This is a genomic window from Streptomyces sp. NPDC059852, assembly GCF_042731455.1.
In the GTDB taxonomy this organism is placed as follows: domain Bacteria; phylum Actinomycetota; class Actinomycetes; order Streptomycetales; family Streptomycetaceae; genus Streptomyces.
Window position 1 is genome coordinate 13,881 of record NZ_JBHWJK010000008.1, and the last position, 55,382, is coordinate 69,262.

The 55,382-nt window shown below is 69.6% G+C and carries 56 protein-coding genes and 5 pseudogenes (1 of these 61 only partly in view); 24 read left to right on the forward strand and 37 right to left on the reverse strand.

Annotated elements, in window-relative coordinates:
* Positions 1-99: 99 nt before the first annotated feature.
* The 5 genes and pseudogenes from ACFV46_RS12630 to ACFV46_RS12650 all read right to left on the reverse strand — a co-directional run.
* Positions 100-630 carry a GNAT family N-acetyltransferase gene (locus tag ACFV46_RS12630; protein ID WP_385498060.1) on the reverse strand — a complete coding sequence of 177 codons (531 nt, stop codon included), beginning with the start codon at positions 628-630 and terminating at the stop codon, positions 100-102.
* Positions 631-903: 273 nt separating this feature from the next.
* Positions 904-2,121 (reverse strand): DUF6236 family protein, encoded by a 1,218-nt coding sequence (locus ACFV46_RS12635; RefSeq protein ID WP_385498061.1) that lies wholly within the window; start codon positions 2,119-2,121, stop codon positions 904-906.
* 118 nt (positions 2,122-2,239) lie between these two features.
* Complete coding sequence (locus ACFV46_RS12640) at positions 2,240-2,383, reverse strand: hypothetical protein (RefSeq protein ID WP_385498301.1); 144 nt, start codon at positions 2,381-2,383, stop codon at positions 2,240-2,242.
* 80 nt (positions 2,384-2,463) lie between these two features.
* A pseudogene (locus ACFV46_RS12645) lies at positions 2,464-2,789 on the reverse strand (transposase); the annotation flags it as partial.
* Positions 2,789-3,388, reverse strand: a pseudogene (locus tag ACFV46_RS12650) (transposase family protein); the annotation flags it as partial. The pseudogenes ACFV46_RS12650 and ACFV46_RS12645, both read right to left, overlap by 1 nt.
* A gap of 62 nt (positions 3,389-3,450) precedes the next feature.
* On the opposite strand from ACFV46_RS12650, the gene ACFV46_RS12655 reads away from it, so the two are divergent.
* Positions 3,451-3,720, forward strand: coding sequence for a hypothetical protein (locus tag ACFV46_RS12655; protein ID WP_385498063.1), 270 nt, complete (start codon positions 3,451-3,453; stop codon positions 3,718-3,720).
* A gap of 321 nt (positions 3,721-4,041) precedes the next feature.
* Positions 4,042-5,025 (forward strand): hypothetical protein, encoded by a 984-nt coding sequence (locus tag ACFV46_RS12660; protein WP_385498064.1) that lies wholly within the window; start codon positions 4,042-4,044, stop codon positions 5,023-5,025.
* Between the two features lie 121 nt (positions 5,026-5,146).
* Here the strand turns inward: ACFV46_RS12660 and ACFV46_RS12665 are convergent, their stop codons facing one another.
* The 11 genes and pseudogenes from ACFV46_RS12665 to ACFV46_RS12715 form a co-directional block, all read right to left on the reverse strand.
* Complete coding sequence (locus ACFV46_RS12665; protein WP_385498065.1) at positions 5,147-5,620, reverse strand: hypothetical protein; 474 nt, start codon at positions 5,618-5,620, stop codon at positions 5,147-5,149.
* Positions 5,621-5,652: 32 nt separating this feature from the next.
* Positions 5,653-5,832 (reverse strand): hypothetical protein, encoded by a 180-nt coding sequence (locus ACFV46_RS12670; RefSeq protein ID WP_385498067.1) that lies wholly within the window; start codon positions 5,830-5,832, stop codon positions 5,653-5,655.
* 45 nt (positions 5,833-5,877) lie between these two features.
* On the reverse strand, positions 5,878-6,126 hold the full coding sequence (locus ACFV46_RS12675) for an FG-GAP repeat protein (RefSeq protein WP_385498068.1): 249 nt from the start codon (positions 6,124-6,126) through the stop codon (positions 5,878-5,880).
* Positions 6,127-6,221: 95 nt separating this feature from the next.
* A pseudogene (locus tag ACFV46_RS12680) lies at positions 6,222-6,326 on the reverse strand (FG-GAP repeat protein); the annotation flags it as partial.
* Positions 6,327-7,006: 680 nt separating this feature from the next.
* Positions 7,007-7,575 (reverse strand): annotated as a pseudogene (locus ACFV46_RS12685) (kinase).
* Between the two features lie 37 nt (positions 7,576-7,612).
* Entirely contained in the window at positions 7,613-7,840 is a 228-nt protein-coding gene (locus ACFV46_RS12690; protein ID WP_385498069.1) for a hypothetical protein, read from the reverse strand.
* On the reverse strand, positions 7,837-8,028 hold the full coding sequence (locus ACFV46_RS12695; RefSeq protein ID WP_385498070.1) for a hypothetical protein: 192 nt from the start codon (positions 8,026-8,028) through the stop codon (positions 7,837-7,839). The genes ACFV46_RS12690 and ACFV46_RS12695 overlap by 4 nt, the downstream gene beginning before the upstream one ends.
* Complete coding sequence (locus ACFV46_RS12700) at positions 8,018-9,136, reverse strand: hypothetical protein (RefSeq protein ID WP_385498072.1); 1,119 nt, start codon at positions 9,134-9,136, stop codon at positions 8,018-8,020. Before ACFV46_RS12700 ends, ACFV46_RS12695 begins: the two co-directional genes overlap by 11 nt.
* Positions 9,137-9,184: 48 nt before the next feature.
* A complete protein-coding gene (locus ACFV46_RS12705; RefSeq protein ID WP_385498073.1) occupies positions 9,185-9,322 on the reverse strand; it encodes a hypothetical protein in 138 nt (45 codons plus the stop codon).
* A 551-nt stretch (positions 9,323-9,873) separates the two neighbouring features.
* Positions 9,874-10,380 carry a hypothetical protein gene (locus ACFV46_RS12710; RefSeq protein ID WP_385498074.1) on the reverse strand — a complete coding sequence of 169 codons (507 nt, stop codon included), beginning with the start codon at positions 10,378-10,380 and terminating at the stop codon, positions 9,874-9,876.
* Positions 10,381-10,461: 81 nt separating this feature from the next.
* On the reverse strand, positions 10,462-11,457 hold the full coding sequence (locus ACFV46_RS12715; RefSeq protein ID WP_385498075.1) for an ArsR/SmtB family transcription factor: 996 nt from the start codon (positions 11,455-11,457) through the stop codon (positions 10,462-10,464).
* A gap of 453 nt (positions 11,458-11,910) precedes the next feature.
* Between ACFV46_RS12715 and ACFV46_RS12720 the strand changes: the two genes are divergently transcribed.
* The gene (locus ACFV46_RS12720; RefSeq protein WP_385498076.1) at positions 11,911-12,105 is read left to right on the forward strand and encodes a ubiquitin-like domain-containing protein; all 195 of its coding nucleotides are present in this window, start codon (positions 11,911-11,913) and stop codon (positions 12,103-12,105) included.
* A 1,271-nt stretch (positions 12,106-13,376) separates the two neighbouring features.
* Here the strand turns inward: ACFV46_RS12720 and ACFV46_RS12725 are convergent.
* The 3 genes and pseudogenes from ACFV46_RS12725 to chvE all read right to left on the reverse strand — a co-directional run.
* Positions 13,377-13,768: pseudogene (locus ACFV46_RS12725) on the reverse strand (hypothetical protein); the annotation flags it as partial.
* 97 nt (positions 13,769-13,865) lie between these two features.
* Positions 13,866-14,219 carry a hypothetical protein gene (locus ACFV46_RS12730; protein ID WP_385498302.1) on the reverse strand — a complete coding sequence of 118 codons (354 nt, stop codon included), beginning with the start codon at positions 14,217-14,219 and terminating at the stop codon, positions 13,866-13,868.
* 160 nt (positions 14,220-14,379) lie between these two features.
* Positions 14,380-15,462 carry a multiple monosaccharide ABC transporter substrate-binding protein gene (gene chvE / locus ACFV46_RS12735; protein WP_385498077.1) on the reverse strand — a complete coding sequence of 361 codons (1,083 nt, stop codon included), beginning with the start codon at positions 15,460-15,462 and terminating at the stop codon, positions 14,380-14,382.
* 764 nt (positions 15,463-16,226) lie between these two features.
* Here chvE and ACFV46_RS12740 point away from each other — a divergent pair.
* Positions 16,227-18,638: an ABC transporter substrate-binding protein gene (locus tag ACFV46_RS12740; RefSeq protein ID WP_385498078.1), complete on the forward strand. Its 2,412-nt coding sequence runs from the start codon at positions 16,227-16,229 to the stop codon at positions 18,636-18,638.
* Between the two features lie 198 nt (positions 18,639-18,836).
* Here ACFV46_RS12740 and ACFV46_RS12745 read toward each other — a convergent pair whose 3' ends face one another.
* A complete protein-coding gene (locus ACFV46_RS12745; RefSeq protein ID WP_108705104.1) occupies positions 18,837-19,271 on the reverse strand; it encodes a response regulator in 435 nt (144 codons plus the stop codon).
* 3 nt (positions 19,272-19,274) lie between these two features.
* Positions 19,275-19,637: a hypothetical protein gene (locus ACFV46_RS12750; protein ID WP_385498081.1), complete on the reverse strand. Its 363-nt coding sequence runs from the start codon at positions 19,635-19,637 to the stop codon at positions 19,275-19,277.
* A 125-nt stretch (positions 19,638-19,762) separates the two neighbouring features.
* On the opposite strand from ACFV46_RS12750, the gene ACFV46_RS12755 reads away from it, so the two are divergent.
* Positions 19,763-21,340, forward strand: a complete 1,578-nt coding sequence (locus tag ACFV46_RS12755; protein WP_385498082.1) for an ATP-binding protein — start codon at positions 19,763-19,765, stop codon at positions 21,338-21,340.
* Positions 21,337-22,512 carry a PP2C family protein-serine/threonine phosphatase gene (locus ACFV46_RS12760; protein WP_283288358.1) on the forward strand — a complete coding sequence of 392 codons (1,176 nt, stop codon included), beginning with the start codon at positions 21,337-21,339 and terminating at the stop codon, positions 22,510-22,512. Before ACFV46_RS12755 ends, ACFV46_RS12760 begins: the two co-directional genes overlap by 4 nt.
* A 369-nt stretch (positions 22,513-22,881) precedes the next feature.
* Here ACFV46_RS12760 and ACFV46_RS12765 read toward each other — a convergent pair whose 3' ends face one another.
* Entirely contained in the window at positions 22,882-23,517 is a 636-nt protein-coding gene (locus tag ACFV46_RS12765) for a TetR/AcrR family transcriptional regulator (protein ID WP_361929710.1), read from the reverse strand.
* Between the two features lie 147 nt (positions 23,518-23,664).
* Between ACFV46_RS12765 and ACFV46_RS12770 the strand changes: the two genes are divergently transcribed.
* From ACFV46_RS12770 to ACFV46_RS12805, 8 genes are all read left to right on the forward strand, one after another.
* A complete protein-coding gene (locus tag ACFV46_RS12770; protein WP_385498083.1) occupies positions 23,665-24,423 on the forward strand; it encodes an SDR family NAD(P)-dependent oxidoreductase in 759 nt (252 codons plus the stop codon).
* Between the two features lie 501 nt (positions 24,424-24,924).
* Positions 24,925-25,884 (forward strand): STM4015 family protein, encoded by a 960-nt coding sequence (locus ACFV46_RS12775; protein ID WP_385498084.1) that lies wholly within the window; start codon positions 24,925-24,927, stop codon positions 25,882-25,884.
* 50 nt (positions 25,885-25,934) lie between these two features.
* Positions 25,935-27,125: an STM4014 family protein gene (locus tag ACFV46_RS12780; RefSeq protein ID WP_385498288.1), complete on the forward strand. Its 1,191-nt coding sequence runs from the start codon at positions 25,935-25,937 to the stop codon at positions 27,123-27,125.
* A gap of 90 nt (positions 27,126-27,215) precedes the next feature.
* The gene (locus ACFV46_RS12785) at positions 27,216-28,031 is read left to right on the forward strand and encodes an STM4013/SEN3800 family hydrolase (protein WP_385498289.1); all 816 of its coding nucleotides are present in this window, start codon (positions 27,216-27,218) and stop codon (positions 28,029-28,031) included.
* Positions 28,028-29,365, forward strand: coding sequence for an STM4012 family radical SAM protein (locus ACFV46_RS12790; protein ID WP_385498085.1), 1,338 nt, complete (start codon positions 28,028-28,030; stop codon positions 29,363-29,365). Before ACFV46_RS12785 ends, ACFV46_RS12790 begins: the two co-directional genes overlap by 4 nt.
* A gap of 9 nt (positions 29,366-29,374) precedes the next feature.
* Positions 29,375-30,235 carry an STM4011 family radical SAM protein gene (locus ACFV46_RS12795; RefSeq protein ID WP_283288370.1) on the forward strand — a complete coding sequence of 287 codons (861 nt, stop codon included), beginning with the start codon at positions 29,375-29,377 and terminating at the stop codon, positions 30,233-30,235.
* Between the two features lie 126 nt (positions 30,236-30,361).
* Positions 30,362-30,916, forward strand: coding sequence for a molybdenum cofactor biosysynthesis protein (locus tag ACFV46_RS12800; RefSeq protein ID WP_385498086.1), 555 nt, complete (start codon positions 30,362-30,364; stop codon positions 30,914-30,916).
* A 46-nt stretch (positions 30,917-30,962) separates the two neighbouring features.
* Positions 30,963-31,481: a cupin domain-containing protein gene (locus tag ACFV46_RS12805; protein WP_283288374.1), complete on the forward strand. Its 519-nt coding sequence runs from the start codon at positions 30,963-30,965 to the stop codon at positions 31,479-31,481.
* Between the two features lie 197 nt (positions 31,482-31,678).
* Here ACFV46_RS12805 and ACFV46_RS12810 read toward each other — a convergent pair whose 3' ends face one another.
* On the reverse strand, positions 31,679-32,221 hold the full coding sequence (locus tag ACFV46_RS12810) for a MarR family winged helix-turn-helix transcriptional regulator (RefSeq protein ID WP_385498087.1): 543 nt from the start codon (positions 32,219-32,221) through the stop codon (positions 31,679-31,681).
* Positions 32,222-32,399: 178 nt separating this feature from the next.
* Between ACFV46_RS12810 and ACFV46_RS12815 the strand changes: the two genes are divergently transcribed.
* Positions 32,400-33,632 (forward strand): FAD-dependent monooxygenase, encoded by a 1,233-nt coding sequence (locus ACFV46_RS12815; protein WP_385498089.1) that lies wholly within the window; start codon positions 32,400-32,402, stop codon positions 33,630-33,632.
* 326 nt (positions 33,633-33,958) lie between these two features.
* Here the strand turns inward: ACFV46_RS12815 and ACFV46_RS12820 are convergent, their stop codons facing one another.
* From ACFV46_RS12820 to ACFV46_RS12835, 4 genes are all read right to left on the reverse strand, one after another.
* A complete protein-coding gene (locus ACFV46_RS12820) occupies positions 33,959-34,918 on the reverse strand; it encodes an anti-sigma factor RsbA family regulatory protein (RefSeq protein ID WP_385498090.1) in 960 nt (319 codons plus the stop codon).
* Positions 34,915-35,697 carry an MEDS domain-containing protein gene (locus ACFV46_RS12825; protein WP_385498091.1) on the reverse strand — a complete coding sequence of 261 codons (783 nt, stop codon included), beginning with the start codon at positions 35,695-35,697 and terminating at the stop codon, positions 34,915-34,917. Before ACFV46_RS12825 ends, ACFV46_RS12820 begins: the two co-directional genes overlap by 4 nt.
* 182 nt (positions 35,698-35,879) lie before the next feature.
* Positions 35,880-36,311, reverse strand: coding sequence for a hypothetical protein (locus ACFV46_RS12830; protein ID WP_385498092.1), 432 nt, complete (start codon positions 36,309-36,311; stop codon positions 35,880-35,882).
* Between the two features lie 73 nt (positions 36,312-36,384).
* Positions 36,385-37,446, reverse strand: coding sequence for a serine hydrolase domain-containing protein (locus ACFV46_RS12835; protein ID WP_385498094.1), 1,062 nt, complete (start codon positions 37,444-37,446; stop codon positions 36,385-36,387).
* Positions 37,447-37,636: 190 nt separating this feature from the next.
* On the opposite strand from ACFV46_RS12835, the gene ACFV46_RS12840 reads away from it, so the two are divergent.
* Positions 37,637-38,275 carry an HD domain-containing protein gene (locus ACFV46_RS12840; protein ID WP_361929740.1) on the forward strand — a complete coding sequence of 213 codons (639 nt, stop codon included), beginning with the start codon at positions 37,637-37,639 and terminating at the stop codon, positions 38,273-38,275.
* Between the two features lie 109 nt (positions 38,276-38,384).
* Here the strand turns inward: ACFV46_RS12840 and ACFV46_RS12845 are convergent, their stop codons facing one another.
* Positions 38,385-39,329, reverse strand: coding sequence for an ion transporter (locus ACFV46_RS12845; protein WP_385498096.1), 945 nt, complete (start codon positions 39,327-39,329; stop codon positions 38,385-38,387).
* Between the two features lie 459 nt (positions 39,330-39,788).
* Between ACFV46_RS12845 and ACFV46_RS12850 the strand changes: the two genes are divergently transcribed.
* On the forward strand, positions 39,789-40,100 hold the full coding sequence (locus ACFV46_RS12850; RefSeq protein ID WP_385498291.1) for a UBP-type zinc finger domain-containing protein: 312 nt from the start codon (positions 39,789-39,791) through the stop codon (positions 40,098-40,100).
* Positions 40,101-40,387: 287 nt separating this feature from the next.
* On the opposite strand, the gene ACFV46_RS12855 is transcribed toward ACFV46_RS12850, so the two are convergent.
* The gene (locus ACFV46_RS12855) at positions 40,388-40,708 is read right to left on the reverse strand and encodes a DUF6355 family natural product biosynthesis protein (protein WP_361929745.1); all 321 of its coding nucleotides are present in this window, start codon (positions 40,706-40,708) and stop codon (positions 40,388-40,390) included.
* Between the two features lie 465 nt (positions 40,709-41,173).
* On the opposite strand from ACFV46_RS12855, the gene ACFV46_RS12860 reads away from it, so the two are divergent.
* The gene (locus ACFV46_RS12860) at positions 41,174-41,311 is read left to right on the forward strand and encodes a hypothetical protein (protein WP_385498097.1); all 138 of its coding nucleotides are present in this window, start codon (positions 41,174-41,176) and stop codon (positions 41,309-41,311) included.
* A gap of 24 nt (positions 41,312-41,335) precedes the next feature.
* Here the strand turns inward: ACFV46_RS12860 and larE are convergent, their stop codons facing one another.
* The 8 genes from larE to ACFV46_RS12900 all read right to left on the reverse strand — a co-directional run bounded on the left by larE (position 41,336) and on the right by ACFV46_RS12900 (position 48,921).
* Positions 41,336-42,160, reverse strand: a complete 825-nt coding sequence (larE, locus tag ACFV46_RS12865; RefSeq protein ID WP_385498098.1) for an ATP-dependent sacrificial sulfur transferase LarE — start codon at positions 42,158-42,160, stop codon at positions 41,336-41,338.
* Positions 42,150-43,367: a nickel pincer cofactor biosynthesis protein LarC gene (gene larC, locus ACFV46_RS12870; protein ID WP_385498099.1), complete on the reverse strand. Its 1,218-nt coding sequence runs from the start codon at positions 43,365-43,367 to the stop codon at positions 42,150-42,152. Before larC ends, larE begins: the two co-directional genes overlap by 11 nt.
* A complete protein-coding gene (larB, locus tag ACFV46_RS12875; RefSeq protein ID WP_385498101.1) occupies positions 43,364-44,053 on the reverse strand; it encodes a nickel pincer cofactor biosynthesis protein LarB in 690 nt (229 codons plus the stop codon). Before larB ends, larC begins: the two co-directional genes overlap by 4 nt.
* Positions 44,050-45,330 carry a nickel-dependent lactate racemase gene (larA, locus tag ACFV46_RS12880; RefSeq protein ID WP_385498102.1) on the reverse strand — a complete coding sequence of 427 codons (1,281 nt, stop codon included), beginning with the start codon at positions 45,328-45,330 and terminating at the stop codon, positions 44,050-44,052. The genes larB and larA overlap by 4 nt, the downstream gene beginning before the upstream one ends.
* Positions 45,327-46,262 (reverse strand): amidohydrolase family protein, encoded by a 936-nt coding sequence (locus tag ACFV46_RS12885; protein ID WP_385498104.1) that lies wholly within the window; start codon positions 46,260-46,262, stop codon positions 45,327-45,329. The genes larA and ACFV46_RS12885 overlap by 4 nt, the downstream gene beginning before the upstream one ends.
* Positions 46,259-47,254, reverse strand: coding sequence for an aldo/keto reductase (locus ACFV46_RS12890; RefSeq protein ID WP_385498105.1), 996 nt, complete (start codon positions 47,252-47,254; stop codon positions 46,259-46,261). The genes ACFV46_RS12885 and ACFV46_RS12890 overlap by 4 nt, the downstream gene beginning before the upstream one ends.
* Positions 47,254-48,105, reverse strand: a complete 852-nt coding sequence (locus ACFV46_RS12895) for a fumarylacetoacetate hydrolase family protein (protein WP_385498106.1) — start codon at positions 48,103-48,105, stop codon at positions 47,254-47,256. The genes ACFV46_RS12890 and ACFV46_RS12895 overlap by 1 nt, the downstream gene beginning before the upstream one ends.
* A gap of 111 nt (positions 48,106-48,216) precedes the next feature.
* Entirely contained in the window at positions 48,217-48,921 is a 705-nt protein-coding gene (locus ACFV46_RS12900; RefSeq protein WP_385498108.1) for a FadR/GntR family transcriptional regulator, read from the reverse strand.
* A 303-nt stretch (positions 48,922-49,224) separates the two neighbouring features.
* On the opposite strand from ACFV46_RS12900, the gene ACFV46_RS12905 reads away from it, so the two are divergent.
* The 6 genes from ACFV46_RS12905 to ACFV46_RS12930 form a co-directional block, all read left to right on the forward strand.
* Positions 49,225-50,532, forward strand: coding sequence for an enolase C-terminal domain-like protein (locus ACFV46_RS12905; RefSeq protein ID WP_283288409.1), 1,308 nt, complete (start codon positions 49,225-49,227; stop codon positions 50,530-50,532).
* Positions 50,529-51,287, forward strand: a complete 759-nt coding sequence (locus ACFV46_RS12910; RefSeq protein ID WP_283288410.1) for an SDR family NAD(P)-dependent oxidoreductase — start codon at positions 50,529-50,531, stop codon at positions 51,285-51,287. Before ACFV46_RS12905 ends, ACFV46_RS12910 begins: the two co-directional genes overlap by 4 nt.
* A 103-nt stretch (positions 51,288-51,390) precedes the next feature.
* Entirely contained in the window at positions 51,391-52,467 is a 1,077-nt protein-coding gene (locus ACFV46_RS12915) for a sugar ABC transporter substrate-binding protein (protein WP_283288411.1), read from the forward strand.
* A 20-nt stretch (positions 52,468-52,487) separates the two neighbouring features.
* Positions 52,488-53,996 (forward strand): sugar ABC transporter ATP-binding protein, encoded by a 1,509-nt coding sequence (locus tag ACFV46_RS12920; protein ID WP_361929774.1) that lies wholly within the window; start codon positions 52,488-52,490, stop codon positions 53,994-53,996.
* Positions 53,989-55,050 (forward strand): ABC transporter permease, encoded by a 1,062-nt coding sequence (locus tag ACFV46_RS12925; protein WP_283288412.1) that lies wholly within the window; start codon positions 53,989-53,991, stop codon positions 55,048-55,050. Before ACFV46_RS12920 ends, ACFV46_RS12925 begins: the two co-directional genes overlap by 8 nt.
* A gap of 85 nt (positions 55,051-55,135) precedes the next feature.
* Positions 55,136-55,382, forward strand: partial view of a glycoside hydrolase N-terminal domain-containing protein gene (locus ACFV46_RS12930; RefSeq protein ID WP_385498110.1) — the start only. It continues 2,168 nt past the right edge of the window; 247 of the gene's 2,415 nt are visible here — the first part of the coding sequence; the start codon lies at positions 55,136-55,138; its stop codon lies off the right edge, out of view.

Genomic DNA, 55,382 nt, shown 5'->3' on the forward strand with positions numbered 1-55,382 from the left:
GTGTGTCCCTATTTTTTCCCCAGGTTTTCTTCTTGGCGCCGTTGGTTTTTTGGGTGGGCGCCGGGCTTGTTCCCGGGGGGGCCCCCACCTCCCGCCGTTTTACAGGTTCGCGGTCGGCGGTGGCGGCGGCATCTCGCTCGGCATCAACGCAGCGTGCACCTCGACAGTGTCCTGGCTTGTAATGATTTGCGCGCCATTGCGGCGCAACGCTGTGAGCGCCGCCGTGTTGTGAGCTTTGGTATCCGCGACCACGGTCCGTGCACCGCTCCTGGCGGCTTCGTCCAGGAGCATGCGCAGTGCGGCAGTACCTATTCCGCGGCCGCGTTTCGAACGCGCCAGCCACATCCCGGCTTCCAGTACGTCGGGACAGCCACGGACAGCCAAACGGGCTGAGCCCACGATCTTCCCATCCTGCGTGATCGCAAATGTGGACTCGTGGAGCGGGCCGGAGAGTCCAGGGAGTCGAGCGCGGTGCCAGTTACGGAAGGCGACCTCTCGTTCCCGAGTCCAGCCTGGCGGGCCGGCGACAGGGGGGATGACCTCTTCGGGTGCTGCGTCGTCGACGGCCACTGCAAGAAGTCCTTCAAGGTTTCCCTCGTCCACCTGCTGCAATTCCACGCGACCGATCATGCTGGTTCCTCTCCGCTGAGCGCCGGACACCGGTTGTCGATCCTCACGTCCTGTTGGGTGTCACGCGAGGGATTTTCGGCCCGGCGGGCAGGTATCCGGGATCAACGTGGTTGACGAGGCAGATGAGGATGGCCCGCGAGTGCATGCCAGAAGCGTGAGATGCCCCCTTTCAGCTGCGACGTGCGCAACTGGGTGGCCTGCGCGGACACGCTCCCGGAGGTCTTCGCCATGATCAAGCCCAGCGAGCGTCAACAAGGCTCGTGATCAATACACCTAGATGCTGATGCCGAGACCCCGCAGGCCCGCGAGGGTCCAGCGGTTGATGAAGGAGGCCGGGTCGGCCACCTTCTCGGCCTGCAGCAGGTAGGTGACGGGCGAGTCGGCCCGGATGCGGTCGCGTTCCTTGGCCGTGACATGGTGGAGCCCGACAAGGCCGAAGCCGATCGACGTGGCGGTGACGGCGGGCCATTGCGCTGCCGCGCCGCCGATGGCTCCCAGAGCGGGCAGTTGGGTCTGCAGATTCACCAGTCCGAGTCCTGTGCCGAGCTTGAGCCCCTTGATCGCGGCCTTGAGGTCCTGAAGCGGCTGCTCAAAGTGTGTCCGGCGGATGTGCGCCACGTGGAGGGCGACGATCTGCGGGTCCTGCTCCTCCGACAGGGAGCCGGTCAGTTCGGCGGCGGCCGCGTCGAGGGCGTCGACGAAACGGTCGAACTCGGCTGCGTAGTCGGTGCGCAGCTTGACGATGTCCTCGACGCGTACGTCCGCGAGGCCCTCGGGTAGCGGGAGCTGTGCGGTCAGCAGGGCGACCGCCGAAACCGGGCTCGGGCCGGGCGGGCGGTGGTCGAAGAGCTCCGCGGCGATCCGCGCCTGATCCCAGTCGTGCACCTGCTGTTGGGAGGCAGGGTTGTCGGTGATCGGTGTCAGCCCGTGGCGCCGGGACAGTTCGTCGGTCAGCGCCATCTTGTAGACCCAGGCGAACTTCGGGTCCACGGACATCCAGTCGTACTCCTCGTCGCCTGACAGGAGGGTCGGGCGGCGGGTGTTGAGGCCCAGTTCGGAGTCGAGGAGTGCTTGGCGCAGGGTGGGAGCGAACTCGTCCCAGTGCACTTCGACCAGGGACGTACGCTCGTCACGAGGCCGCCAGACCTCCCCGGGGCGTCCGTAGCGGTTCACGGGCCGCCACTGCGGATCGCTGGGGTCGCTCTCGTCGATGTCGTCAGGGGACACGCCGAAGTAGCGATGCAGTTCCGCGTGATGCTCGCGGATGACACTGATGAAGTGCGGGGCGATCGCTTCCGCCGCCGGGCCCGGAGACAGTTGCCGGATGAAGTCGAGCCCGTCGGCGAGGGCGCGGACGGTATCGGAGTCGTGGACCGGGTAGTCGGCCCCGGCGACGCGGGCCAGCGCCGGCCAGTACAGCGCGGTGGCCTTCACCCACGCGGCGTCCCGGATGTGGACGTACGGGAAGTACAGACCGATGCGCGGTGCCACCGTTCCCCCTCGAGTGTCCGATGCGGATCTCCAACACACCGACCGTACTCAAGATCTCCCCCCTTGACACCGCTCGGGGCCGACCGGGCCACGGAGCCCGCCCGGCGGACTCGCGCGGTCAGTTGACGTCGATCACGACCTTCCCCACTGCGGTCCCGATCTCCACGGTGGCGTGGAGGGCGGCGACGTCAGAAAGCGCGAAGCGCCGGCGGGGGTAGTCGGCGATGCGCTGGCCGGCCGGGAGATCTCGGCGTTGGTACACAGGCCGAGAACCTCGGTGAGGTTGGCCTGGCTCTGCCCCCACAGGGCGTGAAGGTGGCGCGGGGCGAGCCGGTGACGCAGCTATTCCAGATGGGCGGCGAACAGCAGAAGTTGAGCGTAGCGGACTGCGAGCTTGTCGTATTTGGTGGAGACGGCCCGGTGTCTTTTGAGGCGGTTGATGCCGCACTCGACCGCGTGCCTGGCCTCGTAGTCCTCCCGGTCGAATTTCGGCGGACGGCCACCGAGGGAGCCGCGCTACGGTGGCGGACGTGGTCGGCCTTGTCCGGGATGGTGCAGCGGATCCCACGTCTGCGCAGGTAGGTCCGGTTCCTGCGTGAGACGTACGCCTTGTCGGCCCGCAAACGATCAGGGTGGACGCGCGGCCGACCCGGCCCCACGCGGGGCAGTCCGGCAGTTCGGCCTGGCCGCGCCGCCGGCGGTGCGGGACGACGAGTCCGGCGCCCGGATAGCCGCCGTCGGCGATCGTGACCGTGTTGCCAACGACTGCCTTGGCACCGGATTCCCCCCATGCCTTGCAATCGTTGCGGTTCCCGGGCAGAGGCTGGCCGACCACGACGAGCAGGCAGGTATCGGCGTCGATGACGACCTGGTGGTTGGTGGAGTACCTGTAGTTCTTCGACCGCTCGGCGATGGTGTGGTCCCGGGTGGGGATCAGGGTGCCGTCCACGATCAGCACGGTGTCCTTGGCGAACCGCTTGCGGGGCTGGAGGGCGAGCATCGGCCCGAGGTGGTCGATGATCCGGTCCGCCGTCGACTTGGACCACCCGAACAGCGGTGCGAGCTGGCGCATGGGCAGGTTCGTGCGCCAGTAGGCCGCGACCAGCAGGGCCCGGTCCTCCAGCGGAAGACTCCACGGCCGGCCCCTGCGGACCGCGTTCGCCCCTCGCGCCGCAGCACCGTCACCAGCTTCCTGAACTGCCGGGGGGCTCAGTCCGGTGAACGGGGCTATCCAGGACGGCTCCGACGCCGTGATCACACCAGCCACACCAAGATCATCCCAGGCTGGTTAGGGTTTGTCCTTCGAGGTGACGGACTGGAGACGGAATCATGGAACAGGATGACGCCCTGCAACTCGCGGTGGCGTTTCTCGCGGACAGCCAGCGCGATGATGAGCCGCCTCTCGCCATCGACGCAGAGCGGGTTCGTGTGAGCAACGGGCTCCTGATCGTGCCCTACAACTCTGTGCAGTACCTCGCCTCGCGGGAGCCGAGAGAGCAACTGTTGGACTGCTGGCCCCTCCTCGTCGACCTAGCACGCGGAGAAGTGCGGTTCGGGAACCTGGACGAGCGACACCTGTGGAGGAACCCGAGCGCCTGACGCCTGTCCGTAGCCCCAGTTACGGGACAGCCCTTAGGGCGGAGGGTCGCGCTGCGGATCCAGAGGTCGGGTCGAGCCGTGAATCGATCCCCTTGCTGCCTCGGCGCGACGGAATATTTCCCACCCGCATGCATCTAGGACGCCGTGGTGGAAGAATACGAAGTGGGTAGTTTTTGCCCCGTCTGAGTGACGAAGCGGAACTTCCATTCGCGAAGCCGTCTTCCCACTCCTATGACCAGCGCACCACGCGGTCCTTGCACATTCCACGGTTTCCGGTGAAGCAGTTGCTTTGCCGCACAGAAACATGTGAGGCGACGAGTAATGGCGCTTACTTCGTCGAGCGCCCAGCACCCCGATCGGAGCCTGCCCGATGAAGTTGAGCTGGCGTACGATCTGCTGGAGCGCAGAAGGCTGGTAGAGGTCAGCAACGCTGACGAAATGGCTCGCCGCGCGAGCCGAACCGAGAAAGAGCGACGAAAGATCGCATCCGTTCGAGAACAAGTACTCAGGGAGGCCGGAGTCAGCGAGGGGACACTGTCCGACTACCAGGCCATACTGCAGGGGATCGACACGCGGATGTCGCCCGAACAGTGGACTCACGGGCTGAAGCCACTGCCTGAGGGCCCAGCCACCATCACGCCGGAACTTGACGGCTCCAGTGCAGCCCAGGAGATGGAGCGCGTCGCCTACAACGAGTTCTGGTGGAACAAGAGCAACTGGTGGTGGGAAAATGTGATGCGGACCTGGAACGCCGCGGGAAAGCTCTGGTTCGCAGGCTGGATCACATGCCCGGACGGCAACCTGCACAACTATCACTGGGGTGTCAACGCTCTCTACGAGCTCCACCAGAACCGGCTCCTGCCATCCGCCGATGGATGGTACAAATCCAGCCCCTTCGCCGACATGCAGGGGAAGTTCGAGGCCAGAGCTGGAAACGATTTCCTCTCGGGCGACAACTGGTGCAAGTGCTGGGTTCACCTGAAGCACTCGGTTTTCCAAGCTCAATTCGGTGGAGTCAAGTACCTCGGCGGAGGGCTGCAGGACAACACACAGAACCTGGTCAACATCGTTGACGACGGTCAAGTTCGGGAAGTTCCCATGAACCGCCGGTTCTTCTTCCCGCGGATCACGATCTCCAAGTCGGAGATCAATAGCAGCTACAGCCTATGGGCCTTCGTCGAGATCGCCTTCGACCTCCAACTGGAAGGCAGAGGCAGTCACCTGCTGCTCGACTGGCAGGGCGGTCCGGTGGGTCTGGGGATGGTTGTCCCTCAGTGGTTCATCTCCACCGGCCTCTACAGCTGACGGGACCAGGCGTTCCTCCTCTCCAGCGAGAAGGAACGCCGGGGCCGCCAATTAAACCCTGGTCAGGCTAGTGGGACCAGGGCGTGGACGTCGTCGGGCCTGTGCGGGCCTCATTGGAGGCTCAGCGGCGGATGCCTACGTACGCGCGGGCGTGGGACCGACCAGTCCACGTCATCGGGGAGTGCGCTGATCCTGCATGCAATGTAGCGGTGTGGCCATCAGGGCACAGATCCGGAACCGGCGATGAGTGCCAGCCTGCCCTTCTTCCGCTATCACCCCGATCCCCACGCCAGCGGGTCCATCCGCGCGGCAGCCCGGCGCTGCCGCCCCAGACGAGGGTGAGGGAGCCGATGCCGCCCAGCGTGCCCGCCGCCTCGCTCGGCGTGCCCACGAGCAGGTCGGCGTAGCCGTCGCGGTCCAGGTCGGCGTAGCCGTCGCGGTCCAGGTCGGCGGAGGCGACCGACGTGCCGAAGCCGTCCGATTCTTCGGGGGTGCCCGGAACGCCGGTGGTGGCCTGAGTGATGACGGTGCGGTGGGTGGCGGAGACGCCGCTCGCCGAGCCGTGGAGCACGACGACCGCACCGGCGGCGTCCACCGAGCCGTCGGCGGCGCCGGCGGCGCCGACCGCTAGGTCGCGGTAGCCGTCGCCGTTGAGTCGTCCTGTACGGCGGCCGTGTTGGCGCCCCTGTACGGCGCTGCGGCGGCCGCGGGCCTGGCCGGGAGCACGACGGCGGTCAGTGTGGCCGCCGTGGTGACGGCGATCGCGCAGGCGAGGGAGCGCGAGGGGATGCGGGCGGGGGACGGCATGTCTGCTCCGGAGAGGGGAAGCCGGGGTGTGCGCGGTGCGGCTGCTCACGGGCCGGTCACCACCTGGGCGAAGTGTGCGGAACCGCTCGAGCTGAGCCCGGCGCCGCCGGGACCGACGTTGACAGAGCCGGTGGCCGTCACGGACGTGGCAGAGCCGCGCAGGAGCCACAGGCTGCCCGCTCCGCCGTTCTCGCCGGGGGCGCCGATGAGCAGGTCGACGTGTCCGTCCTTGTTCGTGTTGAGGACGCGCACGGCCGCACCGAAGGTGTCGCCGGTCTCCGAGGTGCCCGCCACGCCGGCGGTGTTCTGGGTCCCCCCGTGCTGGCGTGGGCGGTGTCGAGCCGTCCGGCGGTGCCGCGGACGACGATGACGGACCGGCTGTTCCCGTTCTCCCCCGGGGCGCCGATCACGAGGTCGGCCCGGCCGTCCTTGTCGGTGTCACCGACGGCAACGGAGGCGCCGAAGCGGTCCTTGGCCTCACCGGCTCCGGGCACGCCGGAGGTGTCCTGGGTGATGGTCTGGACGCTGCTCGGCGAACCGCCGTATCCAGCGTCGAAGTAGACGATTACCTGCCCGCCGGGCGCGGTCCCGGGGCTCTGCGAGGGGTCCTCCGGGTTGCCGATGACAGGTCGGGCGAGCCGTTGCCGTTGAGGTCGCCCACGGCGGAGACCGTGCCCGCGGGCGGGTCAACGTCCTCGAACCCGGCCGGGTCGGCGAGCCAGGTGGCCGTGCCGTCGTAGCCCCAGCCGCCGTCCCACACTCCGCGGCCGTGGACGATCAGCCGGTCGTTGTCGGTGTTGGGCAGGTCGACGTGGGTTCAGGCTCACCACGGCGGCGACCACACTGATGATGACAATGACCGGGTGGTCGGCCAGACTTCCGCGCCCAGAGCTCATGATGGTCCTCCCCCGTCGGCTCCCCCAGGTCCCGGACGACGCGCTGACGCCCGGTGCCGATGGGGCAGACCATAGCCAAAACGGCACCCGTTCCGAGACCGATTCCGCACCTTGCCGCCACTTGCCGATTGAGCTCAAGGAGCCCCCCATTCGGGGCCAGTGGTGGATCGCAGACGAGGCTCGCAGCGCAGCGCCTGGGATGTGCGGGGTTTCCTGAGTCTCCCCTCACGGTGCTCCACACCCTCGCCGGCTGGAATATGCCGATACCGGAGGGTGGCCTACGCGGGCGGCGCCTTCGTCGCGGCGGTGCTGCGGTCAGCGGTCCGTGGCGGCAGGTGGGCGAGTCCGGTGTCGACCACGATGCGGTCGACGGTTTTGTGTCGGGCACTGTGTGCGCCGATGACAGTTTCGCTCCCGCCGGGCAGCAGATCGAGTTGCCGGTACCAGTCCCTCAGTTGGGCCTCGCTGACATCGTCGGCGATCGGCTTGGTTGAGTCCGGACCAGAGTTTCGCCGAGCGGTACGTGTAGGTAGTAGCCGTGAGTCACGCCGCGGTGGTCGGCACGCAGTTGGGCCAGCATGTCTCCGTATCGGTCGGCGTACAGGATGCCTTCGACCACGACGTGGAACCCGGCGTCCGGGGCGTAGCGGGCCGTCACATCGATAAGGCCGATGTTCGCCGCGCCGGGCCGGTCGCGCTCGCGGAGCACGATGCGGCGGAGTTTATCCTTATGGACCAGGGCCGGCCCGCGGCCGAACCGCTCGCGCAGGCCGGCCGCGACGGACGACTTCCCCGACGCGCTGCTGCCACGCAGGATGACCAGTCTGGCGTCTCCACTGCCCACCATCACGCCCATCCCCTGACAGGCAGTCACCTCCCAGCGGTCATGAGCGATCGGCACCGCGGTGGCCGATCGGACGGCTACCGGACGTCTTACCGTTCCCGAGCGCGGTGGACTGCGGATCACGTGCGCCCAGGACCGTGAACAGGCCAGAGGCGAGGGCCAGTGCGCCGTAGCCGAGCGAGATCTGTGGGAGCGACAAGGTGGAGGTCAGCCGGCCGGCTATGAGGGCCGGAATCGTCGCACCGCTGTACGAGAGAAGGTAGATCACGCTGAAGATCGGCGCCCGGTCGGCGAGCGTGCTGCCGTGCAACAGGCCCCGGTCGCGGCGCTGATGGCGATGCCCTGGCCGGCGCCGGCGAACACCGTCGCGACGATGAACAGCACCAGTGTGCCGGTCGCGATGGCAGCGATGACGCCGGTCATTCCGGCCAGGAAGCTGATGACGTCACTGCACACCGCATACAGGTACGCCGGGTAGTTGATTGTCTGGGCTGCTGATGTAGATGTTGGTGACATAGCCTCCGTACTGAGGCAGATAGGCCCACCACTGATTGGTGTACGGAGGGACCGAGACGGTCTGGCCCTCCTTCTGGCAGCCGACCAACACCTCAACGCCCGCCGGAAGTTGGAGGAGCGCGTCAGGGTTGGTGGAGGCGCTGGGGCGGACGTTCACTCCGGAGCTCCAGGTGCCGAACCACGTCCCCGCTGGACGCACGCTGCCGGGAACGGTCAGCGAACGGGTCAGCCTGCCCAGGTCGGTGTAGGCCTTGCCATAGGGGGTGCCAGTGGGATGCAGGGTGAACACGGCCACGATGGAGCGGTCGGCCGCGCCCACGGTCCCGCTCGTGTGCAGCGCCGGATCCGTGACGTTGACGGCAGGCGCATTGCCGCTGCGGGCCGACGTGGCGGGGCGGCACGTACCGTTCTCACGACCGCCGAAGCCCGACCAGCCCTGCTTCACCGCCCACGGCCGGTCGAAGGCGCCTGCGATACCGAAGTGCTGGTCGAAGAGGTCTGTGGTGGAGCAGCGTGTGGACTGCCTCAGGTTGCCCATGATCAGGTCGCGGACGGGGGTGGCTGCTTCGTCCAGCACATAGCGGTAGATCTTCACGGTGTCCGCTGCCGACATGGTCGTGTAGCCCCACATGCCCTCCTGGCCGGCCGGTGGGGGGTTCGTGTCGGAGAGTTTCAGCAGGCGGGACATCCGGGTGACGATCGCGCCTCCGCCGTTACGTACCCAGAAGTCACTGGCTGCGCCGTCGTCACTGCTGCGGAGCATTGTGTTCAGCTGGGCGCGGTCACTTGCCGGGATCTCGTCAGCCGGGTCACGGTTGTAGAGGTAGTCCAATGCGATCAGGAGCTTGACCAGGGAGGCCGACCGGAATTGCATGGTCGGGTTGAGTTGCTCGGTGAAGGTGCCGGTCTGCCGGTCGAAAACGGCGACTCCTGCCGTGACACCGGGCGGCACTGTGACGGTGGCTGCGTCACGCAGCGGGGATGACTTTGCGTCCGCTGCTGCGGTCGCCGACGGGCTCAGCATGGCCGCGATCAGGGCCACGGTCATCGCACCCAACGCGGTTATGAGACGCCACTTGCTCCAACGGGCCATGGCTCAATCCCGGTTCGCACGCTGGAGGATGGTGCCGCCGCACACCATCGCCACGTCAGGGTGGTCTTCGATCTTGGTCGAGGCGTAGGCGAGGTCGGCCTTCACCGCTTCGGTTGAATGCAGTGGATGTGGGGTGTGCATGGTGGATTACCCATCTTCAGAGGTGGTTGAGCTATCGGTGATGACGAACGCCTTCGTCCGGATGGTCTTCATCGCTTCGGTCAAGATCGAGGCGAGGGCGGCCAGAAACTTCGATGGCCTCGCACATGTGCGGTAGACCGCTGCGACCGCGGCCGAACCCGCGGGCAGGGACTGACGTGCCCGGGATGCCGTCGCCACCGGGATCCGATGTCCCAGTGCCTGGCCTTCAGGCGTCCGGCCAGGCACCGCAGAGCTGCTTCAGCGGTCACACCATGTGGTGAGTTGCTGACATTGGTCGACCGGCTTTCAGCTGCGGCAGCAGCCGGCCCCGGCGGATACAGCCGTCACCCGATCGTGGCCGTTCTGAAAAAACTCAGTGTGCGAGTGGACAAGCCGATGGAGGACTGGCAGACGAGTACACGAAGCTCTTGGCGAACCTGGGTGGTATTGGTCGAGAACCCGCTCACCAAGAGCTTCCCGGATTGACGTGAGAGGAGAAGGAGAGTCCGGGACGGTGGTCGCCCCATGCCTTGACGAGATGTGCAGAGCAGTTAGCAGTTACGGATGGACCAGACTGCGTCCCAGTCGATGTCGTGGATGATGCCGCCGTCAGCCGGGGCGCTGACCAGGAGATTGCCGCTCTGACCATAAATGCTTGCGGTGGCGTTGCCGGTCTGCTGGTTGTAGTAGGCGCCGTCGCCGAGCCAGTTCGACACGGAGTACCGCTGGCAGGCGAAAAGAAAGAAGATCTTCCAGTCGCTCGTGGTCGGGTCCCATACTGCAGCGCAGAAGTTGCCGTCGCCGCAGCTGAAGGAGCCGCCCGCCGGTACATGCTGGGTGTTGACCGCCGGTGAGATGCCCGGTGACGCGGCGGCGAGGGACGCGCCCGCCGGGGCGTCCGACGGGGCGGGTGGGGCGATGAGGAGAGCGTGGTCGGCTACGGCGCCGGACGAGGGCGACACAGCCTGGGCGGGTCCGGCGGCAAACACGGCCGCCAGAGCCAGTATCAGGGCGCCGAGGACGCCGAGGACGGAACGCTGGGCACGCGCTGTGCGCATTCGTTGAACCCCCTGGTCGTTGGTGCGTGCCCCGAGGCTGTTCCTGCCGGCTCCTTCTGCGCCACACACTGAAGCGGTGCCTTAAACGGAAGGCCGTACGCCGTCGAGAAGGGCGAGGCCCGTGGGAGTGCTGGTGTGCAGGACATACCTGCCGCGGCGCACACTGACCAGTAGGCCGGCCTGGCGCAGGACAGCCGTGTGCTGGCTGACCGCCGCGCCGGAGATATCCAGGCGGATGGCGAGTTCACCGGTCGTCGCCCCCATGACAACGTTCTCCAGGATGGCGGCGCGGGTCCGGCCGATGAGCGCGGCCAGGGATGCGTCGCCTTCGGCGCCGGTATTCTGGAGGGCCCAGCCGAGTGTGTGCTCGATCGGGTACACCAGGACGGGCGTGAGCGTGTCGTCGGCGACCGTGACGGGTCTGCGCAGGCAGAAGAAGGACGGCTGGAGCAGCAGTCCTCGCCCACCCAGGTACACGTTTCGTTCGACCGGGTAGTCCGCCTCCAGGACAGGCGGATGCCAGCGCAGCACGGGACGGAACCCTTGCAGCAGACCGTCGGTTCCCCCGTCCAGCACCGACCGGGCCCGTATCGCCCGGTCAGCATCCACCTGGGCCAAGATCTGGTTCCAGTACGGCGCGAGGGCGCTGTGGTGCTGAGCCTGCAGGGCAGCACCCAGGCGACGCAGCGCCGCGGGTTCGCCCTCTGCCAGGGCCCGAGTCGAGGGGGGCATCGGATGTAAGCGGTGTGTGGAGGCGGCAAGCAGAGCCAAATCGCGACGCAACCGAAACCGGGGCGTTCCGAGCACGGTCTCGACCGCGCTCGCGAGATCGAAGAAATCTTGCAGATCAGGGGTGAGGAAGTCCGGAGAATATCCCCTGGGAGGTAGCAGAGCGGCCAGCAGGCCGTGCGCCCGCCCCATGCGCGGCCGCACGAGCTCACGCCACTGCCCGAACAGCAGCGGCGCGTCCTTGCTGATCAGCACTTGGAAACTGTTGGTGATCTCCCACAGGGGATCGGGGGCGGCCGCGACACGTACGCGTGTGAGGTCGTCAGCGGTGAAGTGGACCCGCAGCATGAGGTCTCCGATGGTGGTCGGTCATCGGACGGGACGAAACGATCATTACGACAGTGACCGACCGCACCGGTGCGGACAAGACAGCATTCAGACGCCCGCCGCATGATGCGGCACCCCCGGAGCCCGCCCTTGGCCGTCGCAGGTGAGATGGACCTTCGTGGTCAGCCCGCCGCGGTCGCGTCTGCGCGCAAAGCTGGTACCAGGTACGTATTCCAAGTCCGCGGTATTAGTACGCGAGCCCCGGGTGGGCTCAGCTCCTCAGCTCGCCAGGGTCGTGGTCGCCGACGCTGCGGGGCCTCATCAAGCGACCGGGCCCAGCGCCCACAGCGGTCGGCTGGAAGCTCTCACGCAGAGTGGCTACGAACGCCGCCGGTGACGGTGTGGGGCGCCTGTTTCACCGTGCCTGAGCGGTGGAAGGGCTGAGCGGTACTTCTTCGCTCCTTGGAGGACTTCATGCCAGAAGATTTCGAAGACGTCCCTGAGCTTGAGGACGACACCATCGAGGACACCGTCGACGAGACCGGGATTGACCCCAAGGACATCGAATTGGTCATGGCCCAGGTCAATTGTTCAAGGGCGAAGGCGGTCCGGGCCTTGAAAGAGAGCAACGGCGACCTCATCAACGCGATCATGGCGGCCAGCGAATAGTTGGCGAGCCGCGAAGCGGTGCCAGCGTCCCGAAGCCGGAGCCCGGGAGGTGGGCGCCGCGGTAGGACGAGGGGTGGCGTTGGCTCGGCAGCCTGGGTCTGTTCTCCTGTCCCGCTTGTCCATCGGTCGTCGTGGTCGACGAGCAGGGCAGGCACGTCCTGCCGTAAACCGCCGACGCCCTTCATCCCTGCCACGGCTGGTGCGGCACGTCGGTAGGAGTGAGGTCCGGGCGGGGAGCTGGTACCAGGCACGTATTCCAAGGCTGCGGTATTCCTAGGTCAGCCTGGGCCTTTGGTGAAGGGCGGTGTGGGCCGGTTCAGTCCTCACACTTGCAGCCCTCTGCCGCGGTGGCGGTCAGGAGTACCGGCCGCGCTCCCCAAGGCTGGCGGCCCCAGCGTCGCGGTTCAGCCCGCGTACCGCAGGCGGGCGGTTTTGTCGTCGCGGCCCGGGCAGGGTGGTGCCGGGCGCAGGAAGGAGGCCGGTGACGGCGACGACGATCGCCTCGCTGAGTGCGCGCTTCGTGCTTCCTGTACCCGCCCGGCACGAGTTCGAGGACCAGGCCCTCGATCCAGACCGCCGTGTAACTCCAGCACCGCTTGGCGCTCATGGAAGGGACGGAAATACGCCGTACGCGCCCTCTCCGAAGGCCTCTGCCAGGAGAGCCGCGACATCAGCGTCACCCTCATCAGCCCCGGCTTCACCCAGAGCGAGCTGCTGGACCAGGGCGGCGCCGCCGAGGCACAAGCCGCAGCACGCAACGCCGCACAACGACTCGCCATCCCCGCAACCGCGGTAGCCGAAGCAATCGGCTTCGCCTTCCACCAGCCGGCCACCGTCGACGCCGTTAGGCAGTGCGCATCCTCATCCGTGTTTGGCTTCCGACCCGGGCTTGACCAGTCCTAGGACCGCCATTGCGATGAGAGCGAGCGCGCTCACGGCCGAGATCGCCGGAAGGAGAGCCACCCCATCCGCGAGTTGCCACGCTGCACTCACGATGAGCAGAGTTCCGGCCAGCAGATAGAGGACGCTGAGAGGGCGGCTCTTAGGGACGAAATTCCACTTGTGGTCATTCACGGTTGCCTCCGACTCGGTCACGTGGCGCTTGTACCCCGAGGAGAGCGACAGTCACGCACGATGTCCGCCGGCCCTGGCCCCCGAGTGCCGCGCCGCCCACCCACGAAGCCCGTCAGGGACGTAGTCACTCGTTGGTAGATGCAGGGCTTCGTGCGTCTCCCGATCCTGATTCGAGGAGGCACCCTTCATGGCGGCGTGGCCAGGCCGCGCCACTGCTTCAGCCGATTGATGCTCCGCTCGACAACGTTGCGCTGCTTGTACGCCTCGGCGTCCAAAGCCGGCGGGCGCTCCCCGTCCCCCGGCGTAGCCGGTTGCCGTTCTGCTCGGGCGGCTGGGACATGACGCCATGGAGCCCGCGCCGCCGGAGATCCTTGTGGATCGCGCGAGACGAGTGCGCGTGGTCCACGGACGTAACGAGCCGGGCCCGTCCGACAGGTCCCGCCAGGGCGAGCAGGGGGAGCACTTCCCCGCGATGGCCTCCGCCGTTTCGGCGGTGATCGGCCCATCGCCGACCGCGGACCGGATCGGCCGACATAAGCGGCTCGACCCGGTCCCACATCGCAACAGTGATCACTTGCCGGACGGACACATCCGATCAGCTGCACACGCCAGTTGGACACCTCGACCCCGTAGACCTCGGCCAGAGGGCCGGAGGCTTCACCTTGTGTGAGGCTTCTCGCGAACAGCTACAGGACCATCTCACCGACCCCGGTCGTAGCGCCCTCTCCTTCCTCACCCAGGCGTCCGGCCTCCTCGCCGGGCAGCTCGACGAGAACCTGGTCGCCGCGCCGCCCCTGCCGCTTCTCGACGATATGCGGATCGAACGTGCCCGAGGTGTCCCGGGGGACCTTGGCCTCGACCGGCCCACGTCGGTCAGCACAGTTTGACTCGGCCCTCGTTGTGGGAGTGGCGGCTGCCGGGCCGAGCCGCGTCGTGCCCGCTTCGTCAGCTGCTGCAGCAGCCCGCCGTGCCCGGTCAGATGCAGCCCGTCCCACCCGGCCCCGCTCCACCAGCATCGCGGCCAGATGCTCATCGGACACGGGCGCAGGCTGCGCCGCCGCGGCACTCTCCGTCTGACTCCGTCGTTTCTAACTCCGAGGTGGCATTGGTCGCTTGACGTCTCTTCCGCGGTCGTCGGATCCGCCGTTCGTTCTGCACTCCCGTGCGTTCGTGCCAGTGCGTCGCACGGAGGCTGTGCTGCTACTTCAGCTGGTCGGCTGTGAAGTATTCGGACTTGACCAGGACGTCGTAGTTGGTCTTGTCCACGCTCGTGGGCTGCAGCAGGACGGCCGGGACCGCCTTGACACCGTTGTCGTAGTCCATGCTGTTGTCCACCTCAGGCTCCCTCTCGTTGAGGATGTCGTCGACCATGGTCGCCGCGGCCTGGGCGAGTTGGCGGACATCCTTGTAGACAGTCTGTGACTGCTGGCCCGCGATGATGGACTTCACCGAATCCAGTTCGGCGTCCTGACCCGTGATCACCGGAAGCGGTCTGCCGCCGGAGCCGTAACCGGCCGACTTCAGCGCGGACAGAACGCCCCTGGATATGCCGTCGTACGGCGACAGGACCGCGTCGACCTTCCTGCCACCGTACGACTTGCTGAGGATGCCGCTCATACGCCGTTGCGCGGTGGCCCCGTCCCAGCGCAGGGTGGTGATCCGGTCGAGTTCGGTCTGACCGGACGGGACGACCAACTTGCCCCTCTCCAGGTACGGTTCCAGAAGGGCCATCGAACCGTCGAAGAAGTACTTGGTGTTGTTGTCGTCGGGTGAGCCGGCGAACAGCTCGATGTTGAACGGGCCCTTGCCGTCCTCCAGGTCGAGCTTCTCGATGATGTAGTGGGCCTGCATCCGGCCGACCATCTCGTTGTCGAAGGAGACGTAGTAGTCGACGTTCCGGGTGCCGAGGATGAGCCGGTCATAGGAGATCACCGCGATATCCGCGTCGGCGGCCCGCTGCAACACGGAGTCCAGCGACCTGTTGTCGATCGCCGCGATGATCAGAGCGTCGACGCCCTGCTCGATCAGTTCCTTGATCTGTGAGACCTGGGCCTTCGGGTCGTCGTCGCCGTAGACCAGCTTGGTCTTGTAGCCCCTGGCCTTCAGGCTCTGGACGACACTCTTACCGTCCGTGAGCCACCGGTCGGAAGCCCGCGTCGGCATGGCAATACCGACGGCACCACCATCAGAAGCACCCCCCGAGCCGTCTTCACCGTTCTGGCTGCACGCGGACAGGAAGGCGAGAGACACGGTTCCGGCGAGGACGGCTCTTCGGTTGAGCATGGTGATCGTTCCTTGTTCTTCTCGTCGTTGAGGAGATGAGGGCGCGAAAATGTGGAGCAGCGGGGAGGGGTGGAGCGGGCTGTACAAACTCACCGAACGGTGTCGCGAACCACGGGCCGTGCAAATGCACCACTGGGGCCCTCGAGTGATTGCACCGCGATGAACGCATAAGCGGCGGGATTTGGTTGACCTCTCTGGGTCAGGTGAACTCGGTCCCTACCTTTGCTCGTCCCCATGGCATCTCCAGGCCCTGTGGATCGGGGACCGTTGCGTCGCTAAGCCTCATTGTCCGAGACTCTCTGACTTTCGTGAGCCGGTGCCCGCGTGCACCTCGAGCCACGTGGCGCAAGTTCCGAAAGACACAGGCACTCGCCTCTCAGATGTTCGATATTTCGTCACTCGTTCGAAAAGATGACGCGAAGTTAGGGGAAGAGTGACGGGCTGTCAACGGTGTGAACAGATCTAGGTGCCGTGGTGGAGGTTGCGCAGGTCGGTGAGGGTGAGGACCGGAACCCGACCGGTCGCGGGGCGCTTGCAAGGACTCAACCCGCGCTTAGCACAGAGGATTTGGTCATAGTGGCAGATCCAGCGAAAGTCATACGCAGCGAACCCTGCTCCCTACCATGAGCGTTCTGTACGTGACGTCATGCCACGTACAGACTTCACCCCGGGGAGACCAGCCAGCTCATGGATCTTGTCACCACGTCATGAACGAGCCATCCTCACCCTCATCCGAACGGCCCGACGAGATCTAGAGTGTTCGCGTGACCGAGCAGAACCCCGAAGTCATCGCAGGCCGGTACGAACTGATCGAACGCATCGGCCAGGGCGGCATGGGCCGGGTCTGGCGTGCCCAGGACCGGCAGCTCTTCGGACGCGAGGTCGCCGTCAAGGAGATCCTCTTCCCCCCGGGGATGGACGACGACGAGCGGGCCACGCTCGTCGGACGCTTCACCGGTGAGGCCCGTGCCGCGGTCGTTCTCAGCCACCCGGGGATCATCACGATCCACGACGTGGTGGAGCACCGCGGTGCCCCCGTCATCGTCATGGAGTTCGTCCGTGGTGCGTCGTTGGCCGCCGCCATCCGCACGCAGGGCCGGCTGCCCGTGCGGCGGGTGGCGGAGATCGGCGCGATCGTCCTCGACGCCCTGACCGAGGCACACGGGTCGCGGATCGTCCACCGTGACATCAAGCCGGACAACGTGCTCCTGACCAAGGACCGTGTCGTCCTCACCGACTTCGGCATCGCGCACCTCGCGGACGCCACGACGAAGCTCAGCCGCAGTGGAATGGTCATCGGCACCCCGCAGTACATGTCCCCGGAGCAGCTCGAGGGGAAGCGGCCGACTCCCGCCAACGACCTGTGGGCGCTGGGGGCCACGCTGTACCACGCCGTAGAGGGGCAACCCCCGTTCGACGCGGACGGGTTGCACGCCCTGGCGGTGGCCGTGTTCACCCGCCCGCACCGACCACCGGTGCACGCCGGACCGCTCGCGCCGGTGCTGGACGCGCTGCTTGTCAAGGATCCCGAGCAGCGGGTGGGTGCCGCCGAGGCCGGCCGGATGCTGGCGTCGGTGCTCCGCTCCCTCCCGGCCGCGGAGGAGGCGGACGAGCGTGGTCGCGCACCCGAAGCGGAACACGACGCCGAGGCGGATCCGGCACGTCCCACCGATCCCTCCCCACCCTCCGCCCCTGCGGACCCGCGGGTTCCCACGGTCCCGGACTCCGGGGCGACACCGGTCGATCCCCGGCGTCCGAGCAGCCCGGACCGCCCGACCAGTCCCTCACCGATCCCGGACCGCCCGACCGGTCCTCCGCCCGTGCCGGGACCCGTGCCTCCTCCGCCCACGGAGGACCTGGTGTCACTGAAGGCGACCGTCACGGCGGAAGCGGGCGACCGGAAGGCCGGACGGGCACGTGTCCTCACCCGGCGCTCCGTGATCCTGGGCGCGGCTCTGGCCACGCTCGCGGCCGGTTCCGCACTGACCTGGACCTTGTCCGGTGACAACGAGAAGCCGCACGGCGGCGGTGCGGCCGGGAGCGGCGCCGAGGGTTCCACCGTCACCGTCGCGATCGGCGTGGACGCGCCGCTCACCGGGGCGCTGGCGGAGCTGGGGCTGGGTGTGCGGAACTCCGCCGACCTCGCCGTCCGGACGGCGAACGAGAAGAAGGTCGTCCCCGGTGTGCGCTTCGAGATCAAGGCGGTGGACGACGCGGGCGACCCCGCCAGGGGCGCGACGAACGCCGCGGGCTTCGTGTCCGACGCGAAGGTGCTCGGCGTGGTCGGCCCCGTGAGTTCCAGCGTGGCGGAGTCGATGGTGCCGCCCTTGGCCGAGGCCGATCTGGTCAACGTCTCGCCGGCCAACACCAGCCCCGCCCTGACGCTGGGCCCCGACTGGGCCTCCGGTGGCAAGTCCCGTCCTCACGACACCTACTTCCGCACCCTGGCCAGCGACGCGGACCAGGGGCCGTTCGCCGCGCGGTATCTGCGGAACGACGCGGGGAAGGGCAAGCTGTACGTCGTGGACGACCGGACCGCCTACGGCACCGCACTCGTCTCCGGGTTCACGGCCGAGTTCGAGAAGCTCGGCGGGAGCGTGGTGGGCCGGGAGCACGTCGACACCGACCAGAGGGGGTTCTCCGGCCTCGTGGCCAAGGTCCGGGCTTCGGGCGCCGACGCGGTCTTCTTCGGCGGCTACTACGACACCGCAGGGGCGCTCTCCAAGCAGCTCGGCCAAGCCGGGGTGGACGTGCCCCTGATGGGCGGCGACGGCATCTACGACCAGCAGTACCTCACCTCCGGACCGGAGGTCGACGGAGACCTCGCCGTGAACATCGGTGTGCCCGCCGAGCAGCAGGCGAAGGGGGCGGACTTCCTCGCTCGGTACCGCAAGGCGGGGTATGCCGAGGCAGCCGGCTGGTACGGGCCGTACGCCTACGACGCCGCCTGGAGCATCGTCGAGGCCGTCAAGGCCCTGGTGAAGGCCAACGACGGCACTCTGCCCGGGGACGCGCGGGCGAGGATGCCCGAGGCCGTGTCGCGGCTCACCTTCGACGGAGTCACGGGCCGGGTCGCCTTCGACGGCTACGGCGACACCCGCAACCGGCGCCTGACGGTGCTCTCGGTCGAATCCGGGCGGTGGACCAGCGTGACCAGCGGCCCCGCCGCTCCGTGACACCGAGCCGATGAAGGGCCGGCCGGCGCCGAGCGGCCCTGTGAGCCGCCTCGGACCAGGCCCATGCTCGCGGCGCGATCGGGTGCCGAGCGCTCGCCGCAGGCCGTCGACTGCCTCTGTGGATACATAAGGCTCACGCATCCGGCGAGCACCCGTTCGCGAGCAGGCCGGAACTCGCGAACGGGTGGGCGCGGCCGGTCAGGCCTTGGGGGGCTTCACGGCGATGTCGAGGTAGAAGGCGTCGATGCTGCGTACCGCCGCTTCGAACTCGTCGAGGTTGACGGGCTTGGTGACGTAGGCGTTGGCGTGGTGGTGATAGGCGCCGGTGACGTCGTCCGGGGCGGCCGAGGTGGTCAGGACCACGACGGGGATGGTGCGCAGCTCGGGGTCCTCCTTCACGACGGCGAGGAACTCCCGCCCGTTCATCCGCGGCATGTTGAGGTCGAGCACGATGAGGTCGGGACGCTCGTTGCTCTGGTCGCGCAGGAATTCCAGGGCCGCGATGCCGTCGGAGACCTGGGTGATGTTGCGGGTTCCGCGTTCGGTGAGGGCGTCCTGGATGAGCAGGGCGTCGGCGGCGTCGTCCTCGACCAACAGCACGTCGTAGGGATGGGTTGCGGCGGCGGCGGCCATGGTTCACGAGCTCCGGGGTCGGGGGGTGGGATGGGGTGGACTGCTGGTGATCAGGCCGGGCCAGCGGCGCCGGGCTCCTTGCCGGCTCATGTTCATGGCCTGACCGATCTCCGGGTAGCCGGCGCCGTGCGCGGCTGCGGCGTGGGCTGCCTGATCCTCCAGGTGCCGGACGCATTCCTTGACGCCGGCCAGGACGTGCAGGCGCGCCAGTGCGCCCTGGCGGGCCTCACCGGTGATGTGGGTGAAGTCAGCCGAGAGGTCGCCGCTGTGCTGCGCCATGCAGCGGGTGAGTTCGTCGACCACCTGTGCCACCAGCGCGGTCGTCTCCCCGCCTGAGGGGGCCGCGGTGGAAGAAGATCTGGGCATGACAGCAGCCTAGGGCTTCGATCTTCCCCAGGACAACGTCCGTTGTCATGTCACGGGTACAGTGTGCGTGTCGCGTGTGGATGTCGTGGCGCGAGTCGTTACTTGAGGGAGAGATTCGAACCGCGATGAGCAGAAGGCCGTCGCCCGCCGAGGGTGCCCTGTCCGCCTGGACCACCCGCCGTTGGCTTCGGGTCGGCGTCTCGGTCACCCTGTCCGTGCTGACCGTCCTGGGGGCCCTGGGCACTTGGGCAATGTGGCGGACATCACAGCTGACCAACGAGGTCGTCGATCGCCGCACCCCTGCCCTGATCGCCTCGATCAGGCTGGAGGAAGCACTGGTCAACCAGGAGACCGGTATCCGCGGCTACGGACTGTCCGGCAGCGAGGACTTCCTGGCCCCCTACCGACAGGGCCTGGCGGACGAGCGCTCCGCCCTCAGGACGCTCAAGCCCCTGCTGAAGGGCGATGACGGGGGCCTCAAGGATCTGGCCGAGGTGCAGGCGCTGGCCGGTACCTGGCACGAGCGCATCGCCCGCCCCGTGTCGACAGCGGCTCCGAACGACGTGGTCGAGGCGGCAGAGAAGCGCACGGCGGAGGGCAAGGCCACCTTCGACCGGCTGCGCACCGCCATGACACGCCAGCAGGCGCACCTCCAGGACCGGCGCACCGAGGTCAGCCGCGAGCTGCGGGCGGCCATGACCATACGGAACTGGATGTTCACCGGCATCGCCGTCGTCATCGTCCTGGTCACGGTGCTCATCTTCGAAGGCCTGCGCCGCGGCATCACCGCTCCGCTCGCCCGGCTCGGCGCGTCGGCCCGTGACGTCGCACAGGGACGCTTCGACCGTTCCCTGGACGGCGCGGGTCCGGCCGACCTGCGCCGGCTGGCCGCCGACGTGGACCTGATGCGCCGGCGCCTGGTCGCGGAACTTCAGTCCACCGAGGAGTCCCGCAGGCTGCTGGACGAACAGGCGGCGGACCTCAAGCGATCGAACACGGAACTGGAGCAGTTCGCCTACGTCGCCTCCCACGACCTGCAGGAACCGCTGCGCAAGGTGTCCAGCTTCACGCAGCTCCTGCAACGGCGATACGGGGGCCAGCTGGACGAACGGGCCGACCAGTACATCGACTTCGCAGTCGACGGCGCCAACCGCATGCAGAACCTCATCAACGATCTGCTGGCGTTCTCCCGCGTGGGCCGTGTGCACAACGACCACCGCACCGTGGACCTGCAGAGCGTGCTCGACAGCGCGCTGGGCAACCTCAGCGTGGCCATCGAGGAGAGCGACGCCGAGATCACCAGCGACCCGCTGCCCACCGTCGCCGGGGACAGCACCCAGCTCACCATGCTCTGGCAGAACCTGCTCTCGAACGCCATCAAGTTCCGCAGTCCCGAACGGACACCGCGCATCCACATCAGCGCCGTCGTCGACGACAACGTATGGCGGTTCGCGGTCAGCGACAACGGCATCGGGATCGCACCGGAGTTCCAGCAGAAGGTCTTCATCCTCTTTCAGCGGCTGCACACCAAGGACGCCTACCCCGGCACCGGTATCGGCCTGGCCATGTGCAAGAAGATCGTGGAGTTCCACGACGGGACGATCACCATCGACCCGGACCACCAGCCGGGGACCCGCGTGGTCTTCACCCTCCCCGTCCCGGCGAACGGAACCGCGGCGCCGGAGGGGGAGGCACAGCCGTGAGCGACCCCAGAGCGGGCGGTGCCGAGCAGTACACCATCGTGCTGGTGGAGGACGACGACGGGGACGCCCTTCTCGTCGAGGAGCTCCTGTACGACACCGATCTGCCGCACAGCTTGATCCGCTGCCGCTCAGCCGCCGAAGCCCGGGCGACGCTCGCCACCACGCCGGTCGACTGCGTTCTTCTGGACCTGCACCTGCCCGACGCCTCCGGCGTGGAGACCGTCCAGGCGCTCCAGCCGGAGACCCACGGCGCCGCCATCATCGTGCTGACCGGCCTGGCCGAGCCCCGGGCCGGGGTCGAAGCCCTCGCCGCGGGCGCCCAGGACTACCTCGTCAAGGGCAAGGTCGATCCGGACCTGATGCAGCGCGCGGTGCGCTACGCCGTGCAGCGAAAGCACGTCGAGCAGGCCAGCGCCGCGCTCCGGATCGGGCAGCTCCGCGCCGAGGAGAACGCGCGTCTGGAGCGCGGACTGCTGCCCGAGCCCCTTCTCACCTCGGCCACTGTCAACGCCGCCAGCCGGTACTACCCGGGCCGGGCACAGGCACTGCTCGGAGGCGACTTTCTGGACGTCGTCCAGACCGACGACGGCCAGGTCCACGCCGTCATCGGCGACGTCAGCGGCCACGGCCCGGACGCCGCGGCCCTCGGCGTGTGCCTGCGCATCGCCTGGCGCGCGCTGACCCTGGGCGGCCATCGCGACCAGCAACTGCTTCATCTGCTGGAACGCATACATGTCGCCGAGCGCACCGGCCACGACCTGTTCGCCACCTGCACCCTCATCACCCTGGACCCCGCCGCCGCGACGTGCACCCTGCACCTGGCCGGCCACCACGAACCGCTGCTGCTGACCAGCGCCGGCGCCCGCGAGGTGACCGCCGCGCACGGAGTCGCCCTCGGCGTCGCGCCCGGCCTGGGGAAATGGCCGTCGACCACCTTCTCCCTCCCTCCGCGCGGAGCTCTGCTCGCCTACACGGACGGCCTCATCGAAGGCTTCGCCGGTACGGCCGGCACCCGGCTCGGAGTCGAGGGCCTGCTCGACATCCTCGACACACTGCGCACCGCGGACCCCGGCGCCCATCTCGACGCGCTCATCGTCGAGACCCGCGCCCTCAACGCCAACCGGCACACGGACGATCTCGCCATCCTCCGCCTGGACTGGGATCTCGCGTAGGGCCGATCCGCGACGACAGTGCGCCTGGCAGAGGCCGCGTCGAGGTCGGCCGGGGCCAGTCCGGCGGTACGTCTTGATCACGTCTTCGAAGAGACGCGCGAGCGGGCCCGACCCCGCGCAGGGGGTTCCACTGCCGGGCGCGGGGCCGCAAGGCCTGCCGCGCGTGCAGGTGGCGGTGCACGGTGGGGACTGGGGTGACGCGCAGGGTGTGGCCCAGGCCGCGCCGTACGGTCGCTCCTTGGTCGAGCGCGGCGCGCTCGGCGGGCTCCGGACCGGCGGTGCGGAGGCGGTCGGCGCAGCGACGACCCGCAGGGTCGCGGCTGCGCGGGCCCCGGCGCCGGGAGGGCGGCCTACGAATCCAGCTTCGGATCAGGCTGGTCGATCGCAGGCGTAGCGGGCGAGCATGGTCTCCACCGCCTGCTCGACGGCGTAGCGGACGTCGGAGGCCGTGGGGTCCCAGTCGGTCAGCAGCATGCGGGGCCACAGGACGTAGTTGGCGATCATCCCGAGGAACTGATTGGCGGCGCTCTCGGCGTCCGGGACGTCGGCGTTACCGGCCTCGTGCTCCGACTCCAGGTAGTGCTGGACAGAGGTGAAGTAGGGCAGCTTGCCGAGTTGGAACTGCATCCGCCCCAGTTCGGGGAAGCGAGGCAGCTCGGCGATGACGATGCGGAACAGGGCTGTCATACCGGGCCGGCCGATCAGGTCGGCGTAACGGTGGCCGATGGAGGTCAGACCGGAACGCAGATCTCCGGCCTGAGGCCGCGCGACGGCACCGGGGGCGTCACGCTGCCATGACTCGGTGACGATGGCCTCGAAGAGGGCTGCCTTGGTGGGGAACTGCTTGAACAAGGTGGACTTCGAGACCGCCGCCCCTTCGGCGATCCGCGCGAGGGACGTGCCGTCGTAACCGTGGTTCAGGAAGAGATCCGTGGCCGCGGAGATGATCGCCTCACGCTTCTGCTGGGCGAGGCGGCGGTGGTGGGCTGAGAGCTCTGCTGCCATGCCTGCAGTATGCCCCAGATCCGAGGCGAGTCACTTGACTCGCCTCTTTGCTGCTGCCTACGCTGCAATGGAAAGGCGAGTCGATCGACTCGCATCTGATGGCGGTGCCCGGTGTCTCTCCGGTGCCGTGCGATGAGGGAGTAGCGGATGGCAGCCGACAGGATCGCTTTGGTGACCGGTGGGAACCGTGGTCTGGGCCGGAGTACGGCTCTTGCGCTGGCGGCGCGAGGGGTGCGGGTCGTGGTCACCCATCGCGGTGATACGTCGGGGGCCGAGGAAACGGCGCAGCAGGTGCACGCCGTGGGTGGGACCGCCGCTGTCGTGCGTCTCGACATCAGCGACGTCCCCTCTTTCGGAGCCTTCACTTCCGAGCTGAGCGAACTGCTTGAGCGCTGGGGGGCTTCGCGGCTCGACATCGTGGTCAACAACGCGGGGGTGGGTGTGTTCGGCCCTCTGGAAGCTGTCACGACCGACGACTTCGACACGGTGTTCGACACGAACGTGCGGGGCCCGTTCTTCCTCATCCAGTCCCTCGTGCCGATGCTGGCGAAGGACGCCCGCGTCATCAACGTCTCGTCGTCGTTGACCCGCCACACCAGCGCCGCGACCTCGGTCTACTCCGCCTCGAAGGCCGCCGTCGAGGCTCTGAGCCGCACTCTGGCCGCAGAACTCGGCCCCCGAGGTATCCGGGTCAACTCCATTGCCCCGGGGCCGACCGCCACCGACTTCAACGGCGGTGCCATGCGGGATGACGCGGGTATGCGCCAGGGTCTGGCCGGGCAGACCGCGCTGGGCCGCGTCGGCGAACCCGAGGAGATCGGCGACGCCATCGCCACACTGGCGTCCGACGGCCTGCGCTGGATGACAGCCCAGCGCATCGAGGTCTCCGGCGGCGCCCTCCTGTGACCGACCGGGCGATCTGTCCCGGGCCACAGGCAACGGCGCGCCGGATTCATTCCGGCCCAGTCGTTGGGGTCCTTCTGCCCTGCTGGACACGCCCCTCAGCGGCGGCCCGGTCGGCGAGCGCCACGGCCAGGGCGCGCAACCTGCGTGCACCGTCTTTCCCGCACCAACTCCCCCGGCCCCACCACGGCGTGGGCGCGCCCGGTCACCTCTCCGAGCGCCAGCACCGGCCGACCGCGCCCGTCCCGCCGCCCCCTGAGCGCGTGCGCCACGTGCTCAGGCACCACCTCCCTGCGCCACGGCCACGATCAGTACGTCCCCCTGCCGGTGCATAGCCGTCCTCTCACCGCCGGGTACACCACGCACCCCGGCCTCGTGACCACCCGACCGTAGGGGCGGCCACTGACAACCCCCGTAAGCCGCCCCGCCATCCGGTGCTGTCAGTGGCAGTTGGTAGAACTGCGGCATCACGGATCGCACACCCTTTCTTACAGGAGCAGCCGCATGACCATCGGTGACCACCTGCACGAGCTGTACCGGCTGCCCGCTCACGCCTTCCCCGGCCCTGGCACCCCGGCCGGCCCTCTGCCCGAGCCGGACTCCGTCGCCTGGCGGATCTCCGCGGACGTGTACGACTCCGACGAGAGCTGGACCGCGGCGTTCACCCGGTTCTGCGAGACCGTCGACACCACCCGGGTGCGCGCCCTGATCGTCGGCGCCTGGGAGGAGGCCTACGAGTCCGACCCCTCCGACGTCATCGAGGCCCTGCTGGCCGCCCGCGACCGGCTGCCCGCGCTGCGCGCCCTGTTCCTGGGCGACATGGTGATGGAGGAGTGCGAGATCTCCTGGATCAACCAGACCGATGTCGCACCGCTCCTGGCGGGCTTCCCCGCCCTGGAGGAGTTCGGCGTGCGCGGCGGCTCGGGCCTCGGCTTCACCGCCGTGCAGCACTCCGCGCTGCGCCGTCTCGTCGTGGAGACCGGCGGCCTGCCCGCGTCGGTGGTGCGCGGCATCGGCGCCAGCGACCTGCCCGCGCTGGAGCACCTCGACCTGTGGCTGGGCACGCCCGACTACGGCGGTGACAGTGAAGCCGCCGACCTGGAGCCGATCCTGTCCGGTGCCCGGCTGCCGCGCCTGCGCCATCTGGCCCTGCGCAACAGCGAGATGCAGGACGCGGTGGCCGCGGCCGTCGCCGCCGCCCCCGTCGTGGCCCGCCTGGAGGTCCTGGACCTGTCCATGGGCGTGCTGACCGACGAGGGCGCGGGGGCGCTGCTGAGCGGTCAGCCGCTGACCCATCTGAAGAAGCTCGACCTGCACCACCACTACCTGAGCAAGGCCTTGGAGGAGCAGGTGCGGCAGACGCTGGTGCAGGCCGGTGTGGACGTCGACCTCGACCGCGACGACGCGGAGGAGGAGACCGAGGACGACGGCACGGTCTGGCGCTACGTCTCCGTCGGCGAGTGAGCACGGACGGCCCCGTCCCGGGGCAGCGCGGCAGGGCCGGTACCACGGGGGTGGCGGCCGGTGCGCGCTTCGCGGTGGTCGGCAATCCCGGCAACCGCCGCGTGACGCTGTTCGCCGACGCGGTGCGCGCGGCGGGCCTGCCCGGCCCGCGCGTGGTGCCGTGGACGGACGTCCTGCGCCGGGGAGGCGCCCTCTTCGCCCCCGGCGAGATCGTCCGCGTCGACTCCCCCGGTGAGGATCCCGAGGTGGACCGCATGCTGCGGGGCGCTGCGGAACCCACCCGGGTGGAGGGATCGGCGCGTTGGTACGCCGGGTTCACGGCGGCGCTGCGCAGTCTGCGCGGCGGCGTCCGGCTGGACGACCCGGACGAGGTGTCCGTGCTGTTCGACAAGCGCCGCTGCCACGCGGTTCTGGACGCGGCGGGCGTGCCGGTGCCCTTCTCCCCCACCTCCGGACCGGACGGCGCCCCGGTGCGCGGCTGGGACGACGTGCGGACGCTGATGCGCACCCACCGGATGGCGCGGCTGTTCGTCAAACCCGCCCACGGGTCGTCGGGGTCCGGAGTTCTCGCGGTGGAGGCGGGCGGCGGCCGGATCAGGGCGACCACGTCCGTCGAGGTGACCGCGGACGGCCGGCTGTACAACTCCCTGAAGCTGCGCCGCTACGAGGACGAGCGGGACGTCGCCGTCGTCGTCGACGCCCTCGCCCCGGACGGCCTGCACCTGGAGCGGTGGGTGCCCAAGGCGTCCCAGCAGGGCCGCGCGACCGACTTCCGGGTGGTCGTGGTGGCCGGCCGGGCCACGCACGCCGTGGTGCGCACCAGCCGTTCGCCCCTGACCAACCTCCATCTGGGCGGTCGCCGCGGCGACCTCGACTCGGCCCGTGCGGCCGTCGTGGCGGCGGGCGGCCGCTGGAGCGACGTGCTGGAGGTGTGTGAGCGGGCGGCCGCGTGTTTTCCGCGCACCCTGTGCGTCGGCGTCGACCTGCTGCCGGCCGTCGGGTGGCGCCGGATGGTCGTGGGCGAGGTCAACGCCTTCGGCGATCTGCTGCCCGGTCTCACCGGCCTGCCCGGCAGCGGCGCGGAGGGCCTGGACACCTACGGCGCACAGGTCGCGGCGGTGCTGCGCGGACCCGCCCGCCCCGACGTCCCCCGGTCGGCGGCAGATGCGGCTTCCTCACTGCACGGTCACCCGAACGGGACGCAGGCGGGTGCCCCGCGCGCGCCCGCCCGGCCGATGTGAGACCGCCCGGTCCTGCCCGGCCGCCGCACCACCGGCCCCGCCGGCCGCCGCACTCGTACAGAACAGGAACACCGCATGACCCAGCCCGACATGAACGACATCGTCGGCGAGTACGACATCCTCCTCGTCACCCTCGACACCCTGCGCCACGACGTGGCCGAGGAACTGGCGGCAGCGGGCCGCATCCCGCACCTCGCGCGTCATCTGCCCGGTGGCCGCTGGGAGAAGCGCCACGCGCCGGGCAGCTTCACCTACGCCTCGCACCAGGCGATCTTCGCCGGCTTCCTGCCCACCCCGGCGGCGCCCGGGCCGCATCCACGGCTCTTCGCGGCGAGCTTCGCCGGCAGCGAGACCACCGCCGAAGGCACCTTCGTCTACGACACCCCGGACCTCGTCGGCGGGTTGGCGAAAGCTGGCTACCACACGGTGTGCATCGGAGGGGTGGGCTTCTTCAACAAGCAGGGCCCGCTGGGGTCGGTGCTGCCGGACCTGTTCCAGGAATCCCACTGGGAACCGGAGTTCGGCGTCACCTCACCCCACTCCTTCGAGAACCAGATCGAGCGTGCCGAGCAGGTCGTCGCCCGACTGCCCCCGGACCGACGCCTGTTCCTCTTCGTCAACGTCTCGGCGCTGCACCAGCCGAACTGGTTCCACCTGCCCGGCGCCACCCGGGAGGCCGGTGACACGCGTGCCACCCACGCCGCCGCCCTGGAGTACGTCGACCGGCACATCGGACGGCTGTTCGCGGCCGCGAGCTCCCGGCGCCGCTGTTTCGCGATCGTCTGCTCCGACCACGGCACCGCCTACGGCGACGACGGCTACACCGGACACCGCCTCGGCCACGAGTGCGTCTGGACCGTGCCGTACGCCCAGTTCCTCCTCGACCCCGCTGAGGCCGCCCGATGACCACCGCCCCGCCGACCGGCCCCTATCAGCACTACGTCTACGCCTATCCCCACAAGACCGCCTACCGGCCCCTGCCCGACCGGCCGTCGCTGACGTCTCTGTGGGCGGCGGAGGAGAAGAGCGCGCTCTCCCTCTACCTGCACATCCCGTTCTGCGAGGTGCGCTGCGGGTTCTGCAACCTCTTCACCCGCATCGGCGCCCCCGAGGGACTGACCGGCGCCTACCTGGACGCCCTGGAGCGACAGGCGACGGCCGTGCGCGACGCGCTGGGCGACGGCGACGGCACGCGCTTCGCCACGGCCGCTTTCGGCGGCGGCACCCCCACCTTCCTCACCGCCCGGGAACTGAACCGGCTCTGCGACATCGCCGAGCACCGCATGGGCGCCGACCTGCGCGCGATACCGCTGTCGGTGGAGGCCTCGCCCGCCACGGCCACCTCCGACCGTCTGGCCGTGCTGGCCGAACGCGGCACCACCCGGCTGAGCCTCGGTGTGCAGAGTTTCGTCGACTCCGAGGCCCGGGCCGCCGTCCGCCCGCAGCGCCGTGCCGACGTGGAGGCAGCCCTCGGCCGCATCCGCGACGCGGCCATACCGGTGCTGAACATCGACCTCATCTACGGCATCGACGGCCAGACCGAGCAGACCTGGCTGCATTCGCTGGACGCCGCGCTCACCTGGCGGCCGGAGGAGCTCTACCTGTACCCGCTCTACGTCCGCCCCCTGACGGGCCTGGACCGCCACCGCCCAAACTCCGGCTGCGACCCGGCGTGGGACGAGCAGCGGCTGCGACTGTACCGCTTGGGCCGCGACCACCTGCTGTCCCAGGGATACGTCCAGCAGTCGATGCGGATGTTCCGCCGGGCCGACGCCCCGCCCCAGGGCGCCGACGACTACGCCTGCCAGACCGACGGCATGATCGGCCTCGGCTGCGGAGCCCGCTCCTACACCTCCGCACTGCACTACTCGTTCGACTACGCCGTGGGCATGCACGAGATCCGCGGGATCATCGACGACTACGTCGCCACCACCGACTTCTCACGGGCGGCGGTCGGCTTCCGCATCGACCCGCCCGAGGCACGCCGCCGCCACCTGCTGCAGTCGCTCCTTCAGGCCGACGGCCTGGACACCGCCGACTACCGCGCCCGCTTCGGCTCCCTGCCCGCCGACGACTTCGACGCCGAACTCGACGCCCTCACGCACCACGGCTGGCTGACCGACCCCACCGCCAACCGTCTGCGGCTGACACCCGAGGGCCTCGCACACTCCGATGCCATCGGTCCGCGCCTGTTCTCCCCCGCCGTGCGCGCCGCCATGGCCGCCTACGAGAGGAAGTGACGTCCGGCCATGGACCTCACCGTCCTCTACCGCGGCCCCCTCGCCTCCTGCGACTACGACTGCCCCTACTGCCCGTTCGCGAAGCGGCGGGACTCCCCCGCCCAGCTCCGCGCCGACCGGGCCGCCCTGGACCGCTTCGCGGCCTGGGCCGCCGCGCAGACCGACGACCGGCTCTCCCTGCTGTTCACCCCGTGGGGCGAGGGACTCGTGCGCTCCTGGTACCGGCGCACCCTCGCGGAGCTGTCCCATCTGCCGCACATCCGCCGCGTCGCCATCCAGACCAACCTCAGCTGCCGCACCGACTGGCTGGACACCGCCGACCGCGACACCCTCGCCCTGTGGTGCACCTACCACCCGGGCCAGACGCCCTACGACCGCTTCCTCACCAAGTGTCACGACCTCGCCCGGCGCGGTGTGCGCTACAGCGTCGGCGTGGTCGGCCTGCCCGAACACCTGCCGGCCGCCCGCCGGTTGCGCGCCGACCTGCCGGACCACGTGTACCTGTGGGTCAACGCGGCCGAGGGGCACACCTACGAGGACGCCGAGGCCGAGGACTGGACGGCACTGGACGCGCTGTTCCCCTACAGCCGCACCCCCCACGCCAGCGCCGGACTGCCCTGTCGCACCGGCGAGTCCGTGATCTCGGTCGACGGGGAGGGCACCGTACGCCGCTGCCACTTCGTCCGCGCCGAGCTCGGCAACCTGTACGACGGCAGTTACCGGGCCGCGCTGCGCCCGCGGCCATGCCCACTGACGGTCTGCGACTGCCACATCGGCTACGTCCACCTGGAGACCCTGCCCCTGTACGACGTCTTCGCCGGCGGAGTCCTGGAACGCATCCCGGCCGCCATCCCGCCCGGTCGGACGTAACCTCCGATCGGAGCGGATGTCACCGGTTCGCCTCACGACCGGGCCGGTCATCGAGCCGTCGGCGCCGCCGCGAACCACTGGCGACACTGCGGCGTGCTGCTTTTCGCCCCGCCGTACTGTGAATCCATGACCACGGTGGAAGTGCTTCAGCTGTTGTTGTCACCGACACACCGCTACGTCGGGCGGCCGGCCGATGGGGCGGTTCCCACGCAAGAGGACGAACTGGTCGACAGCGTCGAAGTCCGTCGGACACTCGGGATTGTCGGCGATCGGTACTTCGCTCACCCGGCACATCGTCGAGCCGCAATCACTCTGATGTCGGCGGAAAATCTTCCTCTGCATATCAATAGCGCGATCGACCTGCGGCAGACACGCCGAAACGTGCTTCTCAGCGGGGTGAACATCGATGAGTTTGTGGGATCGACAATCAGTCTGGACACCGGCAGCGGCGCGGTCCTGCTGGCAGTCAACAGTGCGGCGAGACCTTGTGCCTGGATGGAGACCACCATCGGAACCGGCGCCCAGCGTGCGCTGCGAGGCAAGGGAGGCGTGCGCTGCACACCACTCTCCGACGGCATCCTGTCCTTGGGGAGCGCAGTATTCACCGTCACTGAGACGAGGGGGGAAGGAGCCGGTGCGGACGCCAAGGTGCGACGCAGGAAGTCCGGGGTGGACACTTGAGGCAGGACACCAGTGTCCCTCGAAATCGATCAGAGGGGTGATCGCGATGACCGAGGAACTGGTCCCTCCGCTCACGGTCGTCCGCCCTGGCGAGGGCGCCGAGGGGTTCCTCGGTTCCATCGGGGTGGTCTTCAAGCTCTCGGGGGCCGATACCAACGGTGCCTTGTCGGTGGTGGAGCATCCGTTCCCGGTCGGCGCGCTGGTGCCGCCGCATCTGCACACCCGTGAGGACGAGTACTCGATCGTCACCGAAGGCGAGATCGGCTTTCGCTCCGGCGACCGCGAAGCCGTGCTGGGCGCCGGCGGCTACATCACCAAGCCGCGCGGCGAGCTCCACGCCATGTGGAACGCCGGCTCGGTCCCTGCCCGCATGATCGAGATCATCAGTCCGGCCGGTTTCGAGGGCTGCTTCCGGGAACTGGCCGAGATGTTCGCCGACGGCCCGCCGTCGTCCTCGGACGCCATCCCGGCAGTCGTGGCCAAGTACGGCCTCGAATTCGGTCAGCCGGAGTGGCTGCCGGACGTCATCGCGCGGTTCGGGTTGACCCCGCCGCCGGGACCGTGAACCCACAACCTGCTGACCGGTCAGAACACCATCGCCTCGAGAAGCGCGTAGAGGCCACCGCACCCGCACCCGCCCATGTGAGACCCCTGCCGGGCCCGCCCGTCCGCTGAACTGCGCAGAACGCGGGCTGCACCGAAGCCGACCGACACCTGGCAGCAGCAGTGCCATCAGCGCCGCGCCGCTTGCGTCAGCGGATCCTAGGTCCCCGCGCCCTCCCCCTGATCCGGCAGTGCCAGCCGGGCTGCCACGTCGTCGGCGAAGCGGGCGAGGAGGCGGAGGAGGTCGTCGCGGTCCTGCCGGGGCCAGTCGGCGAGTACCTCGGCGAACCAGCCCAGCAGGGAGGCGACATAGCGGTGGGCCGCTTCGTTGCCCGTCTCCGTCGGCTCGACGAGGCTCGCGCGACGGTCGAAAGGATCGGCGATGCGCCGTACGAGGCGATGCTTCTCGAGGGCCTGGACCTGACGGGTGACGTGCGGGCCCACGACCTGCATCCGGTCGGCGATCTCCCCGATGCGCAAGGGTTCCCCGGCTGCGAGCAGGGTCACCAGCACCCCGACGGCGGGGCGGTCCAGGTTCGGGCCGGCCGCCTCGGCAGCACGTTCGACGAGCCGGCCCTTGTTGAACGCGGAGCTGAGCCGGGTGAGCCGGGGCAGCACGGCGAGCAGGTCCTCGGGCGAGAGGCCGGGCGCGGACTCGGAGGCCGGCTCGGGCGCGGGCCCCCCGGGGGAGTCGGGGGTCATGACACCTCCAGTTGCATACCTGAGTTAGGTATCTATATCGTGGCGGACACGGTCGCGACATCCGAGAGGTGCCGCGCGGCCGGAAAAAGGATACCTAAGGTACGCACTTTTGCCGTCCTCGCGGCGCGCCGCGTACCGCCTCCGTGCCGGGCCCGCCCGGCGGAAAGGTGCCACTCCCATGACGCACCCGACGACCACGTCCACCCCCCGACGCCGCGTACTGATCTCCGGGGCGAGCATCGCCGGTCCCACACTCGCGTACTGGCTCGACCGGTACGGCTTCGAGGTGACCGTCCTTGAGAAGGCCGCCGCCGTCCGCGGCGGCGGCTACGCGATCGACATCCGCGGCACGGCCCGCGAGGTCGTGGACCGCATGGGTCTGCTGCCGCGGCTGCGCGAGGCCCACGTGGACACCCGCCGGATCTCCTTCCTCGACGCCGCCGGCGACATCGTCGGCGCGGTGCGGCCCGAGCAGCTGACCGGCGGCGAGAGGGGCCAGGACCTCGAGGTCCGACGCGGCGATCTGGCCGACGCCCTCTACGCGCCCCTGAGGGACCGCGTCGAGTTCCTCTTCGGTGACTCGATCGCCACGCTGGACGACGACGGGGACGCCGTGCACGTCGTCCTGGAGAGCGGCACGCACCGCACGTTCGACCTCGTGATCGGCACGGACGGCCTGCACTCGAACACCCGCCGCCTCGTCTTCGGTCCCGAGGAGCCCTTCCACCGCTACCTGGGGCACGTCTTCGCGGGCTTCACCCTGCCCAACGAACTCGGGCTCTCGCACGAGGCGTACATCTGGAGCGAGCCGGGACGCAGCGCGGTCCTGTACGCCTACGAGCCCTCGGAGCCCGTGCACGGATTCCTCACCTTCGTCCGCGACACCCCGCCGTTCGAGGCGTTCCGCGACCCGCGCGCCCAACGCGACCTGGTCGCGTCGCGGTTCCCCGAACAGGTGTGGCAGGTGCCGCAGCTGGTGGCGGCGATGCGGTCGTCCGATGACCTGTTCTTCGACATCGTGAGCCAGATCCACATGCCCTCCTGGTCCCACGGGCGGGTCGCACTGGCGGGCGACGCGGCGCACGCCACGTCCTTCCTCTCCGGGCAGGGGTCGAGTGTCGCGCTCATCGGCGCCTACGTCCTGGCGGGCGAACTCGCCTCGCACGCGGACCACGCCGACGCCTTCGCGGCGTACGAGCGTCGGATGCGCCCCTTCGCGCAGGACAATCAGGCGCTGGCCTCGGGCGGCGGCACGATCGTCACACCGACGACTCGCGCCCAGTTGGACGCCCGCAACGCCCTGCTGCGCGACCCGGAGGCGATGGCTAGGGAACTGTCGACGGCGGAGGCGGAGACACGACGGGCGACGCACTCCTCCTTGACGCTGCCGGAGTATGCGGCGGCACTATGAGCCGCCTCTCCCCCGCCCCGGTTCTTGGGGCAGGCCATGGGTTGTCCAGACGGAACGCCCTTCAGGGGCCGGGGTGGGCGGGGCGGGGAGTGCTCCGACGGCGCGGCGGACTCCACCCGTGCGGATCGCCCTGCTCCGCTCCACCGGAGAGGCCACAGCCCTCGCGGCGATGACGTACGCCCTCGTCACGCAGCGGCCGTCGGGGAGGACCTCCAGACCCACAACGCCCCGGCCCTGACGAGCGCCCCACGCACACCGCAGCCTGCCATCTCGCCGGCGCCCGGAACCCGCGGTCATGTCAGGTCCGGCGCCGCCACCCTCGCGTCTCAGTACGTCACTCCGGTGTGCAGGCGGATCGTGGTTCCCTCGTCAGGGGTCGAACGGATCTCGACCAGATCGCACAGTTGGTGCGCGAGCCAGAGGCCCCGCCCGCCCACCTGGGTACGGGTGGGCCGTGAACGGCCCACGAGAGGGTCGTCGATATAGCCGGAGTCACGGAACTCGCACACCAGACGCTGCTCCTGGCTCCACATCCGCAACACGCCCTGGCCCCCACCGTGCCGGATGCTGTTCGCGGCGATCTCGGTAGCAGCCAGATGCAGCTCACGCAGGCGGACGCCTTCCAGCCCGAGCTCTTCGGCGCAGGAGGCGATCTTCTCCCTGAGCGCGGGGAGATCACCTCGGCTGTAGGCGAACTCCTCGTAGGGGCAGCAGGGATGAGTGAGCGGGCTGAAGTCGAAGGGGGCCCGTGGGTCGTAGGTCTCGTTCGTCTCGCTCTGGCCGGCACTGCGGATGGTGGGGTGGCAGCGAGACATGCGCTCCAGCTCAGCCCGTTCTCCCGCGATGTCGTACGGGCACAGCAGCCACCACGCCGGGCCGACGGAGAACGCCCTGTTCAGCAGCCACTCGTGGTAGCGCAGCTCTTCCGCCTCCGCGGGACTGCGCACCTCGCCCCACGGGGATTCGCCGATCCCGCGTACGGGGCGGCCTTCGGCGGTGTGCGCCTTGATCCATTCCTGCCAGGCACCGATGAGCCGGCCCGGATGGTGCGCCACCGCGCTGGTCTCGACGTAGCGAACCGTGTCGTCCTCCGGCATCTCGGCGCGCATGAGGGCGGCCTTCTCCTCCGGAACGGCGACGACGACAGCCTCTCCACCGTCCCGGGCCTCGCGGATGAAGTCCAAGGTGCCCTGGAGGAACTCGTCGCTGCCCTGGTAGGGGTACAGCTCGTGCCTGTATCCCTCGCCGGACGGTGACGGCGTGGTGTGGGTCTCGGAGGAGGTCATGGCGTCATCACCACGGGGATGGAAGGGTCTGCGAAGCCGGAGAGATCCCAAGCCAGGCGTACGGTCTCATTGGTTCCCTCCAGCACGATCTTGCGATCGGGCAGTGCTCGAGCGGCATCGGCAAGGGCGCTCATGCCGGCTGCGTCGAAGAAATCCAGCGTTTGGCACAGCAGCCGCACCGTGGTCGTCTGCCGCAGCAGCGTGAGCAGGATGGCACCGAAGGCCACAGCACCCTCGGTGTCGACGATCCCCTTCACCGTCCAGCCGCCCTTTCCCGCCCGGTAGAGCTGAAAAGAGGGCGACATCGGTCGGCTGCCCAGGTGATGGGGGTGCACACATCTGAGCTTGTCCAGAAGGGCAGCGTCCCAGTTGCCTCTCTGATAGGCGCAGACCACAGACGCGCCGCTGTCAGCCGCGAACTCTTCCAGTTCCAGCTCACTGCGCAGCAACCGCTCGGCACCACCGCAGGCGGCTTCGCCTGTCACGTGGTGCAGCACCCGCAGGGACCGGTACCCCTCGCTCTCGGCACTGGCCGCCTCCCGGCGCACCACCGCGAGAAGGGATTCCTCGAGCCGCGTCGGGTCGAGTACCAGGGCAACGGCATCAGTCGTGACCTGAGCGGAAGGCGAAACGATCAGCACCTTGTCGCCGAACAGAGCTCCGTCCGCGACAAAGGCCCGGCTTCGGACCATCACATCGTCCGTTATCTCCAGGAGCTGACACACATGGTCACCAGCATCGACCTCATCCAGCGTCGCCACCGCGCGTGTCGCTCTCACCGCTTCCTCCCTCGCCTCGCCTCCCACCTTAATGTTCCGCACGCCCACATCACCAAGCCGCACTGGCCACGGTCGATCACCATCACGATCATCACCTCGAGTCTCGATCAGGGATCAGGGATCAGGGATCGGCGATCGGTGATCGGTGACGGGTGATCGGTGACGGGTGATCGGTGACGGGACTACAGCTCAAGCCACTGACCCAGCTCGCCGGGCACCCCGGTCCGGATGAAGTCGCGCACGAGGGCCCACGCACGATCGACATCGACGACGCAGTCGCCACTGAACACCACCAGGTCGTCCATGATCGGCACCTGCACGACGGCATCCGCTGCGGCGGTGCCGTCGCCGACGAGTAGGGACGACTTGTCAGCAGCGTCGAACAGGTGGATGACTGCTTGATCGTCTCGGAAGCCCACGGCCAACAGAGGAAACTCGCCGTCCGGGCGGCGGACTTCCACATACCCCTGACCACGCGAGCGCAGTGCCATGAAGTGATCGGTCAGACCCGCGATGTCGGAGCTTCGCTCAGTCGCGGAGAACTGTCGCAGTTCGGGGTCTGTTGCCGTCCACGAGATGAGCATCGCTGCAGCCTCCTGCTGATCAGATCTCACTGAGCGCTCCTAGAATCTCGGCCCTCGCCGCCGGCGGCAGACGGACCTTACTGCTCTCGGCGTGCGCCTCTGGTCACCCGCGCTTCCGGTCGCCGCACACCGCCCGGTCCAGCAGGCGCTCCGCGGCCTCCGCCTGCTCGAGGAAGCGCTTCTCGTCGCCGAAGCGCGTGGTGAAGACGGCGGCCGCGGCCGACACTCGTCCGTCGGGCGTGACGGCGGTCTCGGAGGCGGTGCCGAAGGACGTGCCGCCGTGGTACCAGATCCCGCCCCCGCAGCCCTCGGCCGGGCGCCAGGCGAGGCCGAGCCCGTAGCGGGTCCTGCCGTCGGTGGCGTAGCCGGGTGCCGGGACGGTGGTACGCATGTGCTGCAGTTGCTCCGGCGGCAGCAGCCGGCCGGCCATCAGGGCGCGCAAGAAGGTGTTCATGTCGCGGGTGGTGCTGATGATGCCGCCGTCCGCGCCGCCGCCCACGGCCAGCGTGGTGTCCGTGAGGTCGTCCCGGCCGGGGAACTGCGTGTACCCGGCGGCCGTGGGCATCGGCACGTACGGCGAGGTGCCCGGTATCAGCGTGTGGCGCAGTCCCAAGGGTTCGATGATCCGGTCGTGCACCTCCTGCGACCAGGGGTTGCCGGTGGCCTTCCCGATGATCATCCGGAGCAGCACGTAATTGCTGTTGGAGTACGCCCACTGCGTCTCGACGCCCGGATCGTCCGCGTCCGGCAGCCAGCCGGGGGCGCGCTCCATCGCCACGGCCACCTGCTCCTCGGGTGTCTGGGGGCGGAACCGCTGTGCGTGGGGGCGCTCGGGCGTCAGCTCCGCCGGGTCCTCGAAGGCGATGTCCGTGTAATTGGCCAGGCCGCTGGTGTGCTGGAGCAGGTTGCGCAGGGTGAGGCGGCTGCCGTCGTTGCCGTTGCCGGCGACCACCCCGGGCAGCCACTGCTCGACGGTGTCGTCCAGGCTCAGCGTGCCCTCGGCGACGAGCTGGAGCACGGCCACGGCCGTGAACCCGGACCGGGCCTGCGTCTCGCGCCCGGCCGCGTCCCGGGTGAACACCGTGAGTCCGGTGGCTCCCGTGTCTCGTACGGCGTCCGCGTCCCGCTGCAGCCGCGATCGCGCGTACCCGCCCCCGGCGCCCATCGCCTCGGCCGTGGTGCCCCGGACGGGTCAGCGCGTGGAGTCCTCGCGCCGACGCACGGCATTCGGGAGGACCCCTCCCCCGTCCATGGTCGAGGTCTCGATCTGTGGGACTCCTGTCCGATTTCGGGTGGATCAACGGTCGGCGCCGACCGAGAATGGAATCAATGCACAGCACATTTATGGAGGTACCGTGCCTGAAACAATTGCCGGGATCAGCATTCCCGACACGAAGCTCGTGACCGAGGCTACGGCGCTGGTTCGTGATGCAGCGGACGAAACGCTGTTCAACCACTCTCGCCGGGTATTTCTCTGGGGTTCCCTCAAGGCGGCCGCCCGGGGGCTGGAGGTCGACCCTGAACTCGCCTATGTCGGCGGACTTTTCCACGACCTGGGACTCACCTCGACCTATGCGACCAGGCACCAGCGCTTCGAGATCGACGGTGCGGATGCCGCACGCGACTTCCTGCGGGATCACGGCCGTTCGGAGCAGGAGGCACGCAGCGTCTGGCTGGCGATCGCGCTGCACACCACTCCGGAAGTGCCCCACCACCTGGCCCCGGAGGTGGCCGTGGTGACGCTCGGCGTGGAAACCGACGTCCTTGGCCTCGAACTGGACGAGATCACCGAGGAACAGCGCGCCGCAGTCGTGGCCGCGCATCCACGGCCCGAATTCAAGAGCCGAATTCTCCGGGCCTTCTACGACGGAATGGCCCAGCGCCCCGACACCACCTTCGGCACCATGAACGACGACATCCTCGCCCACTTCGACTCTTCTTTCCAGAGGAAAGACTTCGTGGACATCATCAAGGGGAACGCCTGGCCGGAGTAGACAGGACTGTTTCATGCCCCGGGAGGCCATGGGACACCACGGACTTCGCAGCCAGCCCCTTTCCCGGCGGCGACGCGACAACGGCCGGCACATCACCACCGCATCGGCATCACCTCCGCCCCTCCAAGCTGGGCAAGTGGCGTTCGCTCTGACCGACTCGCAGCGGCACGGAGTCGGTGGACCGGCTGATGTCCCGTTCGAGATCGTCCAGGGCGCGGCGGGCCAGCTCGATGCGCTGGAGCAGGAGTTGTTCGTCCTGCGGTGCCGGGACCCGGCGTCGTGCTCGCGGCGGCTCGCGCTCCCCGTCCATGTCCTTGGCCTCCTCGAGGGAGGTGAGAACGACACCGATGAGGACGTTGACCAGGACGAACGAGGCGAGCAGGACGTAGGAGGCGTAGTAGAGGAGGCTCCAGCGGGAGATCTCCAGGCCGGCGCGCACGGCGTCCCCGATCCCGTCCAGCGTCATCAGCAGGAAAAGGGTGAGGACCGCGCGACCGATGGAGCCGAAGTGCTCGGGGTCGTGGCGGCCGAAGAAGACCCAGCCGACCATCGCGTACACGTACAACAGCAGGGCGCCCACGAGCAGGAAGCTCAGGGTGCCGGGAAGACTGCGGCCTACGGCGACGAGCACGATGCGCAGTTGGGGCAGGAAGCGGGCGGTCCGCAGGACCCTGGCCAGCCTGAGCAGCCGGAGCACGGTGGTGTTCTCACGGACGACGGGCGCGAAGGTACACAGGACGACCGCGAGGTCGAAGACGTTCCACGGGTCTTTCCAGAAGCCGCGGGGGCGGTCCGCGTGCGCGGCCATGCGCAGCACGATCTCGACGGTGAAGGCGGCCAGACAGGCGTGCTCGGCCAGCCGTAACCAGCCGTGCCACTCCTCGGCGAGACCGGAGTACGTCTCCAGGCCCAGCAGGGCGGCGTTGCCGAGAATCAAGGCGAAGACGGTGAGCGCGAACCAACGGGCCTCGGTGACACCGCGGCAGCACAGGGCCACTCGTCGGCGTGCGGACGGGGCGTCGGCCTCGGCGACTTGATCTGGGTGTTGCGGCATTCTGCTGTCTCTTCTCCTCCGTGTCTGCGACGGGCCGTCGGCGCGGAGCGCGCGGCTGCTCGTCGCGTGATCAAGATCCAGAAGAGACTTCTACAGCACTGTAGTTCCGGGGCGCGAGCACCCTGGGGAAACCGGGCGGCGCCCGGGCCGGTGACCGCTGTCATGCAGCAGGGCGCGCTGTAGCGCATCCTTCGCCGCCACAACAGGCGAATCACTCGAGGGAGCCCGGAGGCGGCACGGGAGGGACCAGGCCCGACAGCCTGCCCTCGCGACTCCACGCTTGCCGCAGCGACGCCGGCGGGCATTACGGGACAGCCCTTGGGACACGGATGGGGTAGCCGCCGCGCCGGCGTCCTGGACCCGGAGGGCCATGAACGGAGCGCCGGCACCTACCAGCCCGGTCAGGTCTGGTGGCCAGGACGGACCCGCACTGCCGGAGGTGACCTCGTGACCGAGTGGATGGTACGGCCCGACGGCGGCCGCCCTGAGGGCCGCGCCTGCAGCCACGCCGACGACCTAGAACCCACGCCCCCGCCCCAGAGCGACGTGTGCCTGCGGTGCGCCGCCCGCGGACGTGACGAGAGGCGACTGCGGATCTGCCTGGCCTGCGGGCACGTCGGATGCAGTGACAGCGCTTCGGGCGCCCACGCGACCGCGCACTTCGAGTCGAGTGGGCACCCCCTGGTGCGTTCCGCAGAACCGGGCCCGCAGTGGGCCTGGTGCTACGTCGACGAGGTGTATCTCCAACCGGCTCCGTCCCGTCGTCCATGACCGCGGCGAAGCGGGCACCGTGAGCAGGCGCGCCGAGTACGTCCGCCCGAAGCCGTACCCAGCCCGTCTCGACGCTTCCGCCCACGGCGCAGCCCTCGCCGTTGCCGGCGAAGCAGGGGAACCATCCCATGACACTCGGGAGCGCACACGACGCCGGTCACACCCTCATGGTCGTAGTCACCGGTGATCAGGCATGCAGCCCGAAGCATGTGACCAGTGCCCCTGCAGCATGCCGACGGGGACAGCCCGCCAGGCGCGACCGGCGGCGTCAGCGAGCAGGCCGGCACCTAGCCGCAGGTGCCCTCGATGGCCCAGGCGTTGTCGATCTCGTCGGTCGTGCCGAGATGGGTCTCGCCCGGCGGCACGCACCTCTTGATGTCGGTCGGCCACCAGTCGATGTCGACCTGGATCTTGACCCAAGTGCTGCCGCAGTGCCCGTAGTACGAGTCTGTCTGCGTCTCGTAGTAGCCGCAGGCCTTGACCCCCACCTCTGAGGTGGCCTTCTTCGCGGGCGCTGCGTGGGCACTTCCGGAGAGCGCCGTGCCCGCGAGGAGCACTGCGCTGAACGCGGCCGCGGCGAGGCGGAGCTTGCTTGCGGTTTTCTGCATGGAAGGGTTCCTCACTTGTGCGAGTCGACGGAAGGAGGCGACTTCGGCTGGTCGATACGGTCCTTGCCTGCGCGAGGCCGTCGGCACGCGAGGTGCAGGACGGCACTCGCGCCGCCCTGGTCACACGGACATGGGCCCCGGCCGCCGCGGTGTCGGTCACACCGCGGCCAGCCCGTCCACCGGCATGGTGCGTCCGGCGATCGGAGCGGCGCTCACACACTCACACGACGGTGTCATCGCTGTCAGCGCCTGGGGCTGTGCATGATCCCTGCCCGTCGATAAGGTGGCCTTATGACTGCAGGCAGGCGGTCGGGAGCCGGCATCGGGTCAGCCGCTGCGAAGTCGGCGGAGCCGAGGCTTCAACTGCTTCGCCTCCCTCTCACACTGCGCGAGGGGCGTGCTGCCGCCCACCTGTCCTGTCCGCCGTTGAAGGACGCGTCCGCGCTCCCGCAGGAGACCGGTCAGGTGCGATTGCGTGTCCTGGGCGGTGACGAGTGCAACGACTTCGCCGAGGTGCTGGCCGCAGGGTTCGGCGCGCCTGCGGTGATCTTCTCCAGCCTGTACACGCCGGCTGTTCTGGACGCGCAGGGGATCACCGCCTAGACGGCACTCCCCGGCGCCTTGGTCTCAGACCTCTGTGTTGAGCCGGCCCGAGCGGAACGGTTCGACCTGGTGGGGCAGGCCGGCGAAGCCGGCGACGGCGAGCGCCTCGCCGAGTGTCGGAAGTGCCGCGGTCAGCGTTACGAGCGCCGGGTCCACCTCGACCCGGGCCCGGTCACCGAGGTCGCGGACCCGGAGGTCGGTCACCTGAAGTCCGGCCTCTGTCAGGAGGGTCCGGACGGCCGCCTCGGCGCGGTCGACGCGGGCCAGGCGGTACGGGGTGACCTCGATGCCGTAGCGAACTCGGCTGGCGAGACATGGTGTCGCCGGTTTGTTCCAGGTGGGCAGCGACCAGAACCGGCTGAGGCGGCGTACCTCCGCCTTCGTCAGTCCCGCGTCGAGGAGTGGGGTGCGGATGCCGCGTTCCCGGCCGGCGCGGATGCCCGGCCGGTAGGGGTCCGCGGCGTCGTCCGCGTTGGTGCCGGTGGCCACCGTGTCGAAGCCGTGCTCGCGGGCCAGCACCGCGATGGTGTCCAGCACCTCGGACTTGCAGAAGTAGCAGCGGTCCGGGCCGTTGGCCCGGTAGCCGGGACGTGCCAACTCGTGCGTGCGCGGCATGAGATGGGTGACCCCGAGGTCGTCGGCGAGACGCCGGGCGGCACTGAGTTCTCCGCCGGCCAGGCTCTCCGACACGGCCGTGACCGCCAGGACCTGGTTGGGGCCGAGTACCCGGGCGGCCGCGGCGAGGACCAGCGCGGAGTCGGCGCCGCCGGAATAGGCGACCGCCACGGGGCCGCCGAGTGCGCGCACGCGGTGTGCGAGCCGGTGCTCCAAAGTGGCGTCACTGGGCACGTTCTTCCTCCTGACCTGCCATCATGATTCCCTCCTTGTTCTCCTCCTGACCTGACGTCATCGATGTCACCCGGCTGAGGTGCAGTGCGCGTGCGGCGACGGCGCGCAGGGGCCGGCCCAGCGCGGCGGCCGCGGCCACCACGTCGTCGTGTTCCGGCTTGGCCGCGTGAGGGCCGTGTTTGACCCGTACGGGGTGCCCGTCGACCTCCACCGTCTCGAAGGCACGCGGCAGGGTGGTGCGGGTGGCGGCGACGCGCCGGACGCCGAGGGCTCCGGTCTCGGTCAGCACCAGGTCGCGCAGCCGTCGTTCGTGATGCGGATGGACGAGGACGTGCAGGATCTGCGCGGGTCGGCCCTTCTTCATCACCGCCGGGGTCGTCCAGGCGTCGAGGGCGCCGGCATCCAGCGCCCTGGTGATGACGTGTGCGAGAACTTCGCCGGTGACGTCGTCGAGGTTGGTCTCCAGCACGACGACGTCCTCCTCCGGTGCGCCGGGAAGAGCGGAACCGAAGCTGACGCAGACGACGTTGGGCCGGTCGACGAGGCGGCGGGTGCCCGCGCCGTAGCCGGTGGCGTCCAGGGTCATGGGTGGGGGCGGGCCGTACCGGGCTCCGGTGGCGTGCAGCAGTGCGGCGCCGGTGGGTGTCACCGTTTCACCCGGCAGGTCGCTGCCCGTGACGGCGGCTCCCGCCAGGAGGGCGAGGGTGGCCGGTGCGGGGCAGGGCAGGACGCCGTGCGCGGCGTGGATCCTGCCCCGGCCGAGCGGCAGGGGTGCGCTGACGACGTCGGTGACCCCCAGGGCGTGCAGGGCCGCGGCGCTGCCGACGACGTCCACGAGGGTGTCGTGGCCGCCGAGTTCGTGCAGGTGGACGTCGGCCGGGTCGACGTCGTGGAGTCGCGCCTCCGCCTCGGTGATCGCGGTGACGGCGGCGGTGGCGAGGGCCGCGACGGGCCGGGGGGTCGCCCGGGCCGCCATCTCCAGCACGTCGGCGGCTCGGCGCTCGGTGTGGGGGTCGGTGACCTCCACGTGCACTCTCGTGGCGGCCAGTCCGTGGTCCGTGATGCGCTCGGCGGTGAGGTTCCAGCCGGTCAGGCCGGTGGCGGCCACGGCGGACCGGATCCGGTCCAGCGGTGCCCCGGCGTCGATCAGGGCCGCGAGCAGCATGTCTCCGGCCAGCCCGGTGAACGGGTTGATCCAGCAGATCACTCGGCGCCTCCGGGGTCTGCCGCCGACCGGGCCTGGGCGATGCGGTGGACCGCCATGGCCGCGGAGAACCCGGAGTCGATGTTGACCACGGTCACCCCGGCGGCGCAGGAGGCGTGCATGGCAAGCAGTGCGGTGACGCCTTGCAGTGAGGCGCCGTATCCGGTGGAGACGGGCACAGCGACGACCGGGGCGCGGACCAGACCGCCGACGACGCTGGCGAGGGCGCCTTCCATGCCGGCCACCACGATCACCGCGTCGGCTTCCCGCAGCAGGCCGCGTACCTGCAGGACGCGGTCGAGTCCCGCCACGCCGACGTCGTGGACGACCGTCGTGTCCAGCCCGACGGCCGAGGCCACGGCGGCGGCTTCCGCGGCCACCGGGCCGTCGGAGGTGCCGGCGGCCGCCACCACGACGGAGAACTCCCCGGCGGCGGCCGGCCGCCAGGTCAGCAGCCGGGCCTTCTCGTCGTACGTGCCGCCTTCCACCTGTCCCAGGACCTCCGTGGCCGTCTCGGGGGTGACGCGGGTGGCGAGGACGGGGCCGGTGTTGTGGCGCAGGAGGCCGGTGACGATTCCGGCGATCTGCTCCACGGTCTTGCCGGGGCCGTAGACCACTTCCGGCAGGCCCTGCCGGGCCTCACGGCCGAGGTCGAGCCGGGCGTATCCCAGGTTCAGCACCTCGTTCACGGCCGCTCCCGTCCGATGTAGGGAATGGTCTGCGGGCCTTCGGGCAGGACGCACACGCGGGCGTCCGGGCCGGCGGCTGCCAGCGCCTCGGCGACCGTGGCGGTGATGTCGTGGGTCTGCCGCAGGTGGGCCGTGGCCAGTTCCTCGTCGCTGAGGAAGGAGGTGTGCATGATGACGCGGCTGCCCGACTGGATGCGGGCCTGGATCTGCACCTGCCACTGGTCGGGAACCGTTTCGGTGCGCGCGCCGATGTCGGCGAACAGGGCTTGCGGGGACGGCGCGGAGGCCAGCACCTGGCGGTAGGAGCCGTGGTCGGGGAAGCCGTCACGGCATTCGGCCGCGCACACGATCGTTCCTCCTGGCCGGACCACCTGGTAGGCCGCCGACATACCCTTGACCGCCTGGTACAGGTTCTGGTCCAGCGGGAAGCCGGAGTTGGTGGTGACGACGACGTCGAACGGCGCCTCGACAGGGCGCATCGCCATCCGCTTGGCCGTGGCCGTCGCGGCCGCGTGCATGGGCAGCAGGTCGCCGCCGAACGCGGCCACGATGTCCTTGTCCCGGTTGAGCACCACGTCCAGCGCGAAGGTGACACCGGTGGCCTCGGCGATGGCACGCACGTCGTCGTGGACGGGGTTGCCGTGGGTGATGCCCCAGGTCGCGCGCGGATCTGCGATGCGGGCCGCGTCGTGCAGCACGAGCACCGTCTCCAGCGCGGCGAGCCCGGGGGCGACGAGCTTCGGACCGCCGGAGAAGCCGGCGAAGAAGTGGGGTTCGACGAAGCCGGTGGTGATGCGGACGTCCGCCTCCCACCATTGGCGGTTGAGCCACACCGGTACGTCGTTGCCGTAGGTGCCGATCCATGCCAGTTGGGCGGCGTCGCGGGCGTCGTGGTTGACGATCCGTACCCCGTCGACGATCTCGTCGCCGAACATCGCCCGGAGTTCGGACTCGTCGTTGCCGCGATGTGTGCCGGTCGCGACGAGGATCACGACGTCCTCCCGGCGGACGACGCCCTCCAGTTCGTCCAGGACGGCCGGGATCATCAGGTGGCGGGGCTGCGGGCGGGTGCCGTCGCAGGCCGAGATGGCCACGGTCTGCCCCGGGCGGACCCGCTCGCGCAGGGGTGCTCCCGCGACCGGGTCGCGCAGCGCCGCGCGCAGGGCGGCCATCTGGTCCGCGGCTGCCGCGTGATGGACGGGTTCGACGACCGTCGCCGTGCGCGGGTCGACCTCGATGTCGATCCCTGAACGGCCGTAGGCCAGGCGCACTTTCACCGGGCCACCCCCAGCGGGCCGTCGTCCGCGGATCGTCCCGGCCGGTCGCTCGCGCCCAGTCCGTAGGCGCGTTCCGCCGTCGTGGTGAAGACCTGGGAGCGCTCGGCCGGGGTGAGGCCGGCGGTCAGTGCCTCCGCCGCGCCGGCGACCTCCGCGTAGGAGGCGGCCGACAGGCAGACGGGCCAGTCGGAGCCGAACATCACCCGCTGCGGACCGAAGGCGTCGAGCACGACGTCGGCGTAGGGACGCAGGGTCGCCACGCTGCGGTCGTTCGAGGCGGCCTCCGTGACCATGCCGGACAGCTTGCAGAACACGTGGGGCTGGGCGGCGAGTTCACGGATCAGCGTTGCCCAGGGCTCCAGTTCTCCTGTGGCGATGGGCGGCTTGGCCAGATGGTCGAGGACGAACGTGAGGCCCGGCAGCTCCCGGACGGTACTGATGGCGGCGGGCAGTTGGTGCGGGAGGACGAGCAGGTCGTAGGCGAGGTTCGCCCGCGAGACCGTGTGCAGGCCCCGGCGCACGTCGGGCCGGTTCAGCCAGCCGGGGTCCGGTTCGCTCTGCACCAGGTGCCGCAGGCCGACCAGTTGATCGCCGCCGGGCGCCGCCCGCAGGGCGTCCAGGGTGTCGGCGAGGCCGTCCGAGGTGAGGTCGGCCCAGCCGACGACGCCGGCGATCAGGTCGTCGGTCGCGGCGAGGGACAGGAACTCCGCGGTCTCGTCGAGGTCCGGCAGGACCTGGACCAGGACCGTACGGTCGATGCCCGCCGCCCGGGCCGACGGCGCCAGGTCCGCCATGGTGAAGTCCCTGCGCAGGGGGGCCATGCCGGGCGCGTCGAGCCATGTGTGCACGCGGCGCCGCGGGCCGGGGCCCGGGTCGGACCCGGGAGCCGAGGCGGGCCGCCAGACGTGGTGGTGTGCGTCGATCCTGCTCATGCTCCGTCCCGTTCGCGTTCGAGGGTGTCGAGCTCGGCCCAGAGTTCCTCGGGGATCGTCGCGCCGGCGTGTGCGATGTTGACGGTGACCTCCTGGGAACTGCGCGCCCCGACGACGACGCCGGTCACGGCGGGGTGCCGCAGCGGGAACCGCAGGGCCGCGGCGGCCAGCGCCACACCGTGCGCGGCGCAGCGCTCGCCGAGGGCGAGGGCGTGGCGCCGCACCGCTTCGGAGGCCGGCCTGTAGTCGTAGGTGGCGTCGGGTGCGAGGTTCGCCAGGATTCCGCTGTTGAAGACACCGCCGACCAGGACGCCCACCTCTCGTTCGGCGCACGCGGGCAGCAGTTCGTCGGCCGCGCTGCGGTCCAGCAGGGAGTAGCGGCCGGCGACGAGGACGCAGTCGACGTCCGTCTCGGTGACGAAGCGGGTGAGCATCTCCGTCTGGTTCATGCCGACGCCGATCGCCCGGACCGCTCCCTCGGCGCGCAGCCGGGCCAGTGCCGGGTAGGCGCCGGTGAGGGCCTCCTTCCCGTGGTCGTCCGGGTCGTGGATGAGCACGATGTCGAAGGCGTCGAGGCCGGAGCGCTCCAGGCTCTCGGCGAGGGAGCGGTAGACGCCGTCGGCACTGTAGTCGCGGATCCTGACCAGGTCGGGGGCGCCGTGGAAGGCCTCGTCCCCTGGTGCCGATTCTCCCGGTACGAGCAGCCGCCCGACCTTGGTGGACACGGTGCAGTCCGCGCGCGCTGGGCCGAGGCCGGTCAGGAAGGCGCCGAGCCGTCGCTCGGCGAGCCCGGCACCGTAGTGCGGGGCGGTGTCGAAGTAGCGGATCCCGGCGGTCCAGGCCGCTTCCAGCGTTCCAGAGGCGTCCCGGCCGCCGACCGCGGAGAACAGACCGCCCAGCGGTGCGGTGCCCAGCCCGATGCGGCTGACGGTGACGCCTGAACGGCCGAGGGGGACCCGTTCGGCATACCAGGGGTGCGCAGCGGTGGACATCACGCCTGCCCGACGACGTGCCGCTGACGGCCGAGCCGGTCGATCTCGGCCTCGACCACGTCACCGGCCCGCAGGTAGGGGAAGTCGTTGGCACCGAAGGCCACGCCCGCCGGGGTTCCGGTGTTGATCACGTCGCCGGGGTCCAGCACCATGAACTGGCTCAGGTACCAGACGAGGTGGCGCACCCCGAAGATCATGTTCTTGGTGTGCCCGTGCTGACGCGGCTCGCCGTTGACCCACAGCCGCAGCGTCAGGTCCTGGGGGTCCCCTGTCTCGTCGGGAGTCACCAGCCAGGGGCCGAGGGGGTTGAAGGTCTCGCAGGACTTGCCCTTGTCCCACTGCCCGCCGCGTTCGTGCTGGAAGGTGCGCTCGCTGACGTCGTCGGCGATGGCGTAGCCCGCGACGACGTCGTCGGCGGCAGCCGGGGAGTCCAGGTAGCGGGCGGTGCGCCCGATGACGACCGCGAGTTCGATCTCGTAGTCCGTGCGGGTGCTGGTGCGCGGTACGAGGACGGTGTCGTCGGGTCCGACCACCGTGTTGGACGCCTTCATGAAGATCACCGGCTCCGCCGGGGGCGGGGTGGCGGTCTCCTCGGCGTGATCGGCGTAGTTCAGCCCGACGCACACGACCTTGCCCGGGCGGGCCACGGGTGCCCCGGTGCGCTGCCCGCCCACGTCGATGCGCGGCAGGGCTCCCGCGGCCAGCGCGGAGCGTGCCCGCTCCACGCCGTCACGGGCCAGGAAGACACCGTCGATGTCGGCGGTCAGCGGGGTCAGGTCGTGGGCGAGGCCGTCGGTGTCGAGGACGGCGGGACGTTCCGAGCCCGCGGGGCCCACGCGCAGAAACCTCATCGAAGTGCTCCTCACTGAGCGGGCGTGCCGGGCCGTGGCCCACGGCGCTCGGGGCCGGGCACGGGGCTGGTGACGTGTGATGGACGAGGGTGGGGCGTGAACCACCCGTGTTCACGGCAGGTCCGGGACGGCGCTGGTCGGCTTCAGGTGCTCGCGCAGCCACTGTTCGGTGGTGCTGACGTGCAGGAGTGCCGCGGCCTGCGCCAGGCCGGCGTCGCCGGCGACCAGCGCCTGGAAGATCGCCTCGTGCTCGGCGAGCGTGCGGGCGGCGGCGTTGTCGTCGACCAGACCGCGCCAGACGCGTGCCCGCACCGTCCGGCTGGAGATCCCCTCCAGCAGGGTGGCGAGGGTGGCGTTGCCGGTGGCCGCGACCACCGCCCGGTGGAACGCCGCGTCATGTTCGGTGAGCCGCTCGATGTCCTCACGGGCCGCCCGCATCGCGTCCAGATGCCGCTCCACCTCGGCCAGTTCCGCGGCCGAGATGCGAGTGGCGGCCAGTCCGGTGGCGACCGGTTCGAACAGCCGGCGCACCTCGGTCAGCTCCAGCAGGGTGTCGCCGCGGAGCAGCTCCACCGCAGACCCGATGCTGCTCAGCAGCAGCTCCGGTTCCAGGCTGGTCACGTAGGTGCCGTCGCCCCGGCGGATCTCCAGCACGCGTGCGACCACCAGAGCCTTGACCGCCTCCCGCATCAGGTTGCGGGACAGCCCCAGCTCCGCGGCCAGCTGCTGCTCGGGGGGCAGTTTGGCACCGGGCGGCAGCTCACCGGACTGGATGAGGTCCCTGATGCGGTCGATGGCCTTGTCGGTCAGTGACATGCGGCTGCTCCCTGCTCGTTGCCCAGGCGGCGGCAGCGTAGCAATACATCCCATCACTCAGGAAGAGACCGTGAAGTCGAAGGCGTCATCACATTTTCCCTCCCGTCAAACCAGCGGGTGGGAAGCGACCCCTCACATATTTCCCTCCCGAGGTATGGACACCGAGATGGGGTCACCCTATAAATCCATCCCATGTCCAGCCTCTGCCCCAGCGGAGCGGACATCCCGTTGACACACGACGATGGGTGGTGGCCATGGAGCCGACACGACACCGGACCCTGCGAACCGAAGACGCCGGGCCCGATGAGTGAGCTCATCAGCGCGGTCGAGGCCGTGGACGTACGGTTTCCGACCTCGCGGGACCTCGACGGCTCCGACGCCATGAACCCCGAACCCGACTACTCGGCGGCGTATGTGACGATCCGCACGAGCACCGGCGGCCGGGGACACGGCCTCGCCTTCACCGTGGGACGCGGCAACGACGTGGAGGTCGCCGCCGTACGCGCCCTGGCCCCGCTGATCACGGGGCTCCCGGTGGAGGACGTGCTGGCCGATCTCGGCGCCTTCTCCCGGCGGCTGACCGGCGACAGCCAACTGCGCTGGCTCGGCCCGGAGAAGGGGGCCATCCACATGGCCGCCGCCGCGATCGTCAACGCCGTCTGGGACCTGTACGGACGCCGCACCGGCAAACCGGTCTGGCGGCTGCTGGCCGAGCTCTCCCCCGAACAGCTGGTCGACCTGGTCGACTTCCGCTACCTCCAGGACGCCCTCACCCGCGACGAGGCCCTGGACATCCTGCGCCGCGCGGAGCCCGGCCGCGCCGAGCGCACCGCGCACCTGCTGGAGCACGGCTACCCGGCGTACACCACGACCCCCGGCTGGCTCGGCTACGACGACGAGAAGCTGGTGAGGCTGTCCAAGGAGGCGGTCGCCGACGGATTCGGCCAGATCAAGCTGAAGGTCGGCGCCGACCGCGAGGCAGACCGGCGCCGCATGCGACTGGCCCGCGCGGCGGTCGGCCCGGACATCAGGATCGCCGTCGACGCCAACCAGGCATGGGGAGTCCAGCAGGCCATCGACTGGACGGCGTCGCTCGCCCCCTACGACCCGTACTGGATCGAGGAGCCCACCTCGCCGGACGACATCCTCGGCCACGCCGCCATCCGCCGAGCCGTGGCGCCGGTCAAGGTGGCCACCGGCGAACACACGCACAACCAGGTGATGTTCAAACAACTCCTGCAGGCGGAAGCCCTCGACGTCCTGCAACTCGACGCCAGCCGCACCGCCGGCGTCACCGAGAACGTCGCCATCCTGCTGCTGGCCGCCAAGTTCGGCGTCCCGGTGTGCCCGCACGCCGGTGGAGTCGGTCTGTGCGAGATGGTGCAGCACCTGGCGATGTTCGACTACGTGGCCGTCAGCGGCACCACCGACAACCGCGTCATCGAGTACGTCGACCACCTGCACGAGCACTTCACCGACCCGGTCCGCATCCGCGACGGCCGCTATCTCGCCCCGTCCGCACCCGGCATCAGCGCCGAACTCCATCGGCGGTCCCTGGCGGACCACCGCTACCCCGACGGCCCGGTGTGGAACGGGGAGGCCGAGGGATGAGCGCTCCCGACCTCGCGGGCCTGACAGCCCTCGTCACCGGCGGCGCCTCCGGCATCGGACTGGCCACCGCACGCCTGCTGGCCGCCCGCGGCGCCCGTGTCGCCTGCCTCGACCTCCAGCCCGACGGCCTGCCCGATCCCCTGATCGGGATCCGCGCGGACGTGGCGGACGACGTGGGCGTGCGGACAGCCGTCGCCGAGGCCGCGGACGTCCTGGGCGGCATCGACATCCTGGTCAACAACGCCGGCATCGGCGCCCAGGGCACCATCGAGGACAACGCCGACGACGAGTGGCACCGGGTGTTCGACGTCAACGTCGTCGGCATGGTCCGGGTGACCCGGGCCGCACTCCCCCATCTGCGCCGCTCCGGCAGCGCGGCCATCGTCAACACCTGCTCCATCGCCGCCACCGCCGGGCTGCCCGACCGGGTCCTGTACTCCGCCACCAAGGGGGCCGTGCTCGCCATGACGCGGGCGATGGCGGCCGACCTCGTGCACGGCGGAATCCGCGTCAACTGCGTCAACCCCGGCACCGCCGACACTCCCTGGATCGGACGCCTCCTGGACCGCGCCGCGGACCCCGCGGCCGAGCGCGCCGCCCTCAACGCCCGCCAGCCGATGGGACGTCTCGTCTCCGCCGACGAGGTCGCCGCGGCCATCGCCTACCTCGCGAGCCCTCTGTCCGGCTCCACCACCGGCACCGACCTCCCCGTCGACGGCGGCATGCAGGGCCTGCGGATCCGTCCGCGCGCCTGACCACGCTCCTTCCCACCCTGTCTCCAGACCGGCACCCGCGCACCGCACGACCGGTCCCGCACACAGCCCGTCCGCGCGACCCCGTCAGCAAGGAGAGCGAGCCATGCAGCTCAGGTTCACCAGGTACGCCTGTCTCGGCGCCCTCGCCGCCCTGTCCGTCCCCGCACTCACCGCCTGCGGGGGTTCGGGATCCGCGTCGGCCTCGGGCCCAGGCGGTGGTTCCACCGTGGTCGGGGTCGACTACCCGCGCTCCGACACCGACTTCTGGAACTCGTACATCAAGTACACCCCGCAGTTCGCCAAGGAACTCGGACTCGACCTGAAGACCACCAACTCGCAGAACGACGTCGCGAAACTCACCGCCGACGTCCAGACGTTCATCAGCCAGGGCGTCAAGGGCGTCGCGATGGCACCGCAGGACACCGCCGCCATCGCACCCACCCTGGCGCAGCTGGAGGCGAAGAAGATCCCGGTCGTCTCCGTGGACACCCGCCCCGACACCGGCAAGGTGTACATGGTCGTACGGGCGGACAACCGCGCCTACGGCGAGAAGGCCTGCCAGTTCCTGGGGACCAAGCTGGGCGGCAAGGGCAAGGTCGTCATGCTCCAGGGTGACCTCGCCTCCGTCAACGGCCGTGACCGCACCGAGGCGTTCAACGCCTGCATGAAGAAGAACTACCCGGCCATCAAGGTCTTCGGCGAAGCCACCAACTGGGACGGCGCCGTCGCGGCGCAGAAGCTCCAGACCGACCTGACCGCCCACCCCGACATCAAGGGCGTCTACATGCAGTCCAGTTTCGCGCTCTCCGGCACCCTGCAGGTGCTCAAGCAGAAGGGCCTGCTGGTCGGTCCCGAGGACAAGAGGCACGTGTTCGTTGTCTCCAACGACGGCATCCCCGAGGAGCTCAAGAACATCGCCGCGGGCAAGATCGACGCCACCGTGTCCCAGCCGGCCGATCTCTACGCCAAGTACGCCCTCTCCTACCTCAAGGCGGCGATCGAAGGCAAGACGTTCAAGCCCGGCAAGACCGACCACGACAGCACCATCATCCAGGTCCGCGAAGGCCTTCTGGAGGACCAGCTCTCCGCGCCCCTGGTGACGGCCGACGGCGGCACCTATGGCGGGGTCACCAGTCTCAAGAGCGATGACAAGTCCCTGTGGGGCAACAACCTCAGCTGACCGGAAGGCGATTCGCAGACATGTCTACGGCTGCGCCCGTCGCCCAGGCGGCGGCGATAACGAAGCGGTTCGGCTCCACCGTGGCGCTGCGCGACGCCCGGATCACGATCGCGCCCGGGCAGACCCACGCACTCGTCGGGCGCAACGGCGCGGGCAAGTCCACGCTGGTCTCCATCCTCACCGGACTGCACGCACCGGACGAGGGCACGGTCACCTTCAACGGCGAGCCGGCGCCCCGGCTCGCGGACCGGGACGGCTGGCGGCGGCGGGTGGCGTGCGTGTACCAGAAGTCCACCATCATCCCCGAGCTGACGGTCGCCGAGAACCTCTTCCTCAATCGGCACGACCGCGGTCGCGGCGGCCTGATCAGCTGGCGCACGGTACGCGCCAGGGCACACGAACTGCTGCGGACCTGGTCGGTCGACGTGGACGTGCGCACCCCGGCGGGAGAACTCGACGTCGAACAGCGCCAGTTCCTGGAGATCGCCCGTGCCCTGTCCTTCGGAGCCCGCTTCATCATCCTCGACGAACCCACCGCGCAACTGGACGGAGCCGCGATCAACCGGCTGTTCACCCGGATCCGGGACCTGCAACGGCAGGGCGTGACCTTCCTGTTCATCAGCCATCACCTCGAGGAGATCTACGAGATCTGCGACACGGTGACGGTGTTCCGCGACGCCCGGCACATCCTGACCGCCCCGGTCGCGGAACTGCCCCGCGCCGAACTGGTCGCCGCCATGACCGGCGAGGGTGTCAGCGAGGGCGCCAGGGCCCGCCGCCGCCCGGCGGACGGCGCATCCCCCGATGTGCTCGTCGTGGAGGATGCGACGCTCGACGGGGCCTATGAGGACGTGTCCCTCCGTGTCCACGGCGGGGAGATCGTCGGTCTGGCCGGCGCGGCGAGCAGCGGCCGTATCGACGTGGCGGAGACGGTCGTCGGACTGCGCGCCGCCGACACCGGCACGATGCGGATCGCCGGGGTGCGTCCGCGCCCCGGCAGCGTGCCGGCGGCCCTGAAGGCCGGCGTCGGCTTCGTCCCGCAGGACCGCCACCACCAGGGTTACGTACCGGAGATGTCCATCGCGGACAACGGCACCCTCACCATTCCCGAACGGCTCGGTCCGCCCGGCTTCATCGACGGACGCCGCCGGGACACCTACGCCCGTTCCATGATCGAGAACCTGGCGATCAAGACGCCGGGACCTGAGCTGCCCGTCTCCGGGCTCTCCGGCGGCAACCAGCAGAAGGTCGTCATGGCCCGCGCCCTGGCCAGCGATCCGAAGGTGCTGGTCCTGATCAATCCGACCGCCGGCGTCGACGTGCGGTCCAAGGAGTTCCTCCTCGGCAAGGTGGAGGAGATCGCCGAGTCCGGCACCGGTGTGCTCATCGCCTCCGACGAACTCGACGACCTGCGCATGTGCGACCGGGTCCTGGTGATGTTCCAGGGCCGAGTAGTGGCCGAGAAGGCCCGCGGCTGGCACGACCACGAGCTCGTGGCCGCAATGGAGGGAGTGGACCTCGATGTCTGAGAGCGCGACTGCGGCCGCCGCGAAGAGGCCCGACGACGGCCTGCCCGACCCGTCGAGCGACCAGCCGGCCACCCGCAGGGCAGGCGAGCGGAGGCTGGCCTTCGCACGACTGCGGGACCTGGCCCTCATCCCCGCGATCATCGTCATGGGGATCGTCGGCCAACTGGTCAATCCGGTGTTTCTGCAGCCGGACAACCTGATCAACGTGCTGCAGACCATGTCCGAGATCGCCCTGCTGGTCCTCGCCCAGACCCTGGTGCTCATCGTCAAGAAGATGGACCTCTCCCTGGAGTCCACCGTCGGTCTTGCCCCCGGCGTCGCGGCCTGGCTCACCGTCCCGGCGGGCGCGGCACACGGCGTCGGACTGCTGCCCGGCGCCTGGTCCATCCCCGTCACCCTGACCGTAGGTCTCCTCATCGGGGTGGTGAACGCGCTGTTCATCATCCGGTTCGGGCTCAACGGCTTCATCGTGACGCTCGGCATGCTGATCGTGCTGCGCGGCATCCTCACCGGCATCTCCGGTGGCCAGACCTTCTTCCAGCTGCCCGAGTCCATGCTGTACCTCGGCACCACCCAGTGGCTGGGCATGCCCGCCTCGGTGTGGATCTGCCTGATCCTCTTCGCCATCGGCATCGTGGTGCTCGGCTTCACCAGCTTCGGCCGCTCCCTCTACGCGATCGGCGGCAACGTCGACGCGGCGAAGGCGGCCGGCATCCGCACCGACCGGGTGCTGTGGATCGTCATCGTCACCGCGAGCGTCCTCGCCGCGACGAGCGGCCTGCTCCTCTCGGGACGCCTGGCCTCGGTGGCCTCCGCCCAGGGCAACGGCTACATCTTCACCGTGTTCGCCGCCGCCGTGATCGGCGGCATCAGCCTCAACGGCGGCAAGGGAACGGTCTTCGGCGCGTTCACCGGCATCCTGCTGCTGTTCCTGATCCAGAACGTCCTCACCCTCGGCGGCGTGCCCGCCCAGTGGATCGGCGCCCTCAACGGCGCGATCATCCTCGTCGCCCTGGCGCTGTCCCGTATCACCGGAGGCAAGGCGCAGGACTAGACGCCCGCCGGACCCGCTGTCGACCAGCGGCCCGTACCGCTCCCGGATGACCAGCCCGACCCGCACTCGAAAGGCAGGCATTCTCATGGAACGAAGAGACTTCCTCGTCACCTCCGCGGCGACGTCGGCCGCACTGGCCGTCGGTGTTCCGGCGGCCGCGGCCCCGCGGACCCCGGCGGAGGTGGAGGTGGAGGACGCCGGCGCGCCGGACCCCTCGCGCCTGGCCCTGTGGTACGGCAAGCCGGCGGGCCAGTGGCTGGAGGCCCTGCCCCTCGGCAACGGCCGCCTCGGCGCCATGGTCTTCGGCGGAGTCGACACCGAACGGCTTCAGC

What these genes read in the sequence shown, in the direction of transcription:
- ACFV46_RS12630 (WP_385498060.1), bottom strand. Translation starts at nt 630, where the DNA reads ATGATCGGTCGCGTGGAATTGCAGCAGGTGGACGAGGGAAACCTTGAA.
- ACFV46_RS12655 (WP_385498063.1), top strand. Translation starts at nt 3,451, where the DNA reads ATGGAACAGGATGACGCCCTGCAACTCGCGGTGGCGTTTCTCGCGGAC.
- ACFV46_RS12660 (WP_385498064.1), top strand. Translation starts at nt 4,042, where the DNA reads ATGGCGCTTACTTCGTCGAGCGCCCAGCACCCCGATCGGAGCCTGCCC.
- ACFV46_RS12670 (WP_385498067.1), bottom strand. Translation starts at nt 5,832, where the DNA reads ATGCCGTCCCCCGCCCGCATCCCCTCGCGCTCCCTCGCCTGCGCGATC.
- ACFV46_RS12700 (WP_385498072.1), bottom strand. Translation starts at nt 9,136, where the DNA reads ATGACCGTGGCCCTGATCGCGGCCATGCTGAGCCCGTCGGCGACCGCA.
- ACFV46_RS12705 (WP_385498073.1), bottom strand. Translation starts at nt 9,322, where the DNA reads ATGCACACCCCACATCCACTGCATTCAACCGAAGCGGTGAAGGCCGAC.
- ACFV46_RS12710 (WP_385498074.1), bottom strand. Translation starts at nt 10,380, where the DNA reads ATGCGCACAGCGCGTGCCCAGCGTTCCGTCCTCGGCGTCCTCGGCGCC.
- ACFV46_RS12715 (WP_385498075.1), bottom strand. Translation starts at nt 11,457, where the DNA reads ATGCTGCGGGTCCACTTCACCGCTGACGACCTCACACGCGTACGTGTC.
- ACFV46_RS12720 (WP_385498076.1), top strand. Translation starts at nt 11,911, where the DNA reads ATGCCAGAAGATTTCGAAGACGTCCCTGAGCTTGAGGACGACACCATC.
- chvE (WP_385498077.1), bottom strand. Translation starts at nt 15,462, where the DNA reads ATGCTCAACCGAAGAGCCGTCCTCGCCGGAACCGTGTCTCTCGCCTTC.
- ACFV46_RS12745 (WP_108705104.1), bottom strand. Translation starts at nt 19,271, where the DNA reads ATGGCCGCCGCCGCCGCAACCCATCCCTACGACGTGCTGTTGGTCGAG.
- ACFV46_RS12750 (WP_385498081.1), bottom strand. Translation starts at nt 19,637, where the DNA reads ATGCCCAGATCTTCTTCCACCGCGGCCCCCTCAGGCGGGGAGACGACC.
- ACFV46_RS12755 (WP_385498082.1), top strand. Translation starts at nt 19,763, where the DNA reads ATGAGCAGAAGGCCGTCGCCCGCCGAGGGTGCCCTGTCCGCCTGGACC.
- ACFV46_RS12765 (WP_361929710.1), bottom strand. Translation starts at nt 23,517, where the DNA reads ATGGCAGCAGAGCTCTCAGCCCACCACCGCCGCCTCGCCCAGCAGAAG.
- ACFV46_RS12770 (WP_385498083.1), top strand. Translation starts at nt 23,665, where the DNA reads ATGGCAGCCGACAGGATCGCTTTGGTGACCGGTGGGAACCGTGGTCTG.
- ACFV46_RS12775 (WP_385498084.1), top strand. Translation starts at nt 24,925, where the DNA reads ATGACCATCGGTGACCACCTGCACGAGCTGTACCGGCTGCCCGCTCAC.
- ACFV46_RS12785 (WP_385498289.1), top strand. Translation starts at nt 27,216, where the DNA reads ATGAACGACATCGTCGGCGAGTACGACATCCTCCTCGTCACCCTCGAC.
- ACFV46_RS12790 (WP_385498085.1), top strand. Translation starts at nt 28,028, where the DNA reads ATGACCACCGCCCCGCCGACCGGCCCCTATCAGCACTACGTCTACGCC.
- ACFV46_RS12795 (WP_283288370.1), top strand. Translation starts at nt 29,375, where the DNA reads ATGGACCTCACCGTCCTCTACCGCGGCCCCCTCGCCTCCTGCGACTAC.
- ACFV46_RS12800 (WP_385498086.1), top strand. Translation starts at nt 30,362, where the DNA reads ATGACCACGGTGGAAGTGCTTCAGCTGTTGTTGTCACCGACACACCGC.
- ACFV46_RS12805 (WP_283288374.1), top strand. Translation starts at nt 30,963, where the DNA reads ATGACCGAGGAACTGGTCCCTCCGCTCACGGTCGTCCGCCCTGGCGAG.
- ACFV46_RS12810 (WP_385498087.1), bottom strand. Translation starts at nt 32,221, where the DNA reads ATGACCCCCGACTCCCCCGGGGGGCCCGCGCCCGAGCCGGCCTCCGAG.
- ACFV46_RS12815 (WP_385498089.1), top strand. Translation starts at nt 32,400, where the DNA reads ATGACGCACCCGACGACCACGTCCACCCCCCGACGCCGCGTACTGATC.
- ACFV46_RS12820 (WP_385498090.1), bottom strand. Translation starts at nt 34,918, where the DNA reads ATGACCTCCTCCGAGACCCACACCACGCCGTCACCGTCCGGCGAGGGA.
- ACFV46_RS12835 (WP_385498094.1), bottom strand. Translation starts at nt 37,446, where the DNA reads ATGGGCGCCGGGGGCGGGTACGCGCGATCGCGGCTGCAGCGGGACGCG.
- ACFV46_RS12845 (WP_385498096.1), bottom strand. Translation starts at nt 39,329, where the DNA reads ATGCCGCAACACCCAGATCAAGTCGCCGAGGCCGACGCCCCGTCCGCA.
- ACFV46_RS12850 (WP_385498291.1), top strand. Translation starts at nt 39,789, where the DNA reads ATGGTACGGCCCGACGGCGGCCGCCCTGAGGGCCGCGCCTGCAGCCAC.
- ACFV46_RS12855 (WP_361929745.1), bottom strand. Translation starts at nt 40,708, where the DNA reads ATGCAGAAAACCGCAAGCAAGCTCCGCCTCGCCGCGGCCGCGTTCAGC.
- ACFV46_RS12885 (WP_385498104.1), bottom strand. Translation starts at nt 46,262, where the DNA reads ATGAGCAGGATCGACGCACACCACCACGTCTGGCGGCCCGCCTCGGCT.
- ACFV46_RS12890 (WP_385498105.1), bottom strand. Translation starts at nt 47,254, where the DNA reads ATGTCCACCGCTGCGCACCCCTGGTATGCCGAACGGGTCCCCCTCGGC.
- ACFV46_RS12895 (WP_385498106.1), bottom strand. Translation starts at nt 48,105, where the DNA reads ATGAGGTTTCTGCGCGTGGGCCCCGCGGGCTCGGAACGTCCCGCCGTC.
- ACFV46_RS12900 (WP_385498108.1), bottom strand. Translation starts at nt 48,921, where the DNA reads ATGTCACTGACCGACAAGGCCATCGACCGCATCAGGGACCTCATCCAG.
- ACFV46_RS12905 (WP_283288409.1), top strand. Translation starts at nt 49,225, where the DNA reads ATGAGTGAGCTCATCAGCGCGGTCGAGGCCGTGGACGTACGGTTTCCG.
- ACFV46_RS12910 (WP_283288410.1), top strand. Translation starts at nt 50,529, where the DNA reads ATGAGCGCTCCCGACCTCGCGGGCCTGACAGCCCTCGTCACCGGCGGC.
- ACFV46_RS12915 (WP_283288411.1), top strand. Translation starts at nt 51,391, where the DNA reads ATGCAGCTCAGGTTCACCAGGTACGCCTGTCTCGGCGCCCTCGCCGCC.
- ACFV46_RS12920 (WP_361929774.1), top strand. Translation starts at nt 52,488, where the DNA reads ATGTCTACGGCTGCGCCCGTCGCCCAGGCGGCGGCGATAACGAAGCGG.
- ACFV46_RS12925 (WP_283288412.1), top strand. Translation starts at nt 53,989, where the DNA reads ATGTCTGAGAGCGCGACTGCGGCCGCCGCGAAGAGGCCCGACGACGGC.